Raw genomic sequence first — 56,344 nt, forward strand, 5'->3', positions numbered from 1 at the left:
AGGAAAGGTTGTGTTGCTTCATGAAGACCTCTGTAGCCACGCCCATTCGTACAGACATTCCACGTGCTGAATACCCTAGACCGGATTACGAACGGACTGACTGGTTAAATCTGAACGGCCAATGGTCATTCTTACTGAATTCGGAGGGGGCGGGTGATGACACTAATGAATGCGCTTCCTTACAAGGTGGAGAACAAACCCTGTTCAACTCGGAGATCACCGTCCCGTTTTCCTGGGCCAGTCCATTGTCCGGCATTGAACGCAATGAGAAAGGCGTAGGCTGGTATCGACGCTCGGTAAAATGGGAGCCGCAAGAAGATAATGCTCGCATCTTTCTGCGGTTCGGTGCCGTGGATTACTTATGTGACGTATGGGTCAATGGCACGCATGTTGGCTCGCATCAAGGCGGATACGGGACCTTTGAGTTTGACGTGACAACAGCTTGGCATACGGAACAAGACAACGTGCTCGTGGTCCGGGCAGAGGATTACGATCATAATTACCAAGCGCGCGGGAAGCAAGGCTACGGGGAGATCCGGGGCATTTGGCAGCCGGTCTGGCTGGAAGCGCGGCCGCAAACGTACTTAGAGCAAGCTGTCTTCATCACGTCCATCGATGGACAGATCGAGTTGAAATCAAGAATTCAAGCGCATGAAGCGGGTACGGCGACACTTCATCTCTCTTTTGGAGAGGGTTCGCTAACGCATCAGGTGGATTGGGAGCTGACAGAGGGAGTTAATGAACGAACCACCGTGTTTCAGGTTAACGATCCCCAGTTGTGGAGTCCTGAAACGCCGCATTTGTATGAAGGGGAGCTGCGTTTGTCGGGTACCTCTGGCGACGATGTCGTCCATACCTATTTTGGGATACGCGAGATTGGAACGGCCAAATTTGACGGACGGGATTACCGCTGGGTCACGTTGAACGGCAAGCCGGTTTATCTGAACGGCACACTGGATCAATCGTATCACCAGACAGGATATTTCACGTATCCAACCGATAAGGAGATGCAAGACGAGATCTACCTGATGAAGCGACTTGGACTTAATTTCGTACGCATCCATATTAAACCGGAAGAGCCGCGCAAGCTCTATTGGGCGGATAAGTTGGGGATTTTGGTAATGGAGGATATGCCTTGCTTCTGGGGAAATCCGGATGAACAGGCTCGTGCGGCTTACGAGATTGAGGCGCGTGAGATTATCGAGCGGGACCGGAATCATCCTTCGATTTTCTCATGGGTGATGTTTAACGAGACTTGGGGACTTCGCACGGATAGTGAAACAGCCGGTCTGACGGGTGGGGAAGGACAGCATCGGCATTATCTTCCGGAGACGCAGGAGTGGGTGAGGGAGAAGTATCAATGGGCTAAGCGGATGGACCTACCCGGATCGTGGAGGACAATTCACCGTGTGCGTACGATCACGTGGAGACAGATATCAACACATGGCATTTTTATATCAACGGTTATGAACCGCTGCGGAATCATATCGAGGAAGTGGTTCAAAAAACCCATCCGGGATCGGAGTATAACTATATCGGCGGCAACCAGCAGGGCGATGCTCCACTCATGAACAGCGAATGCGGTAATGTGTGGGGAATTGACGGCGGCGGAGCTGGGGACAGCGATCTGGCGTGGCATTATCATTACATGTTGAACGAATTCCGACGCCACGATAAGCTGTGCGGCTTTGTCTTTACGGAGTTCCGGGATGTGACCAATGAATTCAACGGCTATTACCGTTTGGACGGGACGGATAAAAAATTCGGCTACGAGGATTTCGTGCCGGGGATGACGATTGCCGACCTGCACACGCCGGATTATATCGTAATCGATGCGCCTCCTTGTCAGACGTTGGAGCAAGGGAGCGAGGTCACGGTACCGCTGCTCCGTTCCAGCTACTCAGACCAATATCACGGACAGTCACTTACCCTGGCCTGGGAATTATCCTACGACCAGTTCGGAACGAAGGTCGTCGCTGACCAAGGCAAACTGGAAGTAACATGGGATGGTTATGGCGTAGCGCCTATACCGGACTTGAAGGTACGCATGCCGAACACGGATGCGGTTGCCGTTCTGGGCGTTCGTCTGTTGAATGCGGACCAAGGTGTGGTGACGCGTAACTTTACCACGTTTGACGTGCGTGGCGGTAAAGAGCAGGCGGTTACCGGAGCGGAAGGCCGGACGGTGAGCATTCCAGTGAATGCATTCCGTAAGCAAAACTTCGCCCATATGTGGGAGGCACTTCAGGGCTCCAAAGTGAACGGCGGCGGAGAGGGAAGATTCGTGTACGACGTGCAGCTTCCGAGCCAAGGTGAACAGGCGATGATTCGCGATATCGAGATTTGCTTCGAGGCCGGCGCCAAGCGCCTACTTGCACGAAATATCGAGGGTGCACGCCATCACAGCCATGGCATCCACTTCATGCATGGAGCTTCGGCGGACGTAGAGTATAATCCAAGTACCTACTATATGACGGATGAAGAAGTGCATGAATCTCGCGTATCAGTATGGGTCGACGATGTTAAGATCGGCGAGATGGTACTCGCGGACGATCCGGCCGACAGTCGAGGTATCCTGTCTTGGCACTATCAGCCGGTTCATAACCTACTGGAGGAAGCCGGCTCGTACGGGTACCTGTGCCAGGCACAGGTACCGGGAAGACTCGCGGCAGAGCTCGATCGCAAGCGTAGCTTCCAACTGGAGCTTCGAGCCGAAGAAGGCGGTATCAGTTTATATGGGCGCAATGCAGGCCGTTATCCGCTGGATCTGCTGGTGCGGTGCCGTTAAGAGTGGCAATGTAAAACAACACGCTGGATTCTAATACAATTAAGCTTTCTGTCCGTTGCGCTGAGCTGCCGACAGGAAGCTTTTTGTTCTTTTGCTGAATATAGGATTTGCGGATGGTGGCTTTGTGCGTTGTGTCGACTCTTGTAAAGTTTTGTAGAGTTTTTGTAGAGGACGATCTGTTATCCTGCTGACTGGGGGTTTTTTCAAAAAAGTAACAGCAGGGGAGTCGATGTTATTGAGATACAGGTCCGTGATAGACAGGAGTAAGAAGTTGCTATCCATATGGATGGTATGGATGTTGATCGTGGCATCCGTTGCACCAACGATAGAGGCTGCAGGATCCAGCAGTTCAACTGGGGGTACCGGCTCTGGGGGAGCCACCTATTTCGAGGATACGGATCACTGGCATCCGAATAATGAAGCCAGCGATTTTGGCGCGGGTGTGAAGGTAAGCAATGTGGCGCTGCCACTTCTACGCTCTATCCGATTGAGTTTAAGATCCGCAACATCACGCAGAGGCCACAGGAAAGCGCGTACTTGCTGATTCGGGCTTACGACGTTGATGAATATGACGAGAGCCTCAGCTCAGGTACAGGAGAGTGGGATCGGGTCTACCTGTCGAATCGGGCCGAAGATATCGTCTCGGCTAATCGCACGAACGAGCCGGGCCAGACCGATTGGAGCAAGAGCAAGGTAGCCGGAAGAGGACATCCTTATTTGAATGAATTTCCGGTGGCCCATTACATCGGCGCGCTATCCGGGCAGAACAATACCTGGAACACGACGGTGCTGAAGATTGATGACTTGAGCAAAATCAAACTGGGTGATCACTATGTCGGTATTTCGATTCATCATTACGTGAATGCCACTAAGGGCAACGCGAGCAATTGGGTAGTCGAGGTCGACTGGGCGCAACTGATTATCGATGGCGGCTCCCGCACGACAGGCGAGATTACGAACGGTTCCTTTACGATTGACAAGGACGGCAATGCTGTCGTGGAATCGTGGTTCACGCCGAAGGAACAGCAGCATTTTTCTATGGAAATGAATATCGTGGAGAGGGACGCTACGGGCAACGAGCAGAATCTCACAACCGTCAAGAAATTCTATGACCAGGATCGTCTTGACACTGGCGAAGAAAGCAAGGGCGTCTCGCTCGAATACAAGATTCCAGGTTACAATCCGAACAACGAGTACTTCGCGAATATCATCTTGTTCGAGGATAGCGGTACCAATAACGGTAAGAGCGACCCGACCGATCCGCAATCGGCCCAACATATTTATTCGATCTCTACTTTTGATCCGAAGGTGTCTGACATAGAGAAGAACGATGCTCCACAATATGAGCCGACGTCGTTCAGCCTGCAGGATTTCGAGCAGAAATTCGCGAAAGTCAACGGCGTGCAGGACAATACGCTGGAAAAAATCAAAATTGTCTCCCTGCCCGATGCAGCGACAGGCCGACTGACTTTGGACGGCCGAGATGTGATGGCAGGCCAAGAGATTCCGGTTAATCAAGTACAGGAACTGGTCTTCCAGCCGGATGGCGAAGGCGGGTTCAACGGCACTACGGCGTTCCGATGGAACGGTTATGATCAGGCGAAGCAGAAATATGCGGCGTTTGATGCCGATGTGGTGCTGACACCGAAAGCTGCGCCTATCCTGACGGATCTTCTGCTTCCCGTGAATAAGGGTGAGTCAAAGATTGAGGACATGGGGGAACGAATCAAGCAGATTGTGCCGGACGGACTTGAATATATTACCGTGCTCTCAGTACCGGCCAAGGGTAAGCTTGTGACGGATCAAGGCGATGTACTTCAAGGAGATCAGATTCCATGGGACTCCCTGGATACTCTCCAGTTCGTTCCTGAAGATGAGCATCAGACCGGGACGGTAACCTGGACCTGGAACGGCTGGGATGGCATACAACATGCCAAGGATTACGCAAGTGTGAAGATCACCATCAACACGCCGCCCGTGGCACTGGACGTTGCCAAGGCAGGCTTTGAAGGGCAGCCAGTCGTGATTCCGGCAAGCGAATTTCAGATTACCGATGCGGATGGGGACCGGCTGAAATTCATCCAAATCCAGGGCGTTGATGCCGCCATCGGCACGGTACAATACAATACAGTTCAAGATCCGGCGTATCAGGACCTTACAGGCGAAATTTCTGTAGATGGGCTGAACAGCATTAGGTTCACACCGGCTCTGGGATTGCCGCTTGATCCGCCCGTTGTCATAACCTGGACCGGATCGGATGGTAAACAGTATGCGGAGAATGCTGCCAGCATTACGATTACGTATAACGGCAGACCTGTAGCCAAACCGCAAACAATAGAAGCAGAAGAAGGAACGTCATCCATACCGATTACACTGACCGGTGAAGATGCGGAGAGTCTGACGCTTGTGTACACCGTGACGCAACAACCGAATAAAGGCGAACTGGCACAGGAAGAGGGCAGTGATGATGCCTGGATTTATACTCCGCATGTCGATTTTATCGGCGGCAGCGACACGTTCTACTTCACGGTGACCGATGAAGTCTACCAAACGAGCGAACCTAGCCAGATTACGGTCAATATCCATCGTACTCTTGACGGCTGGGTCGGCGGACAAAACCAGGGTGATAACGAAGTAGCCGTCGGCATTCCAGGTAAACCCTTTACCTTGTCCGCCGTCAGTTCGCTGCAAGCGCAGCAGGTAGACGCAATCGTCAACGGTATTCGCGTACCGCTGTATGAGACCGACTAACGGGGCGACGGCGCGCGGTTACAGAACATGGGACAACAGCAGCTGTATCCTGCCGCTCGGCGTCAGTGCAGGCAGCTGCGTATTGCCGATGAATACGTCGGCCGGACTGCATGAGGTCCGTTTCGAAGCTTACAACGGAGCAGGCGAGCTGTTGCCGCCAGAGCTTCGCCTGGAGGACAACCGATTCAAGGTGGTCGGCACCGATCTGACCATGAGCGCAAGTCCCGATACTTTGGTCGGTGATGGAACGTCTACGACGGTACTGACAGCCGTTCTGAAGGACGGGGACGGCAAGCCGGTCGAAGGAGTTACGGTAGTTTTTGACGCTCCGTCAGGCCAAGGGCAGTTCCTCGGCGCGAGCACGGGCGTTACGGATGAGACGGGACGGGCTTCGGTGACGTTCCAGGCACCGAACATCAGCGGCGTTCATAACCAGCAGGTTACAGTTACAGCCACCGTGGATGATGCATTCCGCAGCCTATACGGTCAGGATGACATCACGATTACGTTCCAACCGGCCATGATTCGCGGCGTGATCACGGAAGGCGCCGATCATGCGCCTGTCGCTAATGCCGTCATTCGCGTCACGCTTGATCTGAATGGCGACGGGGTTATCGAAGAGGGCGTCGACTTTATCGAAATCGTTATGACGGACGAGCATGGTGCGTATGCATTACCGGTTCCGCAGGGTGATGCAACATATCAGGTGGAATTCACGCAAGATGTTATGATTGGCGGCGTTCGTACTCCGGTAACGTATACACAGAAGGCACAGGTCGATAAGGTAGCGGGCGCTAGCGAGGTGTTCGATTCCGAGAAGACCGTGACAGGAATCGTACTCTTCAAGAATCCTGACGGACAAACCTCTCTGTTAGATAGCAGCCTGGCTGGCAAGATGACGGTTTATTTACAGGATGAGCAAGGCAACTATGTTCTGGATGACCATGGTCGGAAGAAGGCTTTTGAGGTGGGAACGCAAGGAGTATTCAGTGCGGACGGGCTTGTCAGCAACCAGAAATACCGGATGGAAATCGGGTATCAGATGGAAGTGTACGATGAGAATGGACCTACCGGGGAGTACAGGGAGATTCTGATCAACGGCAAACGAGGCCCATCGTCATCCGGTGTCGTGTATCCAGAAATCGAGCTGACGAAGGACGGCGAGCTGAACATCGTGCAGGATCTGGTGGATCCATACGGAACCGTTACCGACGGGCGTACGAATAGCGTCATCGAGGATGCAGACGTGGTTCTCTATTACGCGAACACCGCGCGCAATCTTGCCAATGGCATTCAGCCGAACACGCAGGTCTACTTGCCGCCGATTACCGGCTTCGCTCCAAACGATAACGGCAGCCCGGCGCAGAAGACCGATGCCAACGGCTTCTATGCTTACATGGTCTATCCGGAGACGGACTATTATCTTACGGTTCGGAAGAGCGGATATCGCGCTTACACGAGTCCAACCATTCCGGTCAATTGGGATATCGTGCGGCATGATGTGAAGCTGTATCGGCCATCGGTCTCAAGCGAGGAAAGTGCAGTGCCTGCGCCATCTTCGCAGACTAAATTGGCAGCGACACTGAACTTGTCGATCGACAAGAATCTGGCGGAGGAAGGTACCGTGTCGGAAATCACCGTGAACTACAAGAATGATGCCAGCGTCCCACTTTCATCCGGGACAATCGCGTTGACACTGCCTGAAGGCGTGGAAGTGGTCGAGAAGACCGGTGCCGCGGTGAATGGCAGCGTTGTAACGTGGAATCTCGGGACATTATCCGCCCACAAGTCGGGTCAATTCAAGCTTGCCGTGAAGTGGCCGCAGTTGAACGAGCAAGAGCGAACGTATGATGTGAAGGGTATCTTTACGGCATCCGATTCACGGAATGAATCCGTTCAAGCCGAGGCCGGGTTGAAGGTGCAGATATTCTCGAAGCGATACGAGAACTTGCAGCATCAGCGGTATATCCTGGGTTACCCTGACGGCGAGTTTAAGCCGAACCGTTCCTTAACACGCGCCGAGCTGGCGGCAATCGTGGCTCGATTGAGCGAGCATGCTGCGGTGTCCGATCCGCTGACGTATACGGATGTCGAGTCCGATTACTGGGCGGCCAGTTACATCAAGATCGCGAGCAAGCAGGGGTACTTTACGGGCTTCGCCGACGGATCGTTCCGTCCGGATTCCGTCGTCACCCGAGGGGAGCTGGCGACTGTGATGACGCGGTTCCTGAAGTTGACCGTCAGTGAGCCGGGTGAAGTACATTTTAGCGATATGGACAGCCACTGGGCGGCATATGCCGTCGAGACACTGTACCGCAATAAATTTTTGGCCGGCTACGCGGACGGTTCATTTAAGCCGAACCAGTCCATTAATCGCGCGGAAGCCGTAACGTTGATCAACCGGATGCTGTTCAGGGGTCCGCTGCAAGGCTTGACACCGCAGTTCCCGGATATCCCTGAGCTGCACTGGGCTTTCGGAGATATCCAGGAAGCGACCGTATCCCATGAGTCGGTTCGCAATTCGGATGGAAGCGAAGCTTGGATCAAGAACTTGATGGATGATGTGAAATAGCATCAGCAATACGAATAACGAGAATAGCCAGGGTCCTCCGCTTGGACGACCCTGGCTATTTTTTGTTGCTGAACGACACGACATTAACGCTTCTTCCAGAACAACTGCAGCGCCACCTTGGCGCACCATAGCGAGAACAGGAAGAACAACAAGGCCCAGACAAACGCTGGGAGGACGGTCATGTTCGCCAGATTGGAGGCATCGCCTGCCTGCTTCGGCTGCGTGAACGCCATGATCAAGAGACTGAGCGGGCCGACCACGGATTCCTCGAGCACGAGAAAGGCAAGCAGCAGGTAATAGAAATTGCGGATTTTGCCGCCGATGAAATAGAAGATCAGATTGACGATGATAAAAATAATGAGCCACCATACGCCGTAACCGGATTGTACGAAGAACACGATCATGAGCAGCGCCAGCACGGTGATGGTCATCAGCCGCCGGCCTGTTTTTTCTTGTTGTAAATGTAGAACATCAGGATCGCGAACAGCGAAGCCGACGTATATCCAGCCAGCGAGACGATGATTGGGCTCCAGCCGCCGGAGGCGAGCATGGAATACGTGACACCGCTGTGATCCGGATTCAGCTCAATGCTCAGTACCTTCCCGGACATGAGCAGGGTCATCATCGCGTGTCCCAGTTCATGAATCATCGTATCGAGGATACGGAACCAGGAGGAGAAGGGAATCAGCCTCGTTAGGAACGCCGCCCCTACTAGAAACAACATTGCTTTCAGCCATTTATTCATCAGGAAATCCTTTCCGGTAAAGTCATTCGCTAGACTATCATTCCGTTCATTATAATATAGATAAGATTCATATGAAAATCAGGTAGACTTCTCATGCATAGTGGTATAATCAGAGTCATGATGGAGGTTCGTGTTCAATGAATAAGAATAATCCTAACAATGACAAATCAAACCCTCATATAAGGTATACTACGCAACTGAATGACCAAGGGATTCGTTTTGCCGAAATGGAATTGGCTGGCGATGAACAGGATATGCCGCTGCAGGACCGACTGCAAGAGACAAGGGAAGGGGAGCATACCGTCCAAGTTCGCCCAGAACCGAAAGCCGCTCTGGTCATAGAGCCGCAGCCGCTACTGGAGATGGATTGGAACGACAGCTTCCGCTACGTGACCAAAGAGCAGCAATTCGTGCTGAAAGCCAGGGAGCTGGCGTGGCATGTGGAAGCAGAGGTCGCATTTACACCTTTCAAAAGCTATTGGCCAATCTTCGATCAGATGACCGCCCACCAGTTCAAGTGGTACTTCTACTGGCGCGAGGAGGTTCGATCGGGGCGGTATCCGGACACGGACTTATCGTATCTGTTCGTCTATTTCTATGAACTGATTCATGGCGTGGGTTGGAGCGATCCCCGGCAGGGCTATGAATTGATGGAGACGGCATGGGCGGCATACCGCAAGCGCCACGCGAAGCTGGATGCTTACTTAAGAGAATGGTTATATGATTTTATGCTCGTTCATGGTCTGGATATGCCGATCCGGGAGACATACCAGCGATTACCGCGCCAATTGTCGGATGAGTTGAAAGAGCGGGAATGGTTCCGCCGGTTCTCGCTGCAGCCGATGGAGCTGACGTGGGACCTGCTGCTGGATTTGATCGATTATGAAGTCGAGAAGAGCCGCTTCTATCAGGAGAACGGACGCAAGGACCTGGAACGATACGCACCGAAGGTGGTTGCACTCGTGGACAGTTACTGGGGCAAGACGGGCGGGCAGCGCTTCATCGAACGCTTCAAACCGAGAGCGCGGCAAGTCAAGCGGCCCCTCTTTCGGAGCGCGGTTTATGACCATGGGCTGCACGGGAGAAGCCTGGTGCTTACCATCGTGTCTTTAAGCGGACATGCTCCGCTGCGTGCCTATATGACCGGCCTGGTGCGCTTGACCGAGAACATACTTCGGGAGCTGCGGGGATTCAAGGGCCGTCTGCGGGGTTTGGAAGGCATTGGGCCGGAGGTGAAGAACCTGGTCGAACGATATTTGAAAAAAGAGATTCAGCAGCAGATCGAGGCCGAGCGTATCGCATCCCTTCCTGAGGTGCAGATCGATACGCGGAAGCTGCGCAGGCTGCAGCGCGAATCGGACGAGGTCCGCGATATGCTGTTGGTGGAGGAAGCCGAGCAGCGGCAAGCTGAGGTGCCGCTGCAGGAGAATAAGCCCAAACTTGCAGATAGCGCTGCTTCCGGCAATCAGTCGGCAGGCGGCCCAACTCGACCTGCGACGGCCAGGGCACCCAAGAGAATAAACAAGCAGCCTGACGTATTCCAGGCGGTCATGGATTTTGATGCCTTGGCGTATGAGGCGGATGATCTGCTTTCGCAAGAGTTGGAACGGTCGGCTGCATCTAAGGAGAACCGGCGACTATCGGTAGATCCACAGGAGACACCCGAAACCGGTGCTTCACGGATGAGAGAGAGCGCGGCTTCGGGTGGTACGAAGCGGTCCACCGTTGATTTCGTGATCTGGAATACGGACGCCTTAGATGAAGGGTGGCAGGAGCTTGCCGAACGATTGACGTCGTTCCATCTGAGAATGCTGTATGCGATGAAGACCGGCGGGACGGGTGAACTGCAGCGGATCGCGGAGGAGGCTGGCTCCATGCCGGCGCTGCTGCTGGATGAGATTAATGAAGCCGCGATGGAGACCATCGGTGATTTAATTGTCGATGGAGAGGCCATTGCGGATGAATATATGGAGATATTAGAGACGCTTCAATGTTAGAAAGAGGTGAGCGAATCATGACGGAACTGAAAATCCCCAAACGGCTCACAACGGCCCTGGTCAATTCATTGACGGCGGGCGTGGTGCCGCGCGTGGGACTCGAATATATCGCCGTCGGGCGCAAACCGGAAGTGGAATCGATCCTGCGGGATATGGACAATATCGCAGAAGGCGGGGCCGCATTCCGGTTGATTACCGGCCGCTATGGCAGCGGGAAGAGCTTTCTGCTGCAAATCATCCGCAATTATGCGATGGACCGCGATTTCGTTGTGGCTGACGCCGATTTGTCGCCGGAGCGGCGGCTCGTCGGCACGAAAGGGCAGGGGCTGGGCACATACCGCGAGCTGATGACGCATTTATCCACAAGGACACGACCCGATGGCGGGGCGCTGGAGGCTATTCTCCAAAAGTGGATTGCGGCAATTCAGCAGGAGCTTATGGCAGAGACGGGGCTACGCCCGGACGATCCTGCCTTGAACGAACGCGTGGAGCTGCAGATCTATGCGGTGACGAACGAGATGCAGAACCTGGTGCACGGGTTTGATTTTGCCAAGGTGCTGGCTGCATATTGGAATGGATATAAGCTGGGTGATGATGACCGTAAGGGTGCAGCCCTGCGCTGGCTGCGCGGTGAGGTGCCAACGAAGACGGAGGCGCGCAAGGAACTTGGTGTCGGCGTTATCATTGATGATGACAACTGGTACGACTATATGAAGCTATGGTCGGAGTTTACAGCGAATATCGGTTATAAAGGCCTGCTGCTGTTCATTGACGAAGGCGTTAACCTGTACAAAATTACGAACAGCATCTCCCGTCATAGCAACTATGAGAAGCTGCTCACGATGTTTAATGACACGATGCAGGGCAAGGCCCAGCATTTGGGGATCTACATGGGCGGCACGCCGCAGTTCGTAGAAGATGAACGACGAGGGCTCTTCAGTTATGATGCGCTTCGTTCGCGGCTGATTGATGGCCACTACGGCAACAGCTCGCTTCGGACCTACACCTCCCCGATTTTGAAGCTGGACATGCTCTCGTACGAGGAAATTCTGATCCTTCTCCAGAAGCTGCGGGCCATCCATGCTTTGCATTTCAAGTATGAGCCGCAGTTGACGGACGAGCAGTTAGTTGCCTTCATGCAGATCGCCGTCAATCGGCTGGGGGCCGAGGAACTCCTCACCACCCGTGAGGTGGTGCGCGATTTCATGGACCTGCTGCATACGCTAGATCAGCATCCCGAGGCTACCTTCGACGCGTTGCTTGGCGAGCGTGCCGCGACCGAGCCGCAGCGCAAGGGTGATAATGCCGCAGCTTCGGACGATTTGGACGATCTGTTGGCGGAGTTTGAGTTATGAGCACAAATCCATTTTCCAGACTGGCGCCGTTCATTCAGGAATTTATTTATAAGAAGCGTTGGGACACGCTTCGCGAGGCACAGGTCGAAGCTTGCCGTGTTCTGTTCGATACGCCGAACCATCTGCTGATCGCGTCCGGCACGGCCTCGGGCAAGACCGAAGCGGCATTCTTCCCGGCATTGACCGAGTTATATCAGGAGCCCTCCAGTTCGGTGGGGATCTTATATATCGGGCCGCTGAAGGCGCTGATCAACGATCAATTCGAGCGTATCACCGATCTGTTGAAGGAAGGGCAAGTTCCCGTCTGGCACTGGCATGGCGATGTATCCCAAGCGGAGAAGACCAAGCTGATGCAGAAACCTTGCGGCGTGCTGCAAATTACGCCCGAATCGCTGGAGGGGCTGCTGATGAACCGGCCGAATGCCATACCGGCGCTGTTCCAGGACCTGCGCTATGTCATTATTGATGAAGTGCATGCTTTCATGGGGGCAGATCGGGGCATTCAGGTGCTGAGCCAGTTAACCCGCATCGAACGGATGGCCACTTGCTCGCCAAGACGCATCGGTCTATCCGCGACGCTCAGCGACTATGAGACCGCCGCAGGCTGGCTGGGAGCCGGGACGCGCCATGCGGTTGAGGTCATTGCTCCGCAAGGCGGGCGCAAGCTGCGCCTGTCGGTGGAGCATTTCTCGTTCCCGGACGCGCGGGATGAGAAGCAAGCGGAGCAACTCGAGCTTGCCCGCAAAGCCTATTATGATTTTGTGTACGATAACACGCATCTGAAGAAGGCGCTCGTCTTCACGAACAGCCGCTCGGATGCCGAACTGACCACGCTGGAATTGCGACGAATCGCCGCCAAGCGCGAACAGCGGGACGTGTTTCACGTCCATCATGGAAGCATCTCCGCCATGCTGCGCGAAGAAGCGGAGGCGGCGCTGCGCACAGGTCCAGGCCCTGCGGTTGCAGCGGCCACGTTGACGCTGGAGCTGGGGATTGATCTCGGCGAGCTGGAACGGGTCATCCAGCTCGGGGCTCCATACAGCTGTTCGAGTTTCGTGCAGCGGCTGGGGCGATCCGGCCGTCGCGGCGATCAAGCCTCCGAGATGATGTTCCTCTGTCCGGAGGACGAGGACGAAGAGGCGCAGCTGCCGGCACGGATGCCGTGGATGCTTCTTCGGGCCATCGCAGTTATCGAGCTGTACATTCGTGAGAAGTGGGTGGAGCCGCTGGCTTTGCGCAAAAAGCCAGTTGGCGTCCTGTACCATCAGACGATGAGCACGCTCAAGAGCATGGGGGAGGCCGAACCGCCGGATTTGGCTCGGGCCGTGTTGTCACTGCCTGCCTTTCGCGGAATCGAGCCGGAGGAGTATAAGGAATTCCTGCAGTACCTGCTTCAAACCGATCATATTCAGCGTACCGAGGAAGGCAGCCTGATTATCGGGTTGGGCGGGGAGAAGATCGTTAATAATTACCGGTTCTATGCCGTATTCAAAGACGATGAAGAGCATGTGGTCTACAACGGTTCGGAAGAGATCGGCTCGATCACCACCGTGCCGCCGCCAGGGTATTGCTTCTCACTCGCAGGTAAGCTATGGAAGGTGGAGGAAGTGGATACGAAGCACAAAGCTCTGTATGTGAAATCGGCGAAGGGGAAGGTTGACACCTTATGGCTTGGTGCAGGTGGTGACGTGCATACCCGTGTGGTGCAGAAGATGAGAGAGGTGCTGGCTGACAACACCCTCTACCCATACTTAGCCCCAGGGGCCGTGAACCGACTGGAGCGGGCCAGACGCCTTGCCCGTGAGAGCGGGCTGCTGAAGAACGTCGTCATCTCGGCGGGCGGCGACTCGTTGTTCATTCTGCCGTGGGCCGGCAGTAAGCAGTTCCGCACGCTGGAGCGATTGCTGAAGCATAATCTGGCAGAGCGGCTCGGACTGCGTTCCATCGTGCCGATGGAGCCGTATTATATGGTAGTCGCTGGCCGGGCAGATGATCAGACACTGCTCGAGGAGATTCGCAAGGAAATATCGGAATGCGAGGATGCGGGCGCGCTGCTGGATCCTGATGAAGCACCGTACCTCGGCAAGTATGACGAGTTCGTGCCGCCGACGCTGGTACGTACGGCTTTTGCTGCAGACGGCCTGGATCTGGAAGGATTGGCTGAGGCGATAGGGATACACAGGGAACGCTGCATCGAGCAGTAGAAAGGCGAGAGAGATATATATAGCACTCTACTTCAGTCGATATAGGAGGGCATACTGGATTGAAATCGAATCAGACAGCTGTCATTACCATATTGGAGACCAGTGATGTACATGGACATATCTACGACGGATTATCGGGGAGCGGGAGACAGGCCACTCGGAATTGCCAAACTCGCTGAAATCATTCGCAAGGAGCGGGATAAGAACCCGTCTTTACTGCTGATTGACAATGGGGATCTTCTGCAAGGCACGCCCTTTATGTACCACTATGCCAAGTATGGCAGAACGGGTGTTCATCCCGCTGCCCAGTTACTGAATATTCTGAAGTATGATGCGGCCATCATCGGAAATCATGAGTTCAATTATGGCCTGGAACTGCTTAATCATACGATTGAGGACGCTGCCTGCCCTTATCTGTCGGCCAATATCGTCGATAGCTTCGGCGGCCATCCGGCGTTCGGGCTTCCTTACCGTATGTTTGAACCGCAGGAGGCATTCGGGTTGCCGTGTTGGGCGTGACTACGCATTATATTCCGAACTGGGAGGATCCCGCGAACATTCAAGGCCTCCACTTCGAGGATGCGTTAGCGTCAGCCCAGCGCTGGGTTGCCCGGATTCGCGAGACGGAAGATCCCGTGGCCATCGTCGTATGCTATCACGGTGGTTTTGAACGGGATCCGGATACCGGCGAAGCCACCGAACCATTGACGGGGGAGAATCAGGGGTATGAGATGTGCCAGCGGCTGGAAGGCGTGGACGTGTTGCTGACAGGCCATCAGCATCGGTTGCTTGCCGGAGAGTTGAATGGAATCGCATATGCGCAGCCTGGGTCTGCGGCACAAGCTATCGCCAAGGTTCAATTAACCTTTCAGAGAGGAGCAGATGGTTCGTGGTCGATATGCGAAAAAAGCGCGGAGCTGCTGCTTGCAGCGGAAGCAGCCGCAGATCCGGAAGTGCTTGCCTTGTTCGCTGAGCAAGAGCGGACCACGCAGGCGTGGCTGGACCAGCCCATTGGCCGGGCAGAGGGCGATTTCTCGATTCCGGATCCTTTTACGGCAAGACAGCATGATCACGCATTTACCGAATGGGTTAACCGGGTGCAGATGGAGGCGACGGAAGCTGCAATCTCCTGCGCGGCGATTTTTACTAACGAAGCCAAGGGATTTGCAGAACAGATCACAATGCGGGATGTCGTATCCAATTATATATACCCCAACACGCTGAAGGTACTACGGTTGACTGGTCGCGATATTGCGGCTGCCCTGGAGCAGAACGCTCGTTATTTTGCGCTGGATGAGCATTCAGGGGAGCTGCGGGTATCGGAAAGTTATATTCAGCCTAAGCCGCAGCATTTTAATTACGACATGTGGGAGGGCATTGAATATGAGCTCGACATCTCCAGACCCGAAGGCGCTCGCGTGAGCAAACTCTGTATAGATGGTGAGCCAATGAACCCGGACGCCTCCTTTGAGGTTGTCATGAACAGCTACCGGGCCGGTGGCGGGGGGAACTTTCAGATGCTGATGGGCAAACCGGTCGTTCGGGAGATTCCAACGGATATGACGGAAATCCTGGCTGATTATATTATGAAGTGCCGCGTCATTCGGGCTGCTTGTAATCATAATTGGAAGGTCGTCGTTTCATAAGATGTCGCAGTTTAATTACCACTTGAATAAAAATAGCAAAAACCCTCCATTCCACGATACATGTGGTTGTGGAGGGTTTTATTCTGCATGCTGCCCGAAGGTAGGGCGGCGACGTCTCATAATGGCATGCCTAGCCATGGACCAGCTTCGCGCGTAGTTTGTTCGACATCCACTCGATCAACAGGATTAGGATGACCAAACCAATAAGGATAGATCCGACCTGGTTCCATTTGTAGCTGTTCATAGCGAAGATGAGCGGTGCTCCAATCCCGCCGGCACCGACCAACCCGAGAATGGATGCATCACGCATATTCATGTCGAATCGGTAGATGGTAACCGACAAGAAAAGCGAGAACAACTGTGGAAAGATACCATAGCGAATCTTCTCAAAGGTGGTGCACCCAATCGACGTCATGGACTCCAGCACCTTCTTGTCCAGATCCTCAATCGCGTCCACGTATAGCTTGGAGAGCATGCCGATCGAAGTCAGACCGATGGTCACAACTCCCGCGAACGGTCCCGGACCTGTCACGCGAATGAACATGAGCCCATAGACCAGCGCCGGAATCGTGCGGATCATGATGAGCAGCAGTCTGGTAACCCAGGCAATCGGCTTCGGCACCATATTCGAGGCAGCCAAGAAGGCAAGCGGAATGGACAGTACGGCTCCTACCAGCGTTCCTAGAAATGCAATGGCCGTCGTCTGAACGAGTAAATAGAAGACACTTTGCTTAGAGACGCTGAACAGCAGGTTGAGGTCCGGCTGGAGTATCCCTGTCATGATATTTAGCGCGATTTGAATTCCGCTCTGGTTCATATCCTTAAAGCTTATGGTGTTCAATGACCAAGCGAACAGGATCAGCACGATGGCTGTAATCGTTAACTGATATCGACGTTGGCGGGGGGAGGCAAGCAGCTGTTGTTGTATCGTCGTCATATCATGCACCTCTTCATGTCAGCTTCTTCCTGAAATGCTCGCTGGTCGTCTCGATGGCGTAAACGGTAACGACGAGCGCCAATACGATCATCCCTACGTTCGAATAATCACGCCAACCCAGGTTCTCATTGATCAGGAGCCCGATTCCTCCGGCACCCACATAACCGAGGATGGCTGCATACCGCACGTTACCTTCGAAGCAGAACAAGGAGGTCGATAAGTAACGGGACAGCACCTGTGGAAATATCGCGTAGCGAAAGGCCTGAATGCGCGTCATTCCAATCGATTCCATCGCTTCAAAAGGACCCATGTCCACATTTTCAATCTGCTCGTACAGCAACTTGCCAACATAAGAGAGGGTGAACAGCAGAATCGCGACCAAGCCTGCCATCGGACCAAGTCCAAACACGTAAGTGGCAATCAACGCACTCACCAGCGTCGGCAACGTTCGGATGAGACTCAGTACGACTTTCACGACTCCAGACACCCATGGGCTACGAATGACGTTTCTCGCAGCGAGCATCGCCAGCGGGAGAGCCAGTACCGCCCCTATCATCGATCCCAGCAGTGACATCTGAAGCGTGGATAGCAAGGCATCCCACAGGCGAGGGAAATAACTCCAATTCGGAGGAACCATCTGGCCTAGAATGACAAAAAAATGGCCGATCCTCTTCATCAGGACAGGGAAGTTAAATCCGGTCAAGTTAATGGACAAGGCAGTCAGTCCTGCAAGGATCAATAGGATGAAGGGCAACCGCGTTCGTTTCTGGAACACCACTTTGCCGCTTGGCAAGATCATTTTTTTGGGAGGAAATATTCGATCATACATGCGCGTAGCTCTCCTTCGCCGGGGTCTGAGCTTCCCGGGACAGGCTGCCGTAAATTTCGTCTAGAATGCCCTGGTTCACTTCAGCAACGGCACCATCAAACACGATTTCTCCCTGGCGTACACCAATGATGCGGTCGGCATACTGAAGCGCCATTTCGACATGGTGGATATTCATAATGACAGAGATATTCATGGTCTGATTGATGTTCTTGAAATCATCCATGACCAGCTTCGATGTTACTGGGTCTAAGGATGCGATTGGCTCATCAGCAAGAATAATGTCGGGGTTCTGGGCCAGTGTTCGCGCTAGCGCAACGCGCTGCTGTTGCCCTCCTGAGAGCTGATCCACGCGCACGTAAGCTTTATCGAGGATACCTACTTGATCCAAGGCTTCCAGCGCTCGAATCTTTTGTTCGTGTGTAAAAATCCCCGTCAGTTTACGCCACATGGGAAGATTAGGGACGAAGGAGACAAGAACGTTCTTGATGACGCTGATCCGAGTGACCAGATTGAAAGATTGAAAGATCATGCCAATTCTTCTGCGAAAATGCCGGACCTGCCTCCCCTTAAGCTTGGACACATCGACGTCGTCTACGAGTAATTGTCCGCTTGTGATCTCGTGCATCCGATTGATGCAACGGATCAATGTGGATTTGCCGGCACCAGACAAACCGATAACCGCTACAAATTCGCCCTGGCTGATTTTCAGATTAATGTTTTGCAGAGCCGTTGTGCCGTTGTGGTACGTCTTCTGTACATTGATAAACTCGATCATTGCCAATTACCCCAATCCTATAATCTATGGCCGCCAAGCAAAAAAGGAGAACATCATCTGAAGCTTGATGCTCTCACTTCTTTTTATTGGCGTACTATGGGTCTGCGTTCATGTGACGGCATCACTTTTTCATGTTGCGGATGATCTCTTGTGCTTTGCGTTCGCCATCATAGTCGGAGGACTGCGCTTCTTTATAACCTTCGTGGCTATAGACCGCGATAACGTTCTTTCCTTCCTCTGTCTGGGCGATGGCGATAAACGCCTTTTGCAGTGCGGCTTTGAGATTGTCCGTCATGATGTCGCTGTTCTTGCTGACACTGATCGTATCGTTATAAATGCCTTGGGTAACAGCGATAACATTGGTTTCGTCCCAGATGGAGCTGCTGCGTCCGAATTCGCTGGTCCATTGTTCCTCATAATCCCGTCTTGCGTCGGCAAAAGCGACGATCAGATCAACTTGACCTGCGGCGAGTCGAGCAAACGAGCTTCCGTAGGAGTCGGATGTAACCACATGAGCCAGGTCAGTCAGACTCTTACTGAAGTTGCTTTGCAGCCACAGTGTAGGATAAATATACCCGGCTGATGAAGAAGTCGACATGACAGCCCAGTTGGCATCGTTTAATTCGTCCCAGGTGGGTTGCTCACCATTATTGATTTTGGTCGCTAACGCCTGGCCTTTGGCGGAAGGGCCGGCAATGAGCAAGGAGCGGTAATACGTGGCCTGGTCGCTAGTCGGCTGCGTAGGTTTATTGTCATTCCAATCCTTGGCTTGGTCAGAATCATTGGACAGGCCGGCACGTGTTGCCGTCAGGATCACGTCAGCTCCGTCGTCATAGAGCGTATAGGTCCCGCCAGGAATAAACCCGACATCCGTTGTGCCTGCGGACAGCGCTTCCCCTACTGCTTCATAAGTCGTTCCAACATCAATGCTGATGCTACCGACTTCATAGCCTTCGGATGAGAGCTGACTCTTCAGTAATTCCTTGAGCGGGTCTGTAGCCGTAATGATCTGATCAGGATCCTTGGAAGGAACGAAGCTGATCTTCAGTTCTTCGATCTTCTGAGCATCATCGCCCTTAACATCAGTCGTTGGCGCAGGGCTGGCTGGAGCTGCCCCTGTGGATGAAGTGCCGGTAGTGGCGCCACAGCCTGCGAGTAATGCGGTGACGATGGCAAATACGGTAATAAGCATCGATTTTTTCTTCAATTTGGTACCCCCGATTTTTTTATTTCCAAGATGCACTTTGACTGATATGCACATGAGAACAAACCTATTGTATAACCCGTCTATTATTGGCTTGTTAACATGATGTTAAATGAATGATAAAATTGACATGGCAGCAGGAGAGCTGCACTTCTAAGAGCGTTTAAAATTTTTTTTGAAAAAGGGATTGTACTGAAAACGCTTTTATGGTAATTTAGTTTTATAAAAATAAAAACGTTTTTATAGAGAAGGACGGGGGATATGGGGAAAGTAACCATAAAAGATGTTGCAAGAGAAGCGGGCGTCTCCATCTCCACGGTTTCCAATGCGTTGAATGATGTAGATGTGTTGAATCCCGAGACCAAGATGCATGTATTGAAGGTCGCGGAGCGCTTGAATTACGTACCCAACTTGAACGGAAAGCTGCTGAAATCGGGAAAGACGAAGATGCTCGGCTTCTTTACCACAAGTGTATCGGGCCCATACTTTTACACCTTGGTTGAATCCATGGCACGTGAATGCGATCGACTGGGATATGGTCTGAACGTGTTCGTCACGAAGGATAAGCAAGTGATCATGAGCAACATTCTGGGTGGGCGCGTGGATGGCGTCATCATATACGAAGAACTCAAGATTGACGAGAAAGACATCGCTGCGATGGAGAAAGACAAGGTGAAAGCGGTCTTCCTGGATCGCGAGGTCCAGAACGAGACGATGGGAAGCATCATCTTCGATTCCTACGTCGCTGCTTATGAGGCCACGAAATATCTGATCAGCCTGGGGCATAAGAACATTGCTTACATATCCGGCGTGGACTCGATGTACGATAGCGTGCAGCGGAAGGAAGGGTATCTGGCGGCACTCAGCGAGTATCAGCTGCCGATAGATCCTGACTATATTCTACAAGGCTACTTTGAGGAAGAGGCTTCCTATAATGCCGTCAAATCGCTTCTCTATCAGCACCCTGGCAAAGTGCCGAGTGCGATTCTTGCAGGGAACGACTTGAGTGCAATCGGCAGCATACGAGCCCTGAAATCACAAGGTTACGAAGTTCCGCAAGACATTAGCGTGGTAGGCTTCGATGATATCGATATCGCTCAGTACTTCACGCCACCGTTAACAACGGTAAGGAATCAGATTGCAAGGCAAGGCATTCTGGTAGTCAACCATCTGGTGCGCATGATCCAGAAGAAAGAGCAAGGCAAGGTACAGAAGTTGGCAAGCGAGCTGGTTGTTCGGGGCTCGAGTCAGATTAAGCTGGATCGATAAGATCTGAAGGTTCATCAAGACGAGATATTTTAAAAAATTCATAGTGGATATGACGAGATTTTTTCGTTTAAAAATAAAAACGTTTTTATTGCAGTGCGAGAACGAAAAGGGAGGCAGAAGCAGGTGAGCAAAATAGCAACAGTCCAGGGTACCGGCACAGGAGCGGCACCACCGACCGGGAAAAAACCGATGGGGCAAAGAATCAAGGAGTTTTTTATCGACTACAAGCGCCAATGGGAGCTGCAATCGATGATCATTCCCGGCGTGATCTTCATGTTTATTTTTTGCTACATTCCAATTTACGGGTTGACGATAGCTTTTAAGAATTATACCGTCATCGACACGCTCGATTCCGCGCCGTGGGTTGGCCTGGATAACTTCAAAATCATTATGTCAGATCGGTATTTCTGGGATTCCGTTATTAATACGCTGGGGATCAGCTTCCTGAAGCTGGCTATCGGATTCGTTATTCCGATTATTCTTGCCATTATGATCTATGAGGTCAGCATGAGCCGATTCAAGAAATTCGTGCAGACGATCTCGTACTTGCCGCATTTCCTGTCCTGGATCGTTCTGGGCGGGATGCTGATTACCTGGTTCTCAACGACCGGCTTGTTTAATGAAGTCTTGGTCGGTCTGGGGATTATCTCGCAGCCGTCGAATATTTTGCTGGATCCTAGCAAGTATTGGTGGATTGCCGTCCTATCGGACATTTGGAAGGAAGCAGGCTGGGGTACGATTCTGTACTTGGCGATCATGGCCAAGATTGATCCGACCTACTACGAAGCGGCCAAAATTGATGGTGCAAGCCGTCTGAGACAAATCTGGAATATTACGATTCCAAACATGAAAATGATCATTAGCTTAAATCTGATCTTAACTGTAAGCGGTTTACTTGGCTCGAATCTGGATCAGACGCTCGTGCTGATGAACTCGCAGAACCGCGAGAAGGCTGAGGTTATCAACTCTTATGTGTACCGTATGGGTATGACACAGGGTGATTTCTCTTATGCGACTGCCGTAGGTCTTGGTATCTCGATCGTGTCAGTCATTCTGCTTGTCACAGCTAATAAAGTAACCAGCAAATTAAACGATAACCAGTCCGTCTTATAGAGGTTGTTGAACATGAATGGGGGGTATTACAGTGAAAGTGAAAGCAGCTAAAGGGGACTGGGATAGTCGGATTTTCGATACGATCAATGTCACCTTACTGGTTCTGTTTACGATTATCATCATCGTTCCGTTATGGAACGTGGTGGTGTCATCCTTCAGCTCCGGCCGATCGCTGGCCGAGGGTGGATTTATCTTCTGGCCGACGGAGTTCTCGCTGGAGAACTATCAGGCGGTATTCCGTGATGCCAACATCTGGAATGCATTCTTCATCTCGGTTGCCAAAACCGTGATCGGCGTAATTACCCACGTGTTTTTCTGCGCCATGGTGGGATACGGTTTAAGTAAAAAATACGTGCGCGGCCGGAAGTTCTACGTCTCGATGGGCGTTATCACGATGTTCTTCTCGGGCGGCATGATTCCGACCTACTTGCTGATTAAAGATCTCGGCATGCTGAACAGCTTCTGGGTGTACATCATTCCGGCGCTGCTTAGTTTCTATGATGTCATTATCTTGATGAATTTCTTCCGGAACGTGCCGGATTCACTTGAAGAATCAGCGAAAATCGATGGCGGCGGCGATTGGAGAATATTCCTGAGCATTTTCATCCCGCTATCCATGCCGGCGATGGCGACCATCGCATTGTTTAACGGCGTCGGGCAATGGAACGATTTTATGACGACTAAGTTATACATCACGGATCAATCGCTCTATCCCTTACAAATGATGCTGTATGAGATTATCGTGCAGTCTCAGACCCAATCGATGCAAAATATCGGCTCGGTTGCCATTCAGACTACAACCAAAGGGGTTCAATTAGCGACAATTGTCGTGACTACACTGCCAATTGTTGCGATTTATCCAATATTGCAAAGATACTTTATCTCTGGAATGATGCTGGGGGCGGTCAAAGAGTAGAAATTCACGTAGCTTGGCAAATCGGCATGTATCTGCAACAAGGGTCTCAAATTTAAGAAAGCGTTCTTATTTTAAAAGGGAGGGTTACAGATGTTGAAGATGAATCAGGTTTTTGGCAAAAAAGGACTGACACTGTTTACAGCACTTATGGCGATTGTGCTTGTGGTAAGTGGTTGCGGATCAAGCGGCGATTCCGGCTCGAAGAAGGAGAATTGGGTTTCCATTGAAGATCGTTATACCTTGGATGCAGAGACGCCGGCATGGCAGCTGGATAAGAAAGAAGAGACAACCGAGCTGACTTGGTACGTGAATGCAGACTGGTGGAACACGGATTTTGGCAAGGATGTTGTAACGAAGAAGATCAAAGAAGATTTGAATATCAATATTAAGTTCATCACAGGCGACGACACGAAATTAAATACGTTCTTTGCCGGCGGGGAGATGCCAGACCTAATTACTACCTTCGATTCCAATTCCCCCGTTGTTCAGAAAGCGGCTACTTGGGCGCTTCCACTGAATGATCTGGCGGAGAAGTATGATCCTTACTTCAATAAGGTAGCTGCACAGGATACGATCAACTGGTTCCAATTGAGTGATGGCAAAACCTACGGTTATCCGAACTATTCCAATACACAAGAGGACTACGACAGCGGTAATATTCCAGCCAAAACAGCATTTATTATTCGTAAGGACGTATATGAAGCGTTAGGTAAGCCCGCCATGGAAAAGCCAGAAGAATTTCAGGCCGTGCTGGCTGATATTAAGAAGGAATTCCCGAACCTGATCCCACTCGGATTTAACTCCATCGGCGAAGGTACAGGATCGCTTGGCGATGTGCTTCAAGATTTCATCGGCGTGCCGCTGGAAGACGAGAATGGCGGTTTCTACAATCGTAACTTGGACGAGGATTATCTGACTTGGCTTAAAACGTTCAATGCGGTATACCGCAGCGGAGGTATTAGTGACGACAGCTTCGCTGATGACGGAACTGCGTTCGAAGAGAAAGTGAAGGCAGGCAAGTATGCAACCATCATGCTGGACGGAACGCCGCAGCAAGGCGGTAACCTGCAAAGCTTCTATAGCCACAATAAAGGTAAAGAATACATTGCCATTGATGGACCACAGAGCACGGTTGGTCATGCGCCTACCTTGAACCAATCCGGTATTACAGGCTGGATGATCAGCTTTATTACAAAGGGTAACGCCGATCCGGCTAAATCCATTCAACTGTTCACGTACTTGTTGAGCGAAGAAGGCCAAATGCTCATGAACTATGGCATCGAGGGCGAAACTTACCAAGTAAATGCGGATGGTACGGTAGAATTCTTGCCAGATGTCAAGGAGCTTCAACTGAATAATCCGGAAACCTTCAAGAGGGATTATCGCATGGGTGAGTTCATGTTCTTCGGTCATGACAGTCATAAAGCGCTAAGCGGCGATGCGTTCCCGGATGCGATCAAGCAGATGCAAGAGTGGGGTAAGGGCAAGTTAACACCTCATTTCGTACTGGAGAACATTAACCCGGATCAAGGTACTCCGGAAGCCCGTTCCCTGACTGCTATTAATACCAAATGGAACTCGACGATGGTTAGCTTGATTCGTTCCAAGGACGATACGGCATTCGATGGTTTGTTGAATGAATATAAGACGTTCCTGAACAGCAATAACTGGGATAAAATCGTTGAGATCCGCAATGAGAAGATGAAGGCAAACAAAGAGAAACTGGGCTTGAAATAATAATTAGTCTTTTATGAGCGAAGACCAGAAAGCCCTTTCCTGATGGGAAGGGCCTTTCTTCACAAGGATAGGAAAATCATAGAAAAATAGAAACCTGGAGGGAATCATCATGCGGAACATTACGATCTACCAGTCCAATGGAGAACAGGATTTATTCGTCAAGAAATCACAGGGGCAATTATCCCCGGTATCCGAGGGTTCTAAACTACACGCTGTCACGATCGATGAGCAGCAGACGTATCAGGAAATGGACGGGTTCGGCGCTTCTTTTACAGATTCGGCGGCCTATCTGATCAACCAGGTGCTGGAGCCGGAGCAGAGAGCGGAGCTAATGAATCAACTATTCGATGCTAACGACGGTATTGGCTTATCGGTGCTGCGTCAACCGATGGGCGCTTCCGATTATGCCCGTGACTTCTATAGTTATAATGATCTGCCGGAAGGACAAACCGACGAGCAACTGGAATCGTTCTCGATTGCTCACGATGAGGCTGATATCATTCCTCTTCTTCAGGAAGCTGTGCGCTTGAACAGCGATGTGTTACTGATGGGTTCACCCTGGAGTCCTCCAGGCTGGATGAAGACGAGCGGCTCCATGATCGGTGGAGAGCTGAAACCGGAATACTACTCGGTGTATGCCAACTATTTTGTACGTTATATTCAGGGGTATGCTGCTCACGGTTTGCCGATGTATGCGGTGACGCCACAGAACGAAGCATTGTATTCTCCCGGTCATTATCCGGGCATGATCATGCTGCCGGAGGTGCAGGGCGAATTTATCCGCGACCATCTAAAACCGCAGTTCGTGAAGCATGGCATCAATACGAAGATCCTCTGCTACGACCATAACTGGGATAAGCCGGATTATCCGCTGACGGTATTGGATCAAGCAGATGATGCGGTTGATGGCGTGGCCTGGCATTGGTATGGCGGGAAGCATCTGCACAGACCGACGTGTTCGAGGCGTTCCCGGGCAAGGAAGTGCATTTCACCGAAGGCTCAGGGGGAGAATGGATTCCGCCGTTTGAGCAGGCCTTCTCGAATGTGATGCGAACCGGGATCGAAATTCTGCGGAACCATAGTAAATCGTATGTGTTGTGGAATATGGCGCTGGACGAGAAGAACGGACCAACCGTACCGGGCTTTGGCAGAAGTACATGCCGTGGGATCGTGACCGTGAATCAACAGACCAAGGAGCTGACGTATACGCTCGATTATTATGCGTTGGCGCATTTCAGTAAATGCGTTCGTCCGAAAGCGCTTCGGATCGCATCTTCCAGCAGCGAGACGATCCGTTCGGTTGCATTCAAGAACACGGATGGATCGGTTGCCGCAATTCTGTTCAACGACAGCGAGACGGCGGAGAACGTATCCGTTCAACTGCGCGGTGACGAGGTGCTTACACTGGCAATGCCGGCTAAGAGTGCGTTGACGGTTAAGGTTGGAGAATAATAGAAGGCGTCTACTAATAGTAATCGTAATCCAAAAGGCTTGGAACTTTATGTTCCAGGCCTTTTTCAATGTGAAGAAAAACAAAGATAAAGGCAAGGGAGCGAAAAAGGTGGTTTATTCTTTTGTTAGACCGAATACATACGATTCCAGTAGTGCATTCAGTTGATTAAAGGATTCTGATCTTGCGCTGTATTTGTATTTTTCATTCGGTTTCTTGAAGTGCATTCGCAGTAAACCGGCTGTTTTGAGAAGCGATAAGTGATAGTGCAGGTTACTCTTGGATAGGCCTGTCTTATGCTGAAGTTCCGTAAACGTTACCGGACCTTGGGCCAGAATATGCAGCAGGATGAGACGCTTCTCATCGGCTAACCCTTTGGTCATACGAAGCAGCTGACTCGTGGGCGTGTCTTCACTCGGTTGCTCATCATCGACGGCGTAACTGACGATGAGTTGCCTGCTGCCTATCAGATCCATTCGATTCAAGGGTTTGATATGGTAGGTCGGAATGAGCAGAATGGTCTCGTATTCATCGGATGGGTGTAGAACAATACCGCTCGTGGCCTCGTCAATCAGGTCAATGTAATGACGTTTCTGAGATAGTTGCTCCATACGGCTGGCTGAACGCCCCAATAATTCGTGAACCTCAGTTGAGATTGGACAAGTTTCGTTCCAGATCCTCAGAACCTCAAGGCTAAGCGATTGAAAGGCTTTTAGCCCTAGCGAGATCCCCTCTTCCAGATAGGGTGCGAGTCGTTCATACAGTTGCCCTTCACCTAAATTCGCAAACCAGGCCAAGAACTGCTCTGCATTATCTTTAGCTGGACTATCCAAAATGATCAGATGTAAGTATGCGATGATTTCGCATAAATCCAACTCCTCCAATTGCCCGGCGAAGGAATCCGGTAGCTTCTTCTCAATATCGGTTCTCCATTTCTTGCCGATATCATGGAATTGATTCTTGATATCCGTATAAGCGTACAGGCTTGTCACTAATTCGTGAACAGGTGAATAATCGATGCGAACGTTGGCCATGTCCAATCTCTCCTCTATGGACGTCATTTCATTTATTTTATCACATCCATGAGAAAATAAATATTGAACTTTTAAAAAGTTCATATATAATTGAACTAAATTGATTAGTTCAAAATATTATGAACTAAAATCCGGACAAGGAAGTGACGAGATGAACAATTGGTTTGATATGGAGTATCTCATAGGCCAACAGCAGGCAAGAGTGGAGGAAGAAGCGAACGAAGCATGGAAATTCACTGGCACATGGGATGGATTGTGGAAGTCGATCTGGTCTAAAGAAACGTGGAAATTTCAGTCGATCAACAAACGCAGCGTTCGTTCCAATGTACTTTAGACAATAGGTATGGACATCTAATTTTGACGGAATGGAGATGAGACAGCATGAAAACAGATAACCACGACGCCCTCTTATCCGCAGTACTCTCCCTGCCAGAAGCCTTGAGACAGCTATGTATTTGTACTATTATGAAAAGTTCAATACGAATGAGATTGCTGAAGTGTTGCAGATCGAACCTGTCAACGTTCGGAATCGTATGAGCAGGGCTCGTAAGAAAATCGAAGCGATACTCGGCAAGAAGCCGAAGGGTCTGGGTGATGGTCGAGCTCGGACAAGAACCATTAGGCTATCCTCCCCTTGACTTCTTGTGTGACGTTCGGGTATGATTTCCAGTAACTTGAATAACTCAAACAAAAGCAATGAAGAGAAAGAGTACCTTGGCGAAGTCTTTTTAGCAGAGAGCCCCGGACGGTGAAAAGGGGTAAAGATGCGAACCTTGGGAACATGGTCTCAGAGCTGCGCACCGAAACCCATGCGGTTGTAGGCTGCGCCGGAACCCGCACCCGTTAACGTGCTAGTATACACGCTATCATAATAGCGCCGTACCTGAAGAGGTGAATGCCGCGAGGCATTGATGAAACTGGGTGGTACCACGTGAGCGACAAGCTCTCGTCCCTTTTGGATGAGGGCTTTTTTTGTTTTCTATAATAAGGAGGATGATCGAGATGACGAATATTTTTATCGGCGGGGCGTGGCCTTACGCCAATGGATCGCTGCATTTAGGACGACTGGCCAGCTTGCTGCCAGGGGATGTGCTGGCACGATATTTCCGTGCAAAGGGAGATCAGGTGTTATACGTGTCAGGCAGTGACTGTCACGGTACGCCGGTAGCGGTTCAAGCGATACAGGAGGGGGTCAAGCCTAGTGATATCGCGGATCGGTATCATGGGGAATTTGTAGATTGTTTTGAACAACTGGGGTTCTCTTATGATCTCTATACAAGAACCGATCAGGAGTTCCACCATGATGTGGTTCAAGAGATATTTGGGAAGCTGTTGGATAACGGTTATTTGTACCGGAAGACGATAGAGCAGACGTATTGCGAAACGGATCAGCGATTTCTGCCTGACCGCTATGTGGAGGGAGACTGCCCCGTATGCGGCAGCCGGGCGCGAGGTGATCAGTGCGATGTCTGTTCCACGATACTGGATCCCTCGGACCTTTTGAACAGGACTTGTAAACTGTGCGGTCATCCGCCTGTGGAGCGTCCTACGGAGCATTTCTACGTATCGTTGTCCCATTTTCAAGAGGAGCTGACGGATGATTTGAACCATGCCCGAGGTTGGCGGGACAATGCGGTGCAATTGACACGCAGATATCTGGAGGAAGGGCTTCAGGATCGAGCGGCAACGAGGGATTTGACGTGGGGTGTCGATGTTCCCGTCCCCGGTTTCGAAGATAAGAAAATTTATGTCTGGGTCGAGGCGGTCAGCGGCTATCTCTCGGCGAGCAAACAGTGGGCGTCAGTGACGGGCGGCGATTGGGAAGCTTTTTGGCGCAAGGAAGGGACAGATATTATGGCGTATTATGTTCATGGAAAGGACAATATCCCGTTTCATACGTTGATCTGGCCGGCGCTGCTTCGAGGTGTTGGCGGGCTGCATTTGCCGGATCGAATCATCTCCTGCGAGTACATGACGCTGGAAGGCAAGAAGTTCTCGACCAGTCGCAACTGGGCCGTCTGGATACCGGATCTGTTAAGCCGTTATCAACCGGATTCGATTCGGTACTTCCTGATTGCGAACGGTCCCGAGAAGCGGGATACGGACTTCTCCTGGCGAGAGTTCATCCATAGTCACAATGGAGAACTGCTGGGAGCTTTCGGGAATCTGGTGAATCGGACCTTGGTATTCGTAAATAAGTCATTTGATTCGGTGATACCCGCAGGTCGTATAACGGGAGAATGGCAAAGCCGGATGGAGACACTGTATAGTGAAGCCGGCACATTGATCGAGGAAGGGCGGCTGAAAGAAGCGTTGGAGTTGATCTTTAGCGTCGTGCGTCTTGCCAATAAATATTTTGATGAACGAAAGCCGTGGCTTCAAGTGAAGGAGAATCGTGACGATTGTGGGGATACACTCTTTACATGCGTCCAGATAATTGCTAATCTGGCGAACCTGTTGCAGCCGTTTACTCCGTTTGCCTGCGATAAAATCAGGGGATTTCTCTCGCTGCAGCAGCCCGCGTGGACATGGAGCGACGTTTCGGCGGGTACACCGGTCCGTGATCTGACGCTTCTGTTCGAGCGGATCGATCCAAGCCGGATCGAGGAAGAGACTCGCCGGTTAGAGGCGAGTCATTAACTGAATGGACTGGATATTTATTTTGCAGGGGCTGTCTTGCGAAACAACGCTGTCCATAAGAAGGATTCGCCGAACAGGGGTCCGGGTTGCGGTAGACTCTGCATGCGTCTTGACTCAATAAGCTCAAGATCCCTGAAGATGTCGCAAAGCTTTTCCTCCGTATATCCTAGACCACCCTTGAGACTGTGATCACGGTAGACGTCCCAGTCCGTCATATCGGCTCCCATGGAACCCGCTGCAAAACAAACGATGCCGTAATATCCCCCGGGCTTGAGGTGCTTCTGAATTAGGTCGAGATAACTCATTCTGCGGTGGGGTAGGATGTGATGGAAGCAGCCGCTGTCGTATATCAAGTCATAGGCGTTGGGTTGCAGTTCGAGATCGAATAGATTCTGACAGTGAAACCGGACGGGAACTTGTGCGGACTTGGCACGTTCCTGTCCCCAAGCGATGGCTTCTTCCGATAGGTCGACCGCATCTACAGTCCAGCCGCGCCGGGCCATATACACGGCATTTCTGCCGGCACCACAACCCAGCTCAAGCACTCGTCCTGGTGAGCCGAGTCGGTTCTGGACATACTGGTCTAAGTTCTCGTCCGGTGCATGAACAAAGAAAGGGATGCTCTTGCTGCGATCGGAATAGAACCGATTCCACCAAGGTCCTTCTTCTCTGAAAAAGGAATCAAGCATGTGGAGAATATCCTCTGTAGAGTGAATCTGCTCGTTTTTCATGGCATACCTCAGCTCCTATTCGGTTTATTCATTCCGCGCTATTCGTTAATGGTCAACTGTATACGAGGATAATTCGCAGTTATAGTCTTCTGCTTGTCTATGATCTGATGGATATCGAAATGGGAACGGAATAGCTCAAACTCTGGCTTGAACGTCACGCTGGTTCCAGTCTCTTCGGTCAAACCAACAGTCAGCAGCCCGGTCTGCGGGATTCCATAACGGTATTCTTGGCGATATACCTTACCCTCTCGGCGAATCTCGACGGCAAGTCGCTGGGAAAGGGCGTTGACTACGGCGATACTGATACCTTTCTCTGCGCCGGGAACGAGGAATTGCGCACTGTTGTTCAGACGGTGCACTTCGGTAAGAACGGACTGGACGGCCGGGATATTGGAATTCGGAATTGCCTGCACGGGAATGCCTCTGCCATTGTCGGACACGGTTACACTGCCGTCTTCGTGCAGGAAAATAGCAATTCGATTACCGTATCCGCTCTGGTGCTCCAATATCGAATTTTCCACGGCCGCCCAGAGCAGTTCATGAACGTCGAAGTTCTGTGATGACCCGAAATACATTCCCGCATGGTTGCGAGTTTCGGATAAGTCTAAGTAGTCGCTTGTATCGAGAAGGTCGCCCACTCCTGATAACAGCAGCAGGAGCGGCAGACCCCGATGTGGGGGGAGCGAATAATGATTGCCTTCCTGTACGAGTAAATTGGCCCCGAGCAGCGCTTTAAGATGATGATAGAGCTGTCCTGTTGTACCCATGTTCAGGCGCTCCACCAGTTCGGATCCGGTCAAGGGTTCTGAAATAACGGCCTTGAGAATATCCAAGCGTTGTTTATTTCCAAGCGCTGCAAGCACTTTGGCTGCCTTCTCGGTGTTCATATCCAACAGTTGCTCCAGTTTACGTTCCTGCGGTTCCAGGCGAATGATTTGTTCATTCAAGCTTGTTTGCCCTGAGTAATAGACGGAATTCATGGTCATTTCATTAGCGGGATGACCGGATGGTTCATTGTATGTTAGATCGGAAGCCGTCTGGGATTTACGGCCAACCATGTGCTGGTATACGAGTTGCTGTAGTTCGACCATCTGATTCTTTAGTGTATCGATTTCTTGCATAAGATCACGGGTCAAGTGCACCCACCTCCATATGAATTTATGTAATTACGTAATTATTATATTACGTAATTACATAAATGTCGATAAATTTCATTTTCACCCAACTTTTATATGAGTAGCAACATCTATAATGTAAGGAACATCCATGGTGAGGAGCGGTGATTGATGTACAAGAAACTTGTGTTATTCATATCGTGTTTGTTGTTGATGATCCCGGTATTTATAGAGAATTCGGCTGCGGACGCTGCCGTGAAGTTTGATGGCACAAGCCAAGAGCAGCAGGAAGCGGGCCTAGCCTATCTGAATCAAACCAGGGCAGGTATGGGATTAAGGGAAGTTACACTGGATCCTGCCTTGAACAAAGCCGCGGTTTCACATGCCCGATATGCGGACAGACATTTAGATCGAGGCATGAAGGATAATCTATCGGCCCAGGTTCAGGGAAAGCCTTACTTTACGGGGATTACTCCTAAAGATCGTGTACAAGCAGCAGGTTATCCCGATGGGGATACGGTCATACAAGAGATTGTGCTGTTGGAAGGAAGTGCTACTCATTTCGAGATGGAGAATTACGCAATGGGTTTATTGGCGTCTCCTACTCACCGAGTCATCATCACGAATCCGGATACGTCCGCGATTGGCATCGCCCACGTCGGCAAGGCGACCGTCTTGATCGGGGCAGTGGATACTCGGCCGAATGAACCATTAAGCGTCAGCCTCTATCCGTACGAGGGGATGAGCAACGTGATGATGGTAGATTGGATCACCCCGATGCGGCCAGTGGAGCCATTGGAAGCGGATGGCATGGCAATAACCGTACACACAAATCGACAAGATGTATCCGGCATGAAGGCAGCATTGACGCGAAAGGCGGGTAGTCGGACCGTGGAAGTTCCCTTGACGATCGACAAAATGGAGCTGGAAGATGGATATATTCTGAGGGCCGGGGTGCCGCTGCGCGGGGGAGTGGAATACCGTGTACAGGTCGATTTTCAGGCAGGCGGGCAGAGCGTGCGGAAAGAATGGAACTTTACTACGATCCCGATGCTTTACGGGATGTATATAGACGATGTTCCGATACAGACCTTACCGCATAGCTTTCCGATAGTTGGAGGTCATACGATGGTACCGGTACGGTTCGTGTCCGAGACGCTTGGCGCAAAGGTGACATGGAGCCAGTCTGCTCGATCCGTAACGGTGAAAAAAGATGAAACCCTAATTAGAATGGTAATGGGTGAGCGTGAAGCATTCGTAAATCAACGCAAGGTCAATTTGGACAGCCCGCCCATGTTAAGGGATTACACCACCTATGTACCGCTAAGGTTCATATCGGAGGCATTTGGCTATGATGTGCACTATCGGAAGCAGGAGCAGGCGATTGAGATCTGGACGGACGCCAATTAAATAGAGGGAAGACACGAGTGTGGGTGATGACGTGTCTTCCCTCATTATTTTTTATTCGGATTTAAAATAAGCGGTGATACTTAGAACCAGGCCGAGAACAATCAGAAAGATTCCGAACATGACGAAACCTCCGGAACTGCTCTGCGTAATGAAGTCCAACAGGAAACATCCGATACCGATTAACGTAAACTCTAGGCCAAGCAGGAGCATCGACAGCGGTTTTCGGCTCCAATAGGTAGAGAACAGCACGGCGAGAATAATGGAAAGGATGAGCGAAGGGAGTGCAACGCCCATTAAAGTTACAACCATTCAACCACCTCTTTCTCAATTAAAAAGGTAACTCACTACACATCCTGCTCTGCTTTACCTTTCACTTGGGGATTCGCAGCTATAATGGACTCCGTCACGCTCCATAACGTAGGCAGGAACTCCAGCACTCGCTCAGCGCGTTCAAGGAGATCCTGGGTCGAATGGATTCCGAGATCGGCGAGCACAGCGTCAAAATAATGCAAATACACTTCCTGAAGATCCGGGGCATCGGCCTCGAAAATTTTGTGGCAGCGTGCATAGGTCGCAACGATCCAGAAGATCGCCTCTCGATGGTTGCCATTCAGAATAAGCTCGCGGCTACCGTCCACGGCAATCGCCCTGGCATCCAGTGTGATGTCGCTGCTGAAGAAGAACGGGGTCTTTGCAATGTCAGCCGCCGCGTCAAAGGTCTGGGCAAGTCCCTCCAGATGCTTCATGACTTGTTCTGACGTCATCTGTTCACATCCGAGAAGGTTTAGTAATTGGTTATACACATCTTCGTGTCCATATTCTTGCAACACCTGCCGAGCTGCAAGATAGCGCAGCCGCACGGTCGGATTACGTAGCGCCGCAACTAACAGTAAATGGGTCGTCACCCCTGTCGGGAACAACCAGGCTGTGACTTGGTCATGCCAAGGCGCAGCGGCGTTGATGGAACGCAGCCCGGTAATGATACGCGCTTGCACGTTCTCGCAGCGACGATACACCCAGAGTCGATCGGCATATTGCCTGGAGACTTCGGTCTGCAGTTTACGCAGTCGTCCGGTCGGGTCCGCCATCAGCGTATCGACTCGAAAGCTGCCTGCCAAATGGTAGGAAGCCAATACGTTGTCAGGCGATTTAAGGTCTTGCCAAGAGAGAAAGGTTGCTTCAATGAGCACGTCCTGGTATATGAATTTGCCCAGTTTGAGCGGGGGCTCGGCCTCTTCGGTCACAATGACAACATCGATGTCAGAAGACGGAGATATCTCCGCATCATCCGGTTTGCCTACGGTAGATCCACTAAAGTAAGCACCTACAAAACCGGGTTCCTTACTGGCATGCTGCATCACCCAATCCACCGCTGCCGCTCGTGCTGATCCTACATTCATAACCTTTATTCCTCCTCAGCCTGTATGATCTGTAGTAATTTGTAAAATAAGCGTGATTCTCATTACATTATATTGACTTCAGGAATGATGTACAACTGCTATAGAAATGATTGATTAATGAATCGTCCATTATAAAGCATTATTTTAATACGATAGAGGAGGGATGACGATGAGCAAGTTTGGGATCAAAATAGCCGAGGGAGCCTGAAGTATTTGAATGGGACGGTTCTGATCAGGTTGTGAAGCTTGCAAAATCGAATACGTCTTATGAGGGTATGAAACGCGAGTATGATATTAGCCGGCTGGTGTGATTCGGGAGGGCCTGGCATAGGCGCAGCAGCAACCTATTGTTTGAGAAATAACAGGCTCGTGGATACATGAAAGCCGCGCTAGGAGCGCGGCTCGATTCATGTGTGAACGATGGATCAGATACGAACCGTAGATGGCTTGCGGAATACGGTGCGTATGACCCCATTCGGCTATCAGGAAAAGTGAGGCGATTGCGCAGTATACCCCGATGGCATAACTGGTTGGATAGGTAAGACCCATGCCATGATAAAATAGCGTCGTGAACAGATGGATCATCAGATTGGTGAAGCAGAAGACATAGCTCCGTACCATCCACTTGCGGTGTTTGTCGATTTGCTTCTTTCTGATTTTCAGAATGGCGATCACCGTCATGACCGGCCAGATGATGTTGAGCAGATTAAACGGAATACTGGTCCATTTCCCTCCGGTAGCATAGGGAGCCATGTAGCCCGAGGTAAGGACAACCACCATCACGGAGGCAACATAGATATACCCGTTGATTCGGTGTGCGCGTCGGTATCGTCGAAGTACCTGGCCGGAGAAATTGACGGCTCCCCCGACCATGGCGATACAAGCAAAAACGACATGCACATACATTACGCTCTGCCAGGCCGCAACGGGCACCGTACGCTTCTGATTCTCCTTATGACTGAGAAATTCGCTGGCCCCTGGATCGTAAATAAAGTTAGCGAATAATACATAGAGGACAAAACCAGCCATCACCGCCAGCATGGCATAGTATAGACGTCTGGAATTCATAAACAACCGCCTTTAACATGATTATATAGATCATAAAAAAAGAACCGAACCGTCCGGTCTCTTTTATTCTACTACGTTATGGTGTTATATGTCACGCTAGAAATGTTACAATACGAGTACAGCTACACTGAAAACGATAGTGAAAGAAGGAAGGAATTGCTTTCATGCGTAAAGGTGAAAAAACCAAACTTCATATTATCATGAAATCGGCGGAGTTGTTCAATCAGAAGGGATATGTCGGCACGACGATGCAGGACATTATCGACGCAACTGGCTTAACGAAGGGCGGTATATATAGAAACTTCGCTAATAAAGATGAGATTGCCATAGAAGCATTCCAGTATGCAGGCGGAGTATTATGGAGTCATTTCGCCCAAGCCATGGAAGGGAAAGAGACCGCATTGGATAAAATACTGGCCATGGCCAGCGTATATAGCGATACCGTACACAATCCTCCAATACAAGGAGGGTGTCCCTTCCTGAACACCGCGGTTGAGAGCGATCACTCATTTCCGGTCATTCGCGATCATGCAGTGCACGCCTTTGAGCAGATGCTGGCTTTCATTCAAGGGATCTTGATGGAGGGTATTATGAAGAAGGAGTTCCGCGAGGATATGAATACTGAATCAGTAGGTTCCTTCATCTTCACCGCCATCGAGGGGGGGATCATGGCCAGCCGATTGATGCGTGACAATAAACATGTAGAGTATGCGACCCGGCAGATCGAGGCTCTGCTGCTCACTTACAAGAATTAATATCTATCACGAAAGACCACTCCAAGGAGTGGTCTTTGTCTTCTTCTGTGTTATATCACATTAGGTGCTTATGCACATTTGCAATTCAGATATAAAGCATATAACATAAAAAGAGACCGTACCGTCCGGTATCAAAAAATAAGGAGTGATGATTTTGCACATTCAGATCGTATTATTCGATGGTTTTGATCTGCTGGATGCGATTGGCCCCTATGAAGTCTTCTGTGCTGCAGGCATGTTTGCCGGGGAAGGCAAAGTAACCGTGGAGTTAGTTAGTGCCGAAGGGGCAAGGGAAGTCCCAAGCGGCATGAACGGCCCCGCTATAGCCGCGACCCATTGGCTTGATCCGTATCGACCGGGTATTATTGTTGTGCCTGGAGCATCGGGACACCTGCAAGGCGAGGGGGTCCAGACCGTTCCGATGTTATTAGCCAAGGCGACGGAGACTCCCTTGGCAGGTCTTCTTAAACAGGCGATGGAGCAGAAAGATACAACCATCGCTACCGTATGCGGCGGCTCTATCTTGCTTGCAATGGAAGGGTTATTAGATGGCCGATATGCTGTAACGAATCACCTCGGAATGGAAGTCCTTCAAGCAGCAGGTGCAATCCCTGTGCAGGCTAGGGTGGTAGAAGATGGCCGATTGGTGACAGGTGGCGGAGTTACCTCCGGATTGGACGTTGCTTTGTATCTTGTGGAGCGGGAACTGGGTCCTCAAATCTCACATGCGGTGGAGCAATTATTTGAATATGAACGGCGTGGAACGGTATGGCGATCAAGCGGGATTACACCTGTTGTCGGCAATCGTGAGGACGAGATCGGGAACGGAGACGATGCCGATCACGAACCCGCGTCAAGACATGGCAACGTTGCTGCCTTTGAGGGTACTTGGGATATCTTGATTACAACGCCGATCGGTAAACTTTCCGTGCAACTGGAGATCACGTCAGAGCAAGGTCAAATCAGCGGAGTGGCTAGGCAAGGCAATGATATCGTCAGGTTCAAAGACCCCGCTATCCTTGATGATCGCCTAACCTGGTCACAGCAAGTGACTAAACCGATGCGGCTAAACCTTAAGTTCGATGTCGCCGTCGCTGGCGATCAGATGAGTGGCGTGGCAAAAGCCGGCAAGCTTCCGGCATCCAAGTTAACCGGTGTACGAGTGCAGCATGAGCAAGGACGTTAGTTCCCATGCAATACCCCTTGCACGGTCTTCCACCATACTACCCTTCAAGTTCCGGCTCATATCGACCATAAAGTGGTGCTGTACACGTGCACCCCTGACACGGCTGTCACGCTGAAGGCATTAATCCATCCTGAATAGAATGGTTATAACTATACATTATCTGTTACTTCGCTTGCGAAATCCGATATGATAGTAGATATCTTGTATGAAATGGACGTGAAACCGTTGGTATAAACGCTTTGATATATTACCCCATGCTGTTTGACAATTTCATATTACAATTTGTGGGAGGATATCATGAGCGATAGACAACGGATGATAGAACGATTGGACCGAATCTTATCTTCTTTTATGCAGCAAGAACCTTTGCCTGGCATGGCTGTCAGTGTGGTGTATGATCAGCAGATGCTTTATGCCCGAGGGTTTGGGGTTACAGATATACGTAGCGAGGAGCCCGTAACCGAGCACACGCGGTTTCATATGGCTTCGATCTCCAAAACGCTGGTAGCTACCGCCATCATGCAGCTTGCCGAAGATGGCCTCATTCAGTTAGAAGGTCTCGTCACCGATTATGTGCCATATTTCGAGATGGCCGGGGATGATACTTACCGCAGTTTGACGATTCGTCAGCTTCTCAGCCACACCTCAGGATTGCCGGATGAGAATGATTTTTGCTGGGAGCAGCCGGAATATGACGAGGGAAGCCTGGAACGGTACGTACGAAGCCTGAAGGATTATCACATGCAAGGAGAGCCGGGGCAATCGTTCGCTTACAGCAACATTGGCTACGAGATCTTAGGCGACGTGATTGCCAAGGTCACGGGCCACTCATTCGAGCTCTATATGAAAAAGAACATGCTGGAGCCAGCGGCTATGCGGAACAGCACGTTTTTGAAAGAAGAAGTAGCTCGTGATTCCATGGCTATGCCGCATGTACTCGGGATGCAAGGGGGTTACGGGGCGGAGTACAGTCCTATATTCCTTATCACCGTGCACACGGTCCGAGTTCCACCTTGTATTCCAATGCCGTAGATATGTGCCGATACGCGCTGAGTCATTTACACAAATGCAGGGGAGCGAGCGCGAATGATGATGCCGCCGGATTCATCGACATGACCAGCTATGAACAGATGTGGTCCAAACACGCTGTGACGGGCTACGGCGACATGTTGAACGACATGGGGCTTGGATGGTTCATAGGCGAGTATAAAGGCCGTCGTGTCATGTCTCATATGGGGCGAGATACCGGGTTTCGGAGTAACTTTTGGCTGCTTCCGGATGAAGGAATCGCTATAATCGTTATGATGAATGCGGACTATATCGGCAATAAAGTGCTCTGCGAGGCGATCCTGGATGTGCTGTTTGGGGATGAAGTGCCTTATATTCGGAGATCCCTGGCCCACCATCTATCGCAAGTAACGTTAGCTGCCGGTGTGGATGCGGCGATTCAGGAATATGCAGAGATTCAGCAGTCATGTCCTGAGCGTTTCCTCGTACTTGAAGGTGAATTCAACGCCGGTGCCTACACGTTAATGGGAAGAGGGTCGCTGCAAGAAGGCATCCGGGTGCTGCAGTTATCGGTACAGCTATTCCCCGAATCCTCGAATCTTCACGATAGCCTGGGCGAGATGTATCGGCTCGCGGGGGAGCGCGAACTCGCGCTCAAGCATTACCAACGATCGGTGGAACTGGATTCCGAGCACCTGGACGGCAAGCGCATGATCGAGGAACTGCTGCAAGAGGGTCAATCATAAAGATATGTTAAAAAGCACGGCATCCAGCTAAGCGGATGCCGTGCTTTTTGTAATGCCTGCGCTACTCCCGATAACCGATCTGTCCGTTGACCACGGTCATAACGGCTTTCACCTGCAGCAGCTCCTCGGGGTCCATCCGATCGTGCAGATGACGATCGACAACGGTGAAGTCCGCGAACTTTCCAACCGCTAGCGTACCTCGGACATCGGCCTCCCCGGCAGCCTGGGCAGCGCCACTCGTGAACAACCCTACCGCTTCACTCACGCTAAGCTTCTCTTCCGGCAAATAGCCGTCGTGATGCTCACCTGGCTTACGTCTTGTGACTGCGGCATGAATGCCGAGGAACGGATTCAGCGGCTCGATAGGAGCATCGCTGCCTCCCGCACAAGCCAGCCCGGTTTGCAGCCATTTCTTCCATGCGTATAAATAGCTTGTCCGATCAGGACCCACTCGATCTTGTACCCAGGGGAAATCACTGGGGACGAACCGGGGCTGAATATCGACGGCCAGATTCATCCGCATCATCCGCTGCACGGTCTGCGGCTGCACGATCTGAGCGTGAATGAACCGGTCCGGGAATTGGAAATCGAGGCTCAGCGGATGTAGTCCCAGGGCATCTGCCATCATCTCCGCCGCACCGTCTCCAATGGCATGGAACGCCACGGGATAACCGAGTTCCCTGACTTGTCCCACGATAGCCTGCAGTTCCGCAGGCGTGTGCATTGCAAGGCCGCGCGTGCCGGGATGGTCGGAATAGGGTTCCTGCAAGAACGCGGTCCGGCCTCCCACTGCACCGTCGGCAAACAGCTTGATCGCTCCGATTCGGTACCAGTCGCTGCCGCTGCCCACTTGCATGCCAAGCTCCCGAATCTCATCCATGAAACCATGGAACATGAGCTGGTGTGTACGGAAACTCAACCCTTCTTCTCGCAACTCCTGTTGGATGCGCAGCATCGCTTCTACACTGCCCAGAAGTCGCAGATCCTCGGTATGGGCAGCCGTAAGGCCGAGCCGGAGCGCATCACGCGCGGCGCTCTCGATCGCTGCCTTCAATTGATTCGGCTCCGGCTGGGGTTGGGCGTTAGTGAAAGGCATGGAGGCATTCTCGTAAATCCATCCGTTCAGCCGCCCATCCGCATCTCGTCCAAAGCTGCCTGAAGGGGTATCAGGGATATCCTCGGCTACGCCAGCTCTGCGAAAAGCCTCGGAGTTGGCAAGAAAGGCATGGAAGCAGGTCCGGGTCAAATAGACAGGATGCTGGTCGGTTACTGCATCGAGCTCATCTCGATGGGGTGTCTGACCGGCCTCGAAATGATTCTCATTCCAGTTCAGACCCAGAATCCATTCACCGGGCGGTGTGAGGGCCGCGCGCTCGCGGACCATATGCAGCATTTCCTCTTTGGAAGAGGCGTTCGTGAAGTCCAGCATGCTCAGCTTGAGGCCATGCAGCCCCAAATGCATGTGGGCATCGACAAGGCCAGGCAGTACATAGGCGCCGTCCCAATCGACAGTGTTATAACTTTTGCCGGTGAGCTGAAGCCGCAGTTCGGCTGCCGAGCCGATCGCTTTGATTTTTCCGTCCTCAACGTATATCGAATCGATACCGGGTGATCCTGGTGACTGTTGAAAGAGTCTACCGTGGGTATACAGCGTTGCTACCAATAAACTCGCACCTCCATTTATAACTCTTTTACTTAGAAATAGTATAACAGACCCGCCAAAGAGCAGCCCAGTATCCCGGGCTGCTCTTCTTTGTTATTGCACATAAGTGCCGATGAATTCCGCTACTTCCCGGTCATACCCTTCGGGATCGAATTGCCGGGCCATACCGTGTCCGGCCTCAGGTACAACGAACAACTTCTTCTCTTCGGGTCCATGCTCATACAGCTCGTACACCATCTCTGTGGGAACGAACAGATCGCCGCCGCCGTGAATGAAGAGGGTCGGGGTCGTGGACTTCTTAACCTGCTCCAAGGCCGACGCCTCATTAAATGAATAACCAGCACGGATCTTGGTCAACAGGCTCGTGGATTGGACCAGTGGGAAGGAGGGCAGTTTATACATCCGTTTCAATTGGTATGTCAGCTCTTCCTTGACCGAGGTATACCCGCAGTCCTCAACGATCGCTTTCACTTGGGAAGGCAACTCCTCGCCGCTGGTCATCATGACGGTGGCACCGCCCATGGAGACGCCGTGCAGCACGACTTGAGCATCGGAGCCGACTTGTTCAATTACCCGGTTAATCCACTGTATATAATCGAGCCGTTCGGGCCAACCAAAGCCGATATAATCGCCTTCACTGCGTCCGTGGCCGCGTGCGTCCGGCAGTAGTACATGATAACCCAGCTCTTCGTGATACATTTGTGCCAGACTACTCATCTGCCTGGAATGACCGGAATAGCCATGTGCGAGAATCACCGTTTTGGTTGAGTCGGTCTTTGCGGGCAAATAATAGGCATGCAGTTTCAGGCCGTCGCCCGAATCCAAGCTCCAGTCCTGAAAGCTCTGCTGCGCCCACCACTCCTTACTGTCCGCGAACGGATTCTCGATATCGGAGTTGGCCTCTAGATCCGGGTTGCCGCTGAGGAAATCCTTATCCGCCCGTGCAATCGCGACATTGTAGAAGTAGAAGCTGGCCGCAACGACGATGATAATCAATAATGCGATAAAAGTTGAAGTCATGATGAATATCCTTTTTGTCATGGTGATTTATATCCTCCCCGTTGAATGGGCTCGTATACGATCATAGATGAGGAAAGAATATACGATTTCAAGCGAATGTTCTATATATCGGCTAGATGATATGAATACTTAACCTACATTAAATGCCCCTATCTGGGAAAAATAGAGAGCAGCAAGTAATGGAGGTGTACAGCTTGTGAGTAATCGCTTCATCGGATGGATACTGGCGATCGCGGTTGCGGCGGCTGCGCCGCTGCCGTCACCCAAAGCTGCGACTCATGTCATGCCTCAGTCGGATAGCGAGGCCTTGCAATACCACGATATCGTCATGTTATTACTCCTGCCCCAGATCGATAAGGCAGTTGGAGCGCAGTATGCCAGCACCTTGAAGGAACCGCCTATCGTATATCCTTATTATATCGATGTTACCCATCTCGAGCGAGTGAATGGCTTTCGCGGCTTTCAATTCCGGATCACGATTGAGGTCTACCCGGTCGTCGGTCCACATCTTACGGTCGGGAAGGATAGACTAGAGTTTGAGATTGCTCCCGATATGGCGAATGGAACAGCCAAGCTGCTGGATTTCAAGCATTTGGAAACGCATGAACTGCCGTCGCATTGGCAGCATGTTTTGAAATAGCTGGATCAAACTCTTCTTTCATAGACAGGCCGTTCAGGACCCGGTTCAGCTTGAATCCATCCTATGCTAAGCAGGACGATGATCGCGACGAAAGCTGCAGGCAGAACCCACTTCCAAGAATGTGCCATGGCTCGAACGAATGGAGAAGCGTACGCCAGCAGCAGAGCAGCAAGAACCACGCTGAACAGCTGAATATCCAGTGGCAGCATGAGGAACAGAATATGAAAGATCGAAGCGAACAGCAGCACCGGGACGATCGTTGTCAGCAGCACCGCCACAGGATGGTTCAATGATTCCTGCGGATCGCGCGTCCAGGCTGCCCATGCCATGATCACGATCTGTACGACCAGCGGGATAGCCAATAGATAGCTGGCACCCGGGAGGAGCCAGGTCGAAGCTCCGAGCAGCAGCAGGAACCAGAATGATCCGCCCAGCATCGTCTCGCTTTCATTTGCTACTGGCAAGATCCAGCGCGTCAAAGCAACATGGATGATTACCGTTAACAGTAAGAAACTCGTACTGTATAACAAAAAGTCGTATGTAGCACCGGAATATTGCGTCATTTCCTTCGCCCATAGCGTATAGATCAGCTTCCACAATCCGAGGGACAGTGCAGCCGACAAGACAGACGAGAGCAGTCCGATCATAAAACTGATGACCATACCTTTCACGCGTATCAGGGAGAATCGGTAATAGAACCCGGCAACGATCAGCCATAAAGCTGTTATCAATATCGTGGTCGGAACAGCAAAGCTTGCGGGATAATGCAATAACAACCCGAACAGGTTGAAATAAATACGGTTGCCGGATGCCCCGAGCTCTTCCAGATCCATATTGCCAAAATGCTGTGCCACCGCGAGCGCATTGCCCCCCTGATGCTGCATCGTTTCTAAAGAGACGTTGTCGACGTTATCCATTGGGGTATGGTAGACTTCCCAGCCGTCCCCGTAGGCAAAGTTCAGGCCAGGAAGGTTATGCTCAAGCGCTACGGTCAGGTCGGTATCGTTCGGAAGAAGCTGATAAAGATCGCCCAGCAATGAATTGCTGACCGGGCTGGATACCGCTGTGGCAAATTCCTTGATCAGCCTACTATTATCTTTGCTTGTCTGGAACATGAAGGAGGAGCCTTTAGATCCTCTTGCCTCAAAATTGGCGACCAGACCTACCTCCTGATGCTTGACGTCGCGGAAGAATACCTCAGCCCCCAGCAGCCCGCGCTCTTCTCCATCCGTGAATAGAATCCAAATATCATTCAACGGCTGGGGCCCCGCCTTGATCGCTCTGGCGGTTTCCAGTAAGGATGCCACGCTAACCGAAGCATCGTTCGCACCAGGACCTTCGGCCACGGAATCATAATGCGACATGAGCAGAAGCGGCTTGCCGCCACCCGAACCCTTAATAACCCCGAGCAAATTCGTTAGCTCAACGTTCGCATCGACATAGGTCGTCTGAAGCCAGCCGCTGAATGGCTGGACATCCGGATTTAACCCGAGTAGTTCCATCTGCTCCACCAGATACGATCTGACCGCTTCATGAGCCGGCGACCCCATAGGATGCGGCTCTTGCGCGATCTGCTTTACATGTTCCATCGCCCGCTCAGCGGAGAATTCGGTTGGATCTGCTTCAATTCCTTTAGGAGCAGGTGGTTTTTCAGCCCATAATATGATCGATATGACCGTAATGACGGCAAGTATCATCCAGAACGCAAGCCCATAGGACGGCCTGGTCCGGGGGTGCTTATGTAATTGAATTTGCATGGATACGCCCACTTTCCATAAGTATAGTGGCAGGCCTTTTTACAAGAGGTGTATATCTGTGCAAGTTAGCAGCCTTAACAAATCGTAGTTCCATAATATGACATGTGTCAAGACTTAGTTATTTAGCCATGGGGATGGATCGGATCGAAATATAAATTTTGGTAAATTCATGATAATGTATATCTGGAGAACAACGATACCAGGGTGGTGCGAAATGTGGCGAGATACCGCTTGTTTATACTGATTCTGCTGGTGTTCGTTCTGGGCTGTTCGCGGGAGCCGGATCAGGCTGCGGTGGAGCAGCTCTTCGAGGGGAAAGAGCCGGGTATTCACCTTCATTATTTTTACGAAGATGCGTCTATGTCGCATGGTAAAGCCCATGTGCTGTGGTGGAGCGATGAGGATGATAACTTCCGACTGAACGCAGAGTCCATCCATAACCATCTGCATGATGTAGGGTCAGGGGATAATCGAGAGTGGGCGAAGGATCTTGGACTGAGCCAATTCCCGGTATTCGTGCTGACCAATCAAGCTGAAATCCTAAGCGTAACGAATGATTTGGAGAAGGTGAGGAAGGTGATCAGCCGCGAGATGGCATCCTCGAAATAATAGGCCTTTCAACGTCATATGTTAATATGGAGGAACGGGTGATCCGTGCCCAAATCTATAGCTGAGGTGAGGCGAGATGAGTAGAGCTGAGGAGAGAGTTGGCAAGACCAAGCAAGAGTTGGACCGGGTGGTGTTCATTGGACGTACGTATCAGGAATATATGCGGATGTTTGATCTGCAATTACCGGAACTCGTTGGCAAAAAGATATTGGATTGCCCAGCGGGAGCATGTTCGTTCACCGCTCACGGTTCGAGGTTAGGGCTCGATATTATCGCAAGTGACATAACCTATGATCACAAGATCGATGACCTGGAGCACAAGGGGCTGCAAGATATCGGGCATGCGATGGAAACGATGGAACAGGCGAAGGGCAATTATGTGTGGGATGATTACGGGAATGTCGACGGGCTTAGCCGGCATCGCCATCAAGCCCTCCAGGATTGTGTGCGGGATATGCGGGAGTCTCCGGAGCGCTACGTCGCTGCGGTTCTGCCGGAGCTGCCTTTTGAAGACGAACAGTTTCATTTGGTGCTGTCCGCTCATTTTCTGTTTATGTACAGTGACCGATTGGATTATGACTTTCACAAGCAGACAATAAAGGAACTGTTGCGGGTAGCCTCGGAGGAGATTCGCATCTTTCCATTAACCGATTTAACGGGATCACGTTACGACCATTTGGATCGCTTGATTCACGAGCTGGAAGCGGAAGGTCTGCGGGTGACGGAGAACAAGGTGCCTTATGAGTTTATGCGAAACGGCAATTCGCTGCTGAGCATCCGTAAGAACATATAAATCAGTTCAAGAGGGAAGTATGCGGGTGAAAATCCGCCACTTCTCTCTTTTTAATATGTGTCGTCGAAGTCAATCCAGGTCTTTCCACTTCATGTCCAGTGTTGGTGGCGTATAACTGTCCATCACTTCTAATAATGTCAGTGGATCCTCGGACAGATTGATCAGGTTCAAGTGCGACGCATTCGAGAAGCCCTCCGTCATGCTATGCTGCACCAACTGCATAAACGGATCGAAATATTGGCGAATGCTTAGCAGACCAATCGGCTTCTGGTGAATCCCGATCTGCGACCAGCATAGCACCTCGAACAATTCCTCATAGGTGCCAAATCCGCCTGGCAGGGCAATAAAGCCATCGGCAAGCCGACTCATCGTGGCTTTCCGTTCATGCATGTCGGCTACTTCGATGAATTGAGTAAGCGCGGTATGAACGATTTCACCCTTAAATAATCCTCGCGGCATCACCCCAATGACCTCGCCGCCATTCTGCAATACGGCATTCGCCACTTCCCCCATTAACCCGATTCTTGAACCCCCGTATACAAGTTTGTATTGATTACGGGCGATATGGTGCCCGAGTTCGGCTGCCTTGGCCTGATAATCCGGATGTTCCCCCATGTTGGACCCTGCAAAAACACATATAGATTTCAATCAACACACCCCTTAACCATATATTGATATTCAATATGAATGATTATACTATATATAGTGATTCGTGTCATGAAAACGGCTGGATATATATCTGCCTATGTTAGAATGTATCTCTTATTTTATGGCACATATGTTAGCTTTATCATGAATTTGGTCGCGGAAATTGTAAAAAAGAAGTGGTTAGTTGATAGTTGATCTCAAGAAATCCTGGAGGTAGTCGAAGTCATGGATATGAATGAAGCGCAGCAATGGATCAAACAGTTTTATGGCGAGCGAGGTTGGACGAATTATGGCCCCTTCATCCGCGTCGGATTTCTAATGGAGGAGACAGGAGAGACGGCACGGGCCGTTCGCGCCTATGAGATTGGCAGGGACCGCCCGGATGAGGAGGCACAGCCCAGAGAACAGCTCAAGCAGGAGTTAGTGGAGGAGATCGGGGATGTGCTCGGAAATATTGCATTGCTGGCAGATCTCTACGAAATCTCGCTGGAAGAGGCGTTTACCGCACATCAGCAGAAGCTGCTGAAGCGGTTTAAATCTTAATGAACCAAGACTGCCCTTACATCGATCGACATAAGGGTAGTCTTTTTCTCAAAGTACAGTTTCCGTCAGGAGACGAGCACTTTGCGGAATTCCTGCGTCAGCAGCGGTACGATATCGAACAGATCACCGACAATGCCGTAATCGGCGACTTTGAAGATCGGAGCTCGGGATCTTTGTTGATGGCAATGATGACCCGGGATTGACTCATACCAGCCAAATGCTGAATCGCCCCGCTAATGCCGCAAGCGATATAGATTTCCGGCGTCACTACTTTGCCTGTCTGCCCGATCTGAAGCGCGTAGTCGCAGTAGCCGGCATCACATGCGCCCCGCGATGCGCCGACGGCGCCTCCGAGCAGGTCCGCAAGCTCCTCCAGCGGCTGAAAGCCTTCGGCACTTTTCACGCCGCGACCGCCCGAGATCACGATCTTCGCTTCCGAGAGGTCAATTTTCCCCGTGGTTTTGCGGACGACGTCTTTGACCACGGAGCGGAGAGAGGGGGCCGGGTAAGCGATATCTTCAATATCGGTAGTTGTACCGTCAACGACTTCAGCCGCCGGAATGTTGTTCGGACGAATGGTGACGACCCACGGTCCGTTCTGGAACACGCGCTTCTCAAACGCCTTGCCTGCATAGAGCGGACGAGTGAACACCGCCACACCGTCATCGGTATCGATGGAGGTAACGTCTGATATTTGACCGGCATGGAGCGAGGCTGCTACCAACGGGGCGAGATCACGACCGACCGCCGTATGGCCGAAGAGCACGGCATCCGGTTGTAGCTTATGGAGGACGGCATCAATCGCAGCCATATAGGCTTCGGGGTTATAGTTCTGCAGATCATCATGTTCTACGGTATAAATGGTGTTCGCGCCATACCCGTTCAATACGGATACAGCTTCCGTAATATTCGATCCTGCGACCAGAAGATGGACGCTGTCACCTTCGCTGGCAATGATTCGGGCAGCATTCAGTGTTTCGAGCGCAACCTGCCGCAGCTTTCCGTCGCGATTTTCAGCATAGACCAATATCGTTTTGCTCATAACATAACCTCCTAAGATCCATATGAAATGATGAAGAGGATTTCGTCGTTAACTTCTAACAGTCTGAGCAGCATGATGAAGTGAAAAGCGTGCATGAAGGACAATCCGTGAACCATACAATCAAAGTACATGGATATGGTTATTTACCGCAATCTTACTGCAATGTAAACGTATTCAATAAGAACATTTCGTGTCCAAATATTCTAGATTACTTTCGATTGGGTGCGAAGCAGCGATACGAGCTCTTGCGCCACTTCGGCAGGCTCACCCTTCAGGATGCGTCCAGCGCTCCGCTCCGGCGGCAAAGATAATTCATTTTGCTTAGTTGCCGGCTGGATATCGTCAGGCGAGAGCCCAAGATCGTCCAAGGACAACGTCTGGAAAGGCTTCTTCTTTGCCTTCATAATACCCGGCAATGACGGATAACGAGGCTCGTTCAAACCTTGTTGCGCGGTAAAAATGGCCGGAAGCTGGACTTCCAATACTTCCAGATCGCCCTCGGCATCCCGGTGAACCTCGGCCGTGGTACCGTTGATCGTCAGCTTGGTAATGGAGCCGGTATGGGAAAGGCCGAGCAGATGAGCCAATCGAATGGCTACTTGACCCGAGCCGCGGTCGATCGAGAAATTGCCGCCCAGAATCAAATCCGGGCTTTCCTTGGATAGATACGCGTGGAGAACCTTGGATACGGCACACTCATCATCCGGGATGCGTTCATCGGAGATGAGGACAGCATCATCCGCCCCCATGGCGAGTGCCGTTCTTAGAGCTTCGGCGGTCCGATCGGGCCCTACGGAGAGGAGCGTCACGCTGCCGCCTTGCTCATCGCGCAGCTTCACGGCCTCTTCTACAGCATACTCATCATACGGATTGATAACGAATTTGACTCCATCCTCGGCAATCGATCCGTTTTCAATCGCGATCTTCTCCTCCGTGTCGAAGGTTTGTTTGAGCAATACTACAATCTTCATCGGTTCAACTCTCCCTTCAAGTGATAAGTCAGATAATCAAGCTATATGAATATCAGCAAATCCTAGGACCTGCTGGACACACCGTTCAGAAAAAAGCCGAGCGTCTCCTCCGTCTGGTCGGAAAGAGAGTACTTGCGACCAGAGATCAGCCAGGAGGTCACCGCTTCGTCCATCGCCCCGAAGATGAGATTACGCACGAGTTTGACGTTGAGGCCAGACTGGAACTGCTGCTGCTCGATACCCTGTTCCAGAATATTCTCAATGAGCACAATATATGGCTTAAATGCATTGCCGATTTCCTTGCGCAACTCTAGATCGCTTTGTCTCAGTTCGATCTGGGTAACATGGGCAAGTTCGGGATTACGCTCGAGCTCAGAGTAATGAATGCTGCATACCATGCGCAGCGCCTCTACCGCATCGGATGTTCCTTCTACGCTTTCATGGAATTTACCGACCAGTTCACCGAGTTTCTCCTGGAACAGGCGGATCAGGATATCTTCTTTGCGCTTAAAGTATAGATAGATCGTGCCATCGGCGACGCCGGCGGCCTTCGCGATCTTGGAAACCTGGGATTTGTGGTAGCCGTTCTCGGCGAACACCTGCAGGGCACCTTGGAGAATTTGGTGATATTTTTCATTTTTTTTACTTGTCATATGTTCACCCCGATGTTAGAATACAGATAAAATTATGAATGAATGCTCATTCATTTTCTTGTATCCATCATAAAATACGTTCATGTCATTGTCAACGATGGGTTCATGATCATTTCAAAATCCAACTTTAATGCGACCAGCAACCAGACCATAAGACGTTCATATCAGAGCAATGCGGCAATTGTAACCGGAAGTGGCAAGCAGCGGGAAACTCAGTGTACAGATGTGTACAGGTAGAAGAGATGCGGCTACGCGGTTTAAATGTTCGGCAGGCACGATGTGAAGGTCTATTTTTGTACTCGCCATGAAAGCGCTTCATATATGGTCTGTTCATTTGACGAATGACGAGCGGGACTCGGAAGGAGTGAGCAGAGGCTTTCGATAATGCTGCACCATTAGCAGAACCAGGGCAGATGATTCTAACGCAAGGGGCTGAGAAGAGATGATTCCACAACTAATCAACGCGCTTCTCTTTGTCGGGATCACCGGCTGGGCAGTGTACATGTTCGCCACGGTGGTGTATCGCCGTTACCTGTATATTCGACTGGGAAAGCCAGCGAATCTGAAGCAGGACTTGAAAGAACGCCTGAGTCAATTTGTTATTCAAGTATTTGGACAGACCAAGCTGTTTAAGGACAGCAAGAGCGGTATCATGCACTTTATTGTTTTTTATGGTTTCATCATTCTGCAATTCGGTGCGCTCGACATTATCTGGAAGGGATTGTCGGGAAATAGTCTGCCGATTCCGGGGCATGTCGGCTTCATCCTTATGCAGGAGATTACGGTGGCGCTGATCCTGCTGGCGATTGGCTACGCGGCTTATCGCCGGTACGGCGAGAAGTTGAAACGGCTCAAGCGGGGGTGGAAGCCTAGTATTGTCGTGTTTTTCATCACGACGCTGATGGCCTCGGTGCTGCTGACGATGGCTTTTGAACGACTGATGGAGGGGCTGGCGTGGTCCGGGATGGCGCCGATCTCATCGAGCATTGCGGCGGTATTCGCATGGATGCCAGCCGTAGCCGTCACCGTGTGTTACTACGTGTTCTGGTGGCTTCATCTGATCATTCTGCTGTCGTTCCTCATCTATGTACCGCAATCAAAGCATTTCCATCTGATTACGGCTCCGATCAACATTCTGGTGCGTCGTACCGACTCCGGGCAAGCTCAGCAAGCTCGATCTGGAAGACGAGGAGGCAGAGGCGTTCGGGGTAGGCAAGATTGAGGACTTTACGCAGAAGCAGATGCTGGATCTCTATGCTTGCGTCGAATGCGGAAGGTGCACCAATGTATGTCCGGCCTCAACTACAGGTAAGCTGTTGTCGCCGATGCACATGATTGTGAAGCTTAGGGATCATCTGACAGAGAAAGGGGCCGTTCTGACTTCCAAGTCAGCGTGGATGCCAGCTTCGATATTCGGATCGCCTGGCGTGCATTCGATGGCGGCCACGGATTTAGCGCTTGTCGGCTGGAAGGGCGAGGGCATTACGGACATTGGTCCGACGATGGACGTGCAGAAGCGATCTTGGCATCAGGTTGAAGGGGTAGATCCGAAAGACATTCAATTGATTGGCGGCGTGATGACGGAAGAAGAGATCTGGGCATGCACTACCTGCCGCAATTGTGAGGACCAATGCCCGGTCGCTAATGAGCATGTCGACAAAATCGTCGATCTTCGCCGCCATCTCGTATTGATGGAGGGCAGCGTGCCTCAGGAAGGCCAGCGCGCGATGCAGAACATCGAACGTCAGGGTAACCCTTGGGGGATAAGCCGCTCGGATCGCAGCAAGTGGGTGAAGGACGTCGATCCGGAAGGAACGCTAGACTTGAAGATTCCTACGGTAAAGGAAAATCCGGACTTTGACGTGCTGTTCTTCGTCGGTTCCATGGGCGCCTACGATAATCGCAGCCGCAAGATCACTCGAGCGTTTGTCCGGCTGATGAATGAAGCGGGCGTGAACTTCGCCATCCTTGGCAACGAGGAGAAGAACTCGGGCGACACGCCGCGCCGCATGGGCAATGAATTTCTGTTCCAGCAGCTGTGCATGGAGAACATCGAGACGTTCCAGAAGTACGATGTGAAGCGAATCGTCACAGCTTGTCCGCATACATTCAATATTTTTAAGAACGAATATCCCGAGTTTGGTCTTAAGGCCGACGTGATTCACCATACGGAGCTGCTGGATCAGCTGGTGAAAGAAGAACGTCTGAAACCGCAGTATCAGGTTCGGGAGAAAATCACGTATCATGACTCCTGCTACCTCGGACGGTATAACGACGTGTATGATCAGCCGCGTGATGTACTGCGCGCCATTCCTGGCGTCGAGCTGATGGAGATGGAGCGCAGCCGGGAAAACGGGATGTGCTGCGGTGCTGGCGGTGGTCAGATGTGGATGGAAGAAGACGCCGGCAAGCGTGTGAATCTGGCGCGTACGGAGCAGGCATTGGCCGTATCGCCGACGATGATCAGTTCGGCTTGTCCGTTCTGCCTGACGATGCTGGAGGATGGCACGAAGCTGAAGGAAGTGGAAGAGAGCGTCAAAACGCGAGATATCGCGGAAATTTTGGAGTTATCCGTATTCGGTCTATCTGAAATCCATGAACAGGAGGTCGTTGTGCAATGAGTAATACGATTACTAAAGAAGTCGCTAGTGGTTCCGGTGTCAGCAGTCGAAACATAACCAGAGCAGCCGTTATCGGCTCCGGTGTCATGGGGTCCGGGATCGCTGCCCATCTCGCCAACGCCGGCATTCCGTGCCTGCTGCTCGACATCGTTCCGAATGACTTGACGGTTGAGGAAGAGAAAGCCGGTTTGACGCTTGATCATCCGAAGGTGCGAAACCGGTTGGCGGCCAAGGCAATCGCCGCACTGCCTAAATCGAGTACGGCTCCGTTGTACAGCGCCGATTTTGTAAGTCGGATCACGGCGGGGAACACCGAGGATCATCTGAACCAGTTGAAGGACGTGGACTGGATCATCGAAGTGGTCACGGAACGTCTGGAGATCAAGAAGAGCATCTTCAAACAGATCGAGAGCGTGCGCAAACAAGGCACGATCGTTAGTACCAACACCTCCGGCATCTCCGTGAATGCGATGGTGGAGGATTGCAGCGAGGAGTTCCGCAGTCACTTTCTGGGGACCCACTTCTTCAATCCGCCGCGTCATATGAAACTGCTGGAGATTATCCCGGGCTTTGATACGGATCCGGACATTACGAAATTCATGGTTGAATTCTGCACGAAGCGCCTGGGCAAAGGCGTGGTGCTGGCCAAGGATACGCCGAATTTCATCTCGAACCGGATAGGCACCTACGGCCTGCTGGTCACGCTCCAAGAGATGGTGAAGAACAGCTACACCGTGGAAGAGGTGGATGCGGCGACGGGTCCGGTGCTAGGTCGCCCGAAGAGCGCAACCTTCCGTACGCTGGACTTGGTGGGCATCGACACGTTCGTTCATGTAGCGAGGAATGTATATGACTCCGTACCGGACGGCGCCGAGAAGGACGTGTTTACGGTACCGGAAGTCATGAATGAGCTTGTTACCCGCGGCTGGACCGGAGAGAAAGGCGGCCAGGGCTTCTATAAAAAAGTAAAAGGCGAACAAGGCAGCAAAATCCTGTCGCTCAATCTGTCCACGATGGAATACAATCCGAGCGCCAAAGTGAGTGCAGCTTCCATCGAAGCAGCCAAAGCGGTAAAGGGTGCTAGAAGAAAGATCAAAGCCTTTCTCGGCACGGAGGACCGATACTCCGAATTAGCCTGGAATGTGCTTAAGCAAGTGCTTGTGTATGCTGCCGACAAGCTTGGGGAGATTGCCGATTCTATTCAAGACATCGACAATGCGATGAAATGGGGCTTCAACTGGGAGTTGGGTCCCTTCGAGACGTGGGATTTGATCGGTCTGCCGGAATCGGTACAGCGGATGGAAGCCGAAGGGTTGACCGTACCGGCTTGGGTTAAGGACTGGATTGCCGCGGGTCATAAATCCTTCTACGAGCAGAAGGATGGTGAGGCGTTCCATTACTTCAAGGGGGAATACCGGGGGATCGAGGCTCAGCCAGAGCAGATCTCCTTGCAGACGTTGAAGTCGCAGAACCGGATTATTCGCTCGAATACGGGCGCGAACCTGATTGACCTTGGTGACGGAGTAGCGTGTCTTGAGTTCATTTCGCCGAACAATGCGATCGGTGCGGATATTCTCGTCATGATTCAACAGAGCGTTGAAGAGGTTCGGGCGAATTACCGTGGATTGGTGTTGGCCAATGAAGGTCGCAACTTCTGCGTAGGCGCGAACCTTATGCTCATGCTGATGGAAGCACAGAGCGGTGACTGGGATGAGGTGGATGATATCATCCGCCTGTTCCAGGGCAGCATGACGAAGCTGAAGGGGCTGGAGAAGCCCGTGGTAGCGGCTCCGCATCGCATGACGCTTGGCGGCGGCGTGGAAGCATGCCTACCGGCGGACCGGATCATCTTCTCGGCGGAGACGTATTTCGGTCTCGTGGAAACCGGTGTGGGCCTGATTCCTGCCGGTGGCGGCTGTAAGGAGCTGGCACTCATGACCAGCAACCGCCATCCTGGGGCTGACATTGACCTCCAACCGGAAATGAACAGGATTTTCGAGATGGTAGCGATGGCGAAGACGTCGACCAGCGGACATGAAGCGGTCCGCATGTATGGCCGCGGCGGGGATACGGTCGTCATGAATCAAGATTACCGTATCTATGAAGCGAAGCAGGCCGTGCTGGAGCTGGATCGGGCCGGTTATGTACCGCCACAGCCTGGCAAAGCCCGCGTGGTTGGACGTGACGGCAGCGCCGTCATGCAGCTAGGCGCCATTGATATGAAGCGCAGCGGCTATATCAGCGATCACGATCTGCTGATCGCGAAGAAGCTGGCGCATATCCTGGCTGGCGGCGATGTGCCTGCGGGCACGGTCGTGAGCGAGCAGCATCTGCTTGATCTGGAGCGCGAAGCGTTCCTAAGTCTGCTCGGCGAAGTCAAGACGCAGCAGCGCATGCAGCATATGTTGGCGAAGGGTAAGCCGCTGCGCAATTAGACAGCTGCCCGATACGATAATGGATCTAACCAATTACAAGTTGATGAGGTGAATGGTAATGAGAGAAGCAGTCATCGTATCCCTTGCCCGTACTCCGGTAGGGAAGGCGAAGAAAGGCAGTTTCGCCCAGACGCGCGTAGAGGATCTTGGCAAGGCGGTATTGGAAGCCGTCATTGAGCGTGCGCCGGGCCTGAAGAAAGAGGATGTCGAGGACATCATTCTCGGTTGTGCAATGCCGGAGGGTGAGCAAGGTCTCAACGTTGCACGGATCATCTCCCTGTATGCAGGGTATCCGGTAACGGTTCCCGCATTGACCGTTAATCGCTTCTGCTCCTCCGGTTTGCAGGCGATTGCTTTTGCGGCAGAGCGCATCATGTTGGGCCATGCCGAGGTGATCGTGGCTGGTGGCGTTGAGAGCATGAGTCATGTGCCGATGACCGGTTTTAAGCCGGCGCCGCATCCGACGATCGTTGAGGAGATGTCTGAGGTGTACATCGGCATGGGCCACACCGCGGAAGAGGTGGCGCGCCGCTTCGGCATAACCCGCGAAGCGCAGGACGTATTCGCGGCCAGCAGTCATCGCAAGGCGGCAGTTGCTATCGCGGAAGGCAAGTTCCGTGACGAGATCGTGCCCGTGAATGTTAACGTAGCCGCAGCGAACGAACAAGGCAAGGTTCGCAGCAAGAGCTTCACGGTCGAGACGGACGAAGGGGTGCGTCCGGATACCTCCGCGGAGGTATTGGCTAAATTGAGACCGGCCTTTGCCCTTGGCGGTTCCGTTACCGCCGGCAATGCGTCGCAGACGAGCGATGGCGCCGCCGCCGTAGCCGTCATGAGCCGGGAGAAAGCGGAGGCGCTGGGCCTTGCCCCGCTGGCGACGTTCAAATCATTTGCGCTAGCAGGCGTGGAGCCCGAGATTATGGGGGTGGGACCGGTTGAAGCGATCCCCAAAGCGCTTCGCATGGCCGGGATTGAACTGGACCAAGTGGATGTGTTCGAGATCAACGAAGCGTTCGCTTCGCAGTGTCTGCACATCATCAATGCCTTGGGCATTGACGAGAGCAAGGTCAACGTCAATGGCGGAGCCATTGCCCTTGGCCATCCGCTCGGCTGTACGGGCGCGAAGCTGACCGTCAGCCTCGTCTCGGAACTGGCCCGCCGTGGTGGCGGTTATGGCGTCGTGAGCATGTGCATCGGCGGCGGCATGGGCGCCGCGGGGGTGTTCGAGGTACACGCCGCCGGGGCGTAAGGTGAGGCCTGGTTGTGAGCGGTGCTGGACTGGCGCAAGTTCAGGGTAGCTAATTCGCGCCCCAAGTCCTTCTGAGGTACTTGCGGGAGCCGAAAGCAGCAAATCACGTGTCACAAGTCCCTCTGAAGTACTTGCGGGAGCGGAGAGTAGCAAATCACGCGCTACAAGTCCCTCTGGGGTACTTGTGGGAGCGGAAAGCAGCCAAATCAAGCACTACAAGTCCCTTAGAGGTACTTGTGTAGGAGCCAAAAGCAGCAAATCACGCGTCACAAGTCCCTATGGGGTACTTGTAGGAGCCGAAAGTAGCCAATCACGCGTC

General features: G+C 51.7%; 44 protein-coding genes, 4 pseudogenes and 1 other annotated feature. Of the genes and pseudogenes, 30 read left to right on the forward strand and 18 right to left on the reverse strand.

The genetic code is table 11. The annotated features are described in order from the left end of the window. From JCM10914_RS30980 to JCM10914_RS24525, 5 genes are all read left to right on the forward strand, one after another. Nucleotides 1-1,571, forward strand: a 1,571-nt coding sequence (locus JCM10914_RS30980) for a glycoside hydrolase family 2 protein (RefSeq protein ID WP_231638758.1), incomplete at its 5' end; no start/stop codon positions are given. Then, nucleotides 1,496-2,788 (forward strand): hypothetical protein, encoded by a 1,293-nt coding sequence (locus JCM10914_RS30985; RefSeq protein WP_231638759.1) that lies wholly within the window; start codon nt 1,496-1,498, stop codon nt 2,786-2,788. The genes JCM10914_RS30980 and JCM10914_RS30985, both read left to right, overlap by 76 nt. 271 nt (nt 2,789-3,059) lie before the next feature. Beyond that, nucleotides 3,060-3,332 carry a hypothetical protein gene (locus JCM10914_RS24515; protein ID WP_023965931.1) on the forward strand — a complete coding sequence of 91 codons (273 nt, stop codon included), beginning with the start codon at nt 3,060-3,062 and terminating at the stop codon, nt 3,330-3,332. Then, on the forward strand, nt 3,326-5,539 hold the full coding sequence (locus JCM10914_RS24520) for an Ig-like domain-containing protein (protein ID WP_023965933.1): 2,214 nt from the start codon (nt 3,326-3,328) through the stop codon (nt 5,537-5,539). The genes JCM10914_RS24515 and JCM10914_RS24520 overlap by 7 nt, the downstream gene beginning before the upstream one ends. Further along, nucleotides 5,526-8,111, forward strand: coding sequence for an S-layer homology domain-containing protein (locus JCM10914_RS24525; protein WP_052019914.1), 2,586 nt, complete (start codon nt 5,526-5,528; stop codon nt 8,109-8,111). The genes JCM10914_RS24520 and JCM10914_RS24525 overlap by 14 nt, the downstream gene beginning before the upstream one ends. Before the next feature lie 83 nt (nt 8,112-8,194). Here JCM10914_RS24525 and JCM10914_RS32030 read toward each other — a convergent pair. Continuing rightward, nucleotides 8,195-8,856: pseudogene (locus JCM10914_RS32030) on the reverse strand (M50 family metallopeptidase). 137 nt (nt 8,857-8,993) lie between these two features. On the opposite strand from JCM10914_RS32030, the gene JCM10914_RS24535 reads away from it, so the two are divergent. The 4 genes and pseudogenes from JCM10914_RS24535 (at nt 8,994) to JCM10914_RS24550 (ending at nt 16,058) form a co-directional block, all read left to right on the forward strand. Then, nucleotides 8,994-10,853, forward strand: a complete 1,860-nt coding sequence (locus tag JCM10914_RS24535) for a TerB N-terminal domain-containing protein (protein WP_023965941.1) — start codon at nt 8,994-8,996, stop codon at nt 10,851-10,853. A gap of 17 nt (nt 10,854-10,870) precedes the next feature. Then, nucleotides 10,871-12,208 (forward strand): ATP-binding protein, encoded by a 1,338-nt coding sequence (locus tag JCM10914_RS24540; RefSeq protein WP_023965943.1) that lies wholly within the window; start codon nt 10,871-10,873, stop codon nt 12,206-12,208. Next, nucleotides 12,205-14,412, forward strand: coding sequence for a DEAD/DEAH box helicase (locus JCM10914_RS24545; RefSeq protein ID WP_023965945.1), 2,208 nt, complete (start codon nt 12,205-12,207; stop codon nt 14,410-14,412). The genes JCM10914_RS24540 and JCM10914_RS24545 overlap by 4 nt, the downstream gene beginning before the upstream one ends. Nucleotides 14,413-14,471: 59 nt before the next feature. After that, nucleotides 14,472-16,058, forward strand: a pseudogene (locus JCM10914_RS24550) (bifunctional UDP-sugar hydrolase/5'-nucleotidase). 130 nt (nt 16,059-16,188) lie between these two features. On the opposite strand, the gene phnE (JCM10914_RS24555) reads toward JCM10914_RS24550, so the two are convergent. The 4 genes from phnE (JCM10914_RS24555) to JCM10914_RS24570 all read right to left on the reverse strand — a co-directional run bounded on the left by phnE (JCM10914_RS24555) (nt 16,189) and on the right by JCM10914_RS24570 (nt 19,806). Further along, complete coding sequence (gene phnE, locus JCM10914_RS24555) at nt 16,189-16,995, reverse strand: phosphonate ABC transporter, permease protein PhnE (protein WP_023965951.1); 807 nt, start codon at nt 16,993-16,995, stop codon at nt 16,189-16,191. Between the two features lie 13 nt (nt 16,996-17,008). Next, nucleotides 17,009-17,824, reverse strand: coding sequence for a phosphonate ABC transporter, permease protein PhnE (gene phnE, locus JCM10914_RS24560; RefSeq protein ID WP_023965953.1), 816 nt, complete (start codon nt 17,822-17,824; stop codon nt 17,009-17,011). Beyond that, a complete protein-coding gene (phnC, locus tag JCM10914_RS24565) occupies nt 17,817-18,599 on the reverse strand; it encodes a phosphonate ABC transporter ATP-binding protein (protein WP_023965955.1) in 783 nt (260 codons plus the stop codon). The genes phnE (JCM10914_RS24560) and phnC overlap by 8 nt, the downstream gene beginning before the upstream one ends. A 121-nt stretch (nt 18,600-18,720) precedes the next feature. Next, entirely contained in the window at nt 18,721-19,806 is a 1,086-nt protein-coding gene (locus tag JCM10914_RS24570) for a PhnD/SsuA/transferrin family substrate-binding protein (RefSeq protein WP_370570278.1), read from the reverse strand. 258 nt (nt 19,807-20,064) lie between these two features. Between JCM10914_RS24570 and JCM10914_RS24575 the strand changes: the two genes are divergently transcribed. The 6 genes from JCM10914_RS24575 to JCM10914_RS32035 all read left to right on the forward strand — a co-directional run bounded on the left by JCM10914_RS24575 (nt 20,065) and on the right by JCM10914_RS32035 (nt 26,290). Further along, nucleotides 20,065-21,072: a LacI family DNA-binding transcriptional regulator gene (locus tag JCM10914_RS24575; protein ID WP_023965959.1), complete on the forward strand. Its 1,008-nt coding sequence runs from the start codon at nt 20,065-20,067 to the stop codon at nt 21,070-21,072. A gap of 123 nt (nt 21,073-21,195) precedes the next feature. Further along, the gene (locus JCM10914_RS24580; protein WP_023965961.1) at nt 21,196-22,185 is read left to right on the forward strand and encodes a sugar ABC transporter permease; all 990 of its coding nucleotides are present in this window, start codon (nt 21,196-21,198) and stop codon (nt 22,183-22,185) included. Between the two features lie 31 nt (nt 22,186-22,216). Continuing rightward, nucleotides 22,217-23,101 (forward strand): carbohydrate ABC transporter permease, encoded by an 885-nt coding sequence (locus JCM10914_RS24585; RefSeq protein WP_023965963.1) that lies wholly within the window; start codon nt 22,217-22,219, stop codon nt 23,099-23,101. Nucleotides 23,102-23,191: 90 nt separating this feature from the next. Beyond that, nucleotides 23,192-24,838 (forward strand): hypothetical protein, encoded by a 1,647-nt coding sequence (locus JCM10914_RS24590; protein WP_023965965.1) that lies wholly within the window; start codon nt 23,192-23,194, stop codon nt 24,836-24,838. Nucleotides 24,839-24,947: 109 nt separating this feature from the next. Continuing rightward, a complete protein-coding gene (locus JCM10914_RS24595) occupies nt 24,948-25,886 on the forward strand; it encodes a putative glycosyl hydrolase (RefSeq protein ID WP_023965967.1) in 939 nt (312 codons plus the stop codon). Further along, entirely contained in the window at nt 25,886-26,290 is a 405-nt protein-coding gene (locus JCM10914_RS32035; protein ID WP_370570279.1) for a glycoside hydrolase family 30 beta sandwich domain-containing protein, read from the forward strand. Before JCM10914_RS24595 ends, JCM10914_RS32035 begins: the two co-directional genes overlap by 1 nt. 114 nt (nt 26,291-26,404) lie before the next feature. Here the strand turns inward: JCM10914_RS32035 and JCM10914_RS24600 are convergent, their stop codons facing one another. Next, the gene (locus JCM10914_RS24600) at nt 26,405-27,322 is read right to left on the reverse strand and encodes a helix-turn-helix transcriptional regulator (RefSeq protein ID WP_023965971.1); all 918 of its coding nucleotides are present in this window, start codon (nt 27,320-27,322) and stop codon (nt 26,405-26,407) included. Between the two features lie 151 nt (nt 27,323-27,473). Here JCM10914_RS24600 and JCM10914_RS24605 point away from each other — a divergent pair, with 151 nt between their 5' ends. From JCM10914_RS24605 to metG, 3 genes are all read left to right on the forward strand, one after another. After that, entirely contained in the window at nt 27,474-27,656 is a 183-nt protein-coding gene (locus tag JCM10914_RS24605) for a hypothetical protein (protein ID WP_023965973.1), read from the forward strand. Between the two features lie 115 nt (nt 27,657-27,771). Continuing rightward, the gene (locus JCM10914_RS24610; protein WP_023965975.1) at nt 27,772-27,960 is read left to right on the forward strand and encodes an RNA polymerase sigma factor; all 189 of its coding nucleotides are present in this window, start codon (nt 27,772-27,774) and stop codon (nt 27,958-27,960) included. Between the two features lie 49 nt (nt 27,961-28,009). Next, nucleotides 28,010-28,279, forward strand: a binding site (T-box leader). Nucleotides 28,280-28,324: 45 nt separating this feature from the next. Next, nucleotides 28,325-29,962, forward strand: coding sequence for a methionine--tRNA ligase (gene metG / locus JCM10914_RS24615; protein WP_023965977.1), 1,638 nt, complete (start codon nt 28,325-28,327; stop codon nt 29,960-29,962). Nucleotides 29,963-29,979: 17 nt separating this feature from the next. Here the strand turns inward: metG and JCM10914_RS24620 are convergent, their stop codons facing one another. Together JCM10914_RS24620 and JCM10914_RS24625 are read right to left on the reverse strand one after the other, a co-directional pair. Further along, the gene (locus JCM10914_RS24620) at nt 29,980-30,693 is read right to left on the reverse strand and encodes a class I SAM-dependent methyltransferase (protein ID WP_023965979.1); all 714 of its coding nucleotides are present in this window, start codon (nt 30,691-30,693) and stop codon (nt 29,980-29,982) included. A 38-nt stretch (nt 30,694-30,731) separates the two neighbouring features. Further along, complete coding sequence (locus JCM10914_RS24625; protein WP_023965981.1) at nt 30,732-31,829, reverse strand: ATP-binding protein; 1,098 nt, start codon at nt 31,827-31,829, stop codon at nt 30,732-30,734. A 150-nt stretch (nt 31,830-31,979) separates the two neighbouring features. Between JCM10914_RS24625 and JCM10914_RS24630 the strand changes: the two genes are divergently transcribed. Beyond that, complete coding sequence (locus JCM10914_RS24630; protein WP_023965983.1) at nt 31,980-33,218, forward strand: stalk domain-containing protein; 1,239 nt, start codon at nt 31,980-31,982, stop codon at nt 33,216-33,218. A 51-nt stretch (nt 33,219-33,269) separates the two neighbouring features. On the opposite strand, the gene JCM10914_RS24635 is transcribed toward JCM10914_RS24630, so the two are convergent. From JCM10914_RS24635 to JCM10914_RS24645, 3 genes are all read right to left on the reverse strand, one after another. Next, a complete protein-coding gene (locus JCM10914_RS24635; RefSeq protein ID WP_023965985.1) occupies nt 33,270-33,527 on the reverse strand; it encodes a hypothetical protein in 258 nt (85 codons plus the stop codon). A 35-nt stretch (nt 33,528-33,562) separates the two neighbouring features. Continuing rightward, nucleotides 33,563-34,618, reverse strand: coding sequence for a hypothetical protein (locus JCM10914_RS24640; protein WP_023965988.1), 1,056 nt, complete (start codon nt 34,616-34,618; stop codon nt 33,563-33,565). Between the two features lie 294 nt (nt 34,619-34,912). Then, entirely contained in the window at nt 34,913-35,686 is a 774-nt protein-coding gene (locus JCM10914_RS24645) for a DUF2306 domain-containing protein (protein WP_023965990.1), read from the reverse strand. A 164-nt stretch (nt 35,687-35,850) separates the two neighbouring features. On the opposite strand from JCM10914_RS24645, the gene JCM10914_RS24650 reads away from it, so the two are divergent. From JCM10914_RS24650 to JCM10914_RS31540, 4 genes are all read left to right on the forward strand, one after another. Next, on the forward strand, nt 35,851-36,441 hold the full coding sequence (locus JCM10914_RS24650; protein ID WP_023965992.1) for a TetR/AcrR family transcriptional regulator: 591 nt from the start codon (nt 35,851-35,853) through the stop codon (nt 36,439-36,441). Nucleotides 36,442-36,592: 151 nt separating this feature from the next. After that, nucleotides 36,593-37,627 (forward strand): DJ-1/PfpI family protein, encoded by a 1,035-nt coding sequence (locus JCM10914_RS24655; RefSeq protein ID WP_036720015.1) that lies wholly within the window; start codon nt 36,593-36,595, stop codon nt 37,625-37,627. Nucleotides 37,628-37,924: 297 nt separating this feature from the next. Further along, nucleotides 37,925-38,659, forward strand: a complete 735-nt coding sequence (locus tag JCM10914_RS31535; RefSeq protein WP_023965996.1) for a serine hydrolase — start codon at nt 37,925-37,927, stop codon at nt 38,657-38,659. Then, nucleotides 38,605-39,381 (forward strand): serine hydrolase, encoded by a 777-nt coding sequence (locus tag JCM10914_RS31540; protein ID WP_081739890.1) that lies wholly within the window; start codon nt 38,605-38,607, stop codon nt 39,379-39,381. Before JCM10914_RS31535 ends, JCM10914_RS31540 begins: the two co-directional genes overlap by 55 nt. Nucleotides 39,382-39,442: 61 nt before the next feature. Here JCM10914_RS31540 and JCM10914_RS24670 read toward each other — a convergent pair whose 3' ends face one another. Then, a complete protein-coding gene (locus JCM10914_RS24670) occupies nt 39,443-41,044 on the reverse strand; it encodes an amidohydrolase (RefSeq protein ID WP_023966000.1) in 1,602 nt (533 codons plus the stop codon). A gap of 93 nt (nt 41,045-41,137) precedes the next feature. Next, nucleotides 41,138-42,085 carry an alpha/beta hydrolase gene (locus JCM10914_RS24675; RefSeq protein WP_023966002.1) on the reverse strand — a complete coding sequence of 316 codons (948 nt, stop codon included), beginning with the start codon at nt 42,083-42,085 and terminating at the stop codon, nt 41,138-41,140. 175 nt (nt 42,086-42,260) lie between these two features. On the opposite strand from JCM10914_RS24675, the gene JCM10914_RS24680 reads away from it, so the two are divergent. Beyond that, complete coding sequence (locus JCM10914_RS24680) at nt 42,261-42,704, forward strand: DUF3888 domain-containing protein (RefSeq protein WP_023966004.1); 444 nt, start codon at nt 42,261-42,263, stop codon at nt 42,702-42,704. A 5-nt stretch (nt 42,705-42,709) separates the two neighbouring features. Here the strand turns inward: JCM10914_RS24680 and JCM10914_RS24685 are convergent, their stop codons facing one another. Further along, nucleotides 42,710-44,461, reverse strand: coding sequence for a M28 family peptidase (locus JCM10914_RS24685; RefSeq protein ID WP_036720001.1), 1,752 nt, complete (start codon nt 44,459-44,461; stop codon nt 42,710-42,712). A gap of 216 nt (nt 44,462-44,677) precedes the next feature. On the opposite strand from JCM10914_RS24685, the gene JCM10914_RS24690 reads away from it, so the two are divergent. Together JCM10914_RS24690 and JCM10914_RS24695 are read left to right on the forward strand one after the other, a co-directional pair. After that, the gene (locus tag JCM10914_RS24690; RefSeq protein ID WP_023966008.1) at nt 44,678-45,070 is read left to right on the forward strand and encodes a hypothetical protein; all 393 of its coding nucleotides are present in this window, start codon (nt 44,678-44,680) and stop codon (nt 45,068-45,070) included. Nucleotides 45,071-45,146: 76 nt separating this feature from the next. Further along, nucleotides 45,147-45,863 (forward strand): hypothetical protein, encoded by a 717-nt coding sequence (locus tag JCM10914_RS24695; RefSeq protein WP_023966010.1) that lies wholly within the window; start codon nt 45,147-45,149, stop codon nt 45,861-45,863. A 69-nt stretch (nt 45,864-45,932) separates the two neighbouring features. Here JCM10914_RS24695 and JCM10914_RS24700 read toward each other — a convergent pair whose 3' ends face one another. Continuing rightward, a complete protein-coding gene (locus JCM10914_RS24700; protein ID WP_036720003.1) occupies nt 45,933-46,511 on the reverse strand; it encodes a TIGR00730 family Rossman fold protein in 579 nt (192 codons plus the stop codon). A 225-nt stretch (nt 46,512-46,736) separates the two neighbouring features. On the opposite strand from JCM10914_RS24700, the gene JCM10914_RS24705 reads away from it, so the two are divergent. Further along, nucleotides 46,737-47,054: a MazG nucleotide pyrophosphohydrolase domain-containing protein gene (locus JCM10914_RS24705; protein ID WP_023966014.1), complete on the forward strand. Its 318-nt coding sequence runs from the start codon at nt 46,737-46,739 to the stop codon at nt 47,052-47,054. A 65-nt stretch (nt 47,055-47,119) separates the two neighbouring features. Here the strand turns inward: JCM10914_RS24705 and JCM10914_RS24710 are convergent. The 3 genes and pseudogenes from JCM10914_RS24710 to JCM10914_RS24720 all read right to left on the reverse strand — a co-directional run bounded on the left by JCM10914_RS24710 (nt 47,120) and on the right by JCM10914_RS24720 (nt 49,720). Continuing rightward, nucleotides 47,120-48,096 (reverse strand): annotated as a pseudogene (locus tag JCM10914_RS24710) (electron transfer flavoprotein subunit alpha/FixB family protein). Between the two features lie 203 nt (nt 48,097-48,299). Continuing rightward, a complete protein-coding gene (locus JCM10914_RS24715) occupies nt 48,300-49,067 on the reverse strand; it encodes an electron transfer flavoprotein subunit beta/FixA family protein (RefSeq protein WP_023966019.1) in 768 nt (255 codons plus the stop codon). A gap of 62 nt (nt 49,068-49,129) precedes the next feature. Then, a complete protein-coding gene (locus JCM10914_RS24720) occupies nt 49,130-49,720 on the reverse strand; it encodes a TetR/AcrR family transcriptional regulator (RefSeq protein WP_023966021.1) in 591 nt (196 codons plus the stop codon). Between the two features lie 442 nt (nt 49,721-50,162). Here JCM10914_RS24720 and JCM10914_RS24725 point away from each other — a divergent pair. The 3 genes and pseudogenes from JCM10914_RS24725 (at nt 50,163) to JCM10914_RS24735 (ending at nt 56,025) form a co-directional block, all read left to right on the forward strand. After that, a pseudogene (locus tag JCM10914_RS24725) lies at nt 50,163-52,341 on the forward strand ((Fe-S)-binding protein). Further along, nucleotides 52,338-54,776, forward strand: coding sequence for a 3-hydroxyacyl-CoA dehydrogenase/enoyl-CoA hydratase family protein (locus tag JCM10914_RS24730; protein WP_023966026.1), 2,439 nt, complete (start codon nt 52,338-52,340; stop codon nt 54,774-54,776). The pseudogene JCM10914_RS24725 and the gene JCM10914_RS24730 overlap by 4 nt, the downstream one beginning before the upstream one ends. Nucleotides 54,777-54,834: 58 nt before the next feature. After that, complete coding sequence (locus JCM10914_RS24735; protein ID WP_023966028.1) at nt 54,835-56,025, forward strand: acetyl-CoA C-acyltransferase; 1,191 nt, start codon at nt 54,835-54,837, stop codon at nt 56,023-56,025. Nucleotides 56,026-56,344: the final 319 nt, after the last annotated feature.

Origin of the sequence: Paenibacillus sp. JCM 10914 (assembly GCF_001315105.1) — a bacterium.
Classification (GTDB): Bacteria; Bacillota; Bacilli; order Paenibacillales; family Paenibacillaceae; genus Paenibacillus_AQ.

Bases quoted from the DNA above. Each gene is read 5' to 3' on its own strand.
- JCM10914_RS24640 (WP_023965988.1), bottom strand. From the start codon at position 34,618: ATGAATGTAGGATCAGCACGAGCGGCAGCGGTGGATTGGGTGATGCAG.
- JCM10914_RS31535 (WP_023965996.1), top strand. From the start codon at position 37,925: ATGAGCGATAGACAACGGATGATAGAACGATTGGACCGAATCTTATCT.
- JCM10914_RS24650 (WP_023965992.1), top strand. From the start codon at position 35,851: ATGCGTAAAGGTGAAAAAACCAAACTTCATATTATCATGAAATCGGCG.
- JCM10914_RS24695 (WP_023966010.1), top strand. From the start codon at position 45,147: ATGAGTAGAGCTGAGGAGAGAGTTGGCAAGACCAAGCAAGAGTTGGAC.
- JCM10914_RS24720 (WP_023966021.1), bottom strand. From the start codon at position 49,720: ATGACAAGTAAAAAAAATGAAAAATATCACCAAATTCTCCAAGGTGCC.
- JCM10914_RS24610 (WP_023965975.1), top strand. From the start codon at position 27,772: ATGTATTTGTACTATTATGAAAAGTTCAATACGAATGAGATTGCTGAA.
- JCM10914_RS24595 (WP_023965967.1), top strand. From the start codon at position 24,948: ATGCGGAACATTACGATCTACCAGTCCAATGGAGAACAGGATTTATTC.
- JCM10914_RS24535 (WP_023965941.1), top strand. From the start codon at position 8,994: ATGAATAAGAATAATCCTAACAATGACAAATCAAACCCTCATATAAGG.
- JCM10914_RS24730 (WP_023966026.1), top strand. From the start codon at position 52,338: ATGAGTAATACGATTACTAAAGAAGTCGCTAGTGGTTCCGGTGTCAGC.
- JCM10914_RS24735 (WP_023966028.1), top strand. From the start codon at position 54,835: ATGAGAGAAGCAGTCATCGTATCCCTTGCCCGTACTCCGGTAGGGAAG.
- JCM10914_RS24525 (WP_052019914.1), top strand. From the start codon at position 5,526: ATGAGACCGACTAACGGGGCGACGGCGCGCGGTTACAGAACATGGGAC.
- JCM10914_RS24675 (WP_023966002.1), bottom strand. From the start codon at position 42,085: ATGACAAAAAGGATATTCATCATGACTTCAACTTTTATCGCATTATTG.
- JCM10914_RS24600 (WP_023965971.1), bottom strand. From the start codon at position 27,322: ATGGCCAACGTTCGCATCGATTATTCACCTGTTCACGAATTAGTGACA.
- JCM10914_RS24685 (WP_036720001.1), bottom strand. From the start codon at position 44,461: ATGCAAATTCAATTACATAAGCACCCCCGGACCAGGCCGTCCTATGGG.
- JCM10914_RS24540 (WP_023965943.1), top strand. From the start codon at position 10,871: ATGACGGAACTGAAAATCCCCAAACGGCTCACAACGGCCCTGGTCAAT.
- JCM10914_RS32035 (WP_370570279.1), top strand. From the start codon at position 25,886: ATGCGAACCGGGATCGAAATTCTGCGGAACCATAGTAAATCGTATGTG.
- JCM10914_RS24630 (WP_023965983.1), top strand. From the start codon at position 31,980: ATGTACAAGAAACTTGTGTTATTCATATCGTGTTTGTTGTTGATGATC.
- JCM10914_RS24705 (WP_023966014.1), top strand. From the start codon at position 46,737: ATGGATATGAATGAAGCGCAGCAATGGATCAAACAGTTTTATGGCGAG.
- JCM10914_RS24645 (WP_023965990.1), bottom strand. From the start codon at position 35,686: ATGAATTCCAGACGTCTATACTATGCCATGCTGGCGGTGATGGCTGGT.
- JCM10914_RS24590 (WP_023965965.1), top strand. From the start codon at position 23,192: ATGTTGAAGATGAATCAGGTTTTTGGCAAAAAAGGACTGACACTGTTT.
- phnE (WP_023965951.1), bottom strand. From the start codon at position 16,995: ATGACGACGATACAACAACAGCTGCTTGCCTCCCCCCGCCAACGTCGA.
- phnE (WP_023965953.1), bottom strand. From the start codon at position 17,824: ATGTATGATCGAATATTTCCTCCCAAAAAAATGATCTTGCCAAGCGGC.
- JCM10914_RS24715 (WP_023966019.1), bottom strand. From the start codon at position 49,067: ATGAAGATTGTAGTATTGCTCAAACAAACCTTCGACACGGAGGAGAAG.
- metG (WP_023965977.1), top strand. From the start codon at position 28,325: ATGACGAATATTTTTATCGGCGGGGCGTGGCCTTACGCCAATGGATCG.
- JCM10914_RS24635 (WP_023965985.1), bottom strand. From the start codon at position 33,527: ATGGTTGTAACTTTAATGGGCGTTGCACTCCCTTCGCTCATCCTTTCC.
- JCM10914_RS24620 (WP_023965979.1), bottom strand. From the start codon at position 30,693: ATGAAAAACGAGCAGATTCACTCTACAGAGGATATTCTCCACATGCTT.
- phnC (WP_023965955.1), bottom strand. From the start codon at position 18,599: ATGATCGAGTTTATCAATGTACAGAAGACGTACCACAACGGCACAACG.
- JCM10914_RS24545 (WP_023965945.1), top strand. From the start codon at position 12,205: ATGAGCACAAATCCATTTTCCAGACTGGCGCCGTTCATTCAGGAATTT.
- JCM10914_RS24575 (WP_023965959.1), top strand. From the start codon at position 20,065: ATGGGGAAAGTAACCATAAAAGATGTTGCAAGAGAAGCGGGCGTCTCC.
- JCM10914_RS24605 (WP_023965973.1), top strand. From the start codon at position 27,474: ATGAACAATTGGTTTGATATGGAGTATCTCATAGGCCAACAGCAGGCA.